The 57,671-nt window shown below is 41.0% G+C and carries 45 protein-coding genes and 1 tRNA gene; 22 read left to right on the forward strand and 24 right to left on the reverse strand.

The genetic code is table 11. The annotated features are described in order from the left end of the window. Positions 1–9,739, reverse strand: a 9,739-nt coding sequence (locus GR929_RS04885; RefSeq protein WP_159517808.1) for a beta strand repeat-containing protein, incomplete at its 3' end; no start/stop codon positions are given. An 876-nt stretch (positions 9,740–10,615) separates the two neighbouring features. Here GR929_RS04885 and GR929_RS04890 point away from each other — a divergent pair. The 6 genes from GR929_RS04890 (at position 10,616) to GR929_RS04915 (ending at position 18,147) form a co-directional block, all read left to right on the forward strand. Beyond that, a complete protein-coding gene (locus GR929_RS04890; protein ID WP_159517809.1) occupies positions 10,616–10,948 on the forward strand; it encodes a hypothetical protein in 333 nt (110 codons plus the stop codon). 179 nt (positions 10,949–11,127) lie between these two features. Continuing rightward, entirely contained in the window at positions 11,128–14,142 is a 3,015-nt protein-coding gene (locus tag GR929_RS04895; protein WP_159517810.1) for a M1 family metallopeptidase, read from the forward strand. Between the two features lie 416 nt (positions 14,143–14,558). Continuing rightward, positions 14,559–15,788 carry a site-specific integrase gene (locus tag GR929_RS04900; RefSeq protein WP_159517811.1) on the forward strand — a complete coding sequence of 410 codons (1,230 nt, stop codon included), beginning with the start codon at positions 14,559–14,561 and terminating at the stop codon, positions 15,786–15,788. A gap of 113 nt (positions 15,789–15,901) precedes the next feature. Then, positions 15,902–16,324, forward strand: coding sequence for a hypothetical protein (locus GR929_RS04905; RefSeq protein WP_159517812.1), 423 nt, complete (start codon positions 15,902–15,904; stop codon positions 16,322–16,324). A gap of 213 nt (positions 16,325–16,537) precedes the next feature. Then, positions 16,538–16,876: a helix-turn-helix domain-containing protein gene (locus GR929_RS04910; RefSeq protein WP_159517813.1), complete on the forward strand. Its 339-nt coding sequence runs from the start codon at positions 16,538–16,540 to the stop codon at positions 16,874–16,876. A 77-nt stretch (positions 16,877–16,953) separates the two neighbouring features. Beyond that, entirely contained in the window at positions 16,954–18,147 is a 1,194-nt protein-coding gene (locus GR929_RS04915) for a VapE domain-containing protein (protein ID WP_159517814.1), read from the forward strand. A 1,017-nt stretch (positions 18,148–19,164) separates the two neighbouring features. On the opposite strand, the gene GR929_RS04920 is transcribed toward GR929_RS04915, so the two are convergent. The 7 genes from GR929_RS04920 to GR929_RS04950 all read right to left on the reverse strand — a co-directional run bounded on the left by GR929_RS04920 (position 19,165) and on the right by GR929_RS04950 (position 27,878). Next, positions 19,165–19,956, reverse strand: a complete 792-nt coding sequence (locus GR929_RS04920) for a metallophosphoesterase (protein ID WP_159517815.1) — start codon at positions 19,954–19,956, stop codon at positions 19,165–19,167. A gap of 240 nt (positions 19,957–20,196) precedes the next feature. After that, positions 20,197–21,117, reverse strand: a complete 921-nt coding sequence (locus GR929_RS04925; RefSeq protein ID WP_159517816.1) for a nucleotidyl transferase AbiEii/AbiGii toxin family protein — start codon at positions 21,115–21,117, stop codon at positions 20,197–20,199. Further along, positions 21,114–21,881 carry a type IV toxin-antitoxin system AbiEi family antitoxin gene (locus GR929_RS04930; RefSeq protein WP_159517817.1) on the reverse strand — a complete coding sequence of 256 codons (768 nt, stop codon included), beginning with the start codon at positions 21,879–21,881 and terminating at the stop codon, positions 21,114–21,116. The genes GR929_RS04925 and GR929_RS04930 overlap by 4 nt, the downstream gene beginning before the upstream one ends. Before the next feature lie 826 nt (positions 21,882–22,707). Further along, positions 22,708–23,805 carry a PAS domain-containing sensor histidine kinase gene (locus GR929_RS04935; protein ID WP_159517818.1) on the reverse strand — a complete coding sequence of 366 codons (1,098 nt, stop codon included), beginning with the start codon at positions 23,803–23,805 and terminating at the stop codon, positions 22,708–22,710. Between the two features lie 1,296 nt (positions 23,806–25,101). Further along, positions 25,102–26,142, reverse strand: a complete 1,041-nt coding sequence (locus tag GR929_RS04940; protein WP_159517819.1) for a serine hydrolase domain-containing protein — start codon at positions 26,140–26,142, stop codon at positions 25,102–25,104. Between the two features lie 73 nt (positions 26,143–26,215). Next, a complete protein-coding gene (locus GR929_RS04945) occupies positions 26,216–27,259 on the reverse strand; it encodes an acyltransferase family protein (protein ID WP_159517820.1) in 1,044 nt (347 codons plus the stop codon). Between the two features lie 19 nt (positions 27,260–27,278). Next, a complete protein-coding gene (locus GR929_RS04950; RefSeq protein ID WP_159517821.1) occupies positions 27,279–27,878 on the reverse strand; it encodes an ankyrin repeat domain-containing protein in 600 nt (199 codons plus the stop codon). Between the two features lie 235 nt (positions 27,879–28,113). On the opposite strand from GR929_RS04950, the gene GR929_RS04955 reads away from it, so the two are divergent. Next, positions 28,114–30,168 (forward strand): helix-turn-helix domain-containing protein, encoded by a 2,055-nt coding sequence (locus tag GR929_RS04955; RefSeq protein WP_159517822.1) that lies wholly within the window; start codon positions 28,114–28,116, stop codon positions 30,166–30,168. A gap of 354 nt (positions 30,169–30,522) precedes the next feature. Here the strand turns inward: GR929_RS04955 and GR929_RS04960 are convergent, their stop codons facing one another. Continuing rightward, positions 30,523–30,939 (reverse strand): helix-turn-helix domain-containing protein, encoded by a 417-nt coding sequence (locus tag GR929_RS04960; RefSeq protein WP_159517823.1) that lies wholly within the window; start codon positions 30,937–30,939, stop codon positions 30,523–30,525. 268 nt (positions 30,940–31,207) lie between these two features. Between GR929_RS04960 and GR929_RS04965 the strand changes: the two genes are divergently transcribed. The 15 genes from GR929_RS04965 (at position 31,208) to GR929_RS22125 (ending at position 46,308) form a co-directional block, all read left to right on the forward strand. Further along, complete coding sequence (locus tag GR929_RS04965; protein WP_159517824.1) at positions 31,208–32,809, forward strand: hypothetical protein; 1,602 nt, start codon at positions 31,208–31,210, stop codon at positions 32,807–32,809. Between the two features lie 911 nt (positions 32,810–33,720). Then, the gene (locus GR929_RS04970) at positions 33,721–35,397 is read left to right on the forward strand and encodes a hypothetical protein (protein WP_159517825.1); all 1,677 of its coding nucleotides are present in this window, start codon (positions 33,721–33,723) and stop codon (positions 35,395–35,397) included. Positions 35,398–35,408: 11 nt separating this feature from the next. Continuing rightward, positions 35,409–36,575: a hypothetical protein gene (locus tag GR929_RS04975; protein ID WP_159517826.1), complete on the forward strand. Its 1,167-nt coding sequence runs from the start codon at positions 35,409–35,411 to the stop codon at positions 36,573–36,575. Position 36,576: 1 nt separating this feature from the next. Then, the gene (locus tag GR929_RS04980; RefSeq protein WP_159517827.1) at positions 36,577–36,948 is read left to right on the forward strand and encodes a hypothetical protein; all 372 of its coding nucleotides are present in this window, start codon (positions 36,577–36,579) and stop codon (positions 36,946–36,948) included. Continuing rightward, positions 36,917–38,551 carry an O-antigen ligase family protein gene (locus tag GR929_RS04985; RefSeq protein WP_159517828.1) on the forward strand — a complete coding sequence of 545 codons (1,635 nt, stop codon included), beginning with the start codon at positions 36,917–36,919 and terminating at the stop codon, positions 38,549–38,551. Before GR929_RS04980 ends, GR929_RS04985 begins: the two co-directional genes overlap by 32 nt. Positions 38,552–39,715: 1,164 nt before the next feature. Then, positions 39,716–40,054 carry a helix-turn-helix domain-containing protein gene (locus tag GR929_RS04990; protein ID WP_159517829.1) on the forward strand — a complete coding sequence of 113 codons (339 nt, stop codon included), beginning with the start codon at positions 39,716–39,718 and terminating at the stop codon, positions 40,052–40,054. A gap of 5 nt (positions 40,055–40,059) precedes the next feature. Continuing rightward, positions 40,060–41,271, forward strand: coding sequence for a primase-helicase family protein (locus tag GR929_RS04995; RefSeq protein WP_159517830.1), 1,212 nt, complete (start codon positions 40,060–40,062; stop codon positions 41,269–41,271). Positions 41,272–41,474: 203 nt separating this feature from the next. Continuing rightward, the gene (locus GR929_RS05000) at positions 41,475–42,362 is read left to right on the forward strand and encodes a CHC2 zinc finger domain-containing protein (protein WP_159517831.1); all 888 of its coding nucleotides are present in this window, start codon (positions 41,475–41,477) and stop codon (positions 42,360–42,362) included. 187 nt (positions 42,363–42,549) lie between these two features. Then, on the forward strand, positions 42,550–42,852 hold the full coding sequence (locus tag GR929_RS05005) for a plasmid mobilization protein (protein ID WP_159517832.1): 303 nt from the start codon (positions 42,550–42,552) through the stop codon (positions 42,850–42,852). Between the two features lie 46 nt (positions 42,853–42,898). Then, positions 42,899–43,837, forward strand: coding sequence for a relaxase/mobilization nuclease domain-containing protein (locus tag GR929_RS05010; RefSeq protein ID WP_159517833.1), 939 nt, complete (start codon positions 42,899–42,901; stop codon positions 43,835–43,837). Further along, positions 43,821–44,255 (forward strand): hypothetical protein, encoded by a 435-nt coding sequence (locus tag GR929_RS05015; protein WP_159517834.1) that lies wholly within the window; start codon positions 43,821–43,823, stop codon positions 44,253–44,255. Before GR929_RS05010 ends, GR929_RS05015 begins: the two co-directional genes overlap by 17 nt. A gap of 124 nt (positions 44,256–44,379) precedes the next feature. After that, positions 44,380–44,589, forward strand: coding sequence for a type II toxin-antitoxin system Y4mF family antitoxin (locus GR929_RS05020; RefSeq protein ID WP_107823948.1), 210 nt, complete (start codon positions 44,380–44,382; stop codon positions 44,587–44,589). Beyond that, a complete protein-coding gene (locus GR929_RS05025) occupies positions 44,586–44,921 on the forward strand; it encodes a HipA N-terminal domain-containing protein (protein WP_159517835.1) in 336 nt (111 codons plus the stop codon). Before GR929_RS05020 ends, GR929_RS05025 begins: the two co-directional genes overlap by 4 nt. Further along, entirely contained in the window at positions 44,911–45,852 is a 942-nt protein-coding gene (locus tag GR929_RS05030; RefSeq protein WP_159517836.1) for a HipA domain-containing protein, read from the forward strand. The genes GR929_RS05025 and GR929_RS05030 overlap by 11 nt, the downstream gene beginning before the upstream one ends. A 264-nt stretch (positions 45,853–46,116) precedes the next feature. After that, positions 46,117–46,308 carry an Abi family protein gene (locus GR929_RS22125; protein WP_394366231.1) on the forward strand — a complete coding sequence of 64 codons (192 nt, stop codon included), beginning with the start codon at positions 46,117–46,119 and terminating at the stop codon, positions 46,306–46,308. Positions 46,309–46,400: 92 nt separating this feature from the next. On the opposite strand, the gene GR929_RS05040 is transcribed toward GR929_RS22125, so the two are convergent. The 15 genes from GR929_RS05040 to GR929_RS05110 form a co-directional block, all read right to left on the reverse strand. Next, positions 46,401–47,132: a peroxiredoxin gene (locus GR929_RS05040; protein WP_159517837.1), complete on the reverse strand. Its 732-nt coding sequence runs from the start codon at positions 47,130–47,132 to the stop codon at positions 46,401–46,403. A 19-nt stretch (positions 47,133–47,151) separates the two neighbouring features. Continuing rightward, the gene (locus GR929_RS05045) at positions 47,152–47,649 is read right to left on the reverse strand and encodes a bacterioferritin (protein ID WP_201300907.1); all 498 of its coding nucleotides are present in this window, start codon (positions 47,647–47,649) and stop codon (positions 47,152–47,154) included. 24 nt (positions 47,650–47,673) lie between these two features. Then, entirely contained in the window at positions 47,674–48,099 is a 426-nt protein-coding gene (locus GR929_RS05050) for a Fur family transcriptional regulator (protein WP_159517838.1), read from the reverse strand. Between the two features lie 671 nt (positions 48,100–48,770). Beyond that, on the reverse strand, positions 48,771–49,565 hold the full coding sequence (locus tag GR929_RS05055) for an EFR1 family ferrodoxin (RefSeq protein WP_159517839.1): 795 nt from the start codon (positions 49,563–49,565) through the stop codon (positions 48,771–48,773). An 88-nt stretch (positions 49,566–49,653) separates the two neighbouring features. Beyond that, a complete protein-coding gene (locus GR929_RS05060) occupies positions 49,654–51,348 on the reverse strand; it encodes an FAD-dependent oxidoreductase (RefSeq protein ID WP_159517840.1) in 1,695 nt (564 codons plus the stop codon). An 18-nt stretch (positions 51,349–51,366) separates the two neighbouring features. Then, a complete protein-coding gene (locus GR929_RS05065) occupies positions 51,367–52,149 on the reverse strand; it encodes an MBL fold metallo-hydrolase (RefSeq protein WP_159517841.1) in 783 nt (260 codons plus the stop codon). Further along, positions 52,146–52,592: an acyl-CoA thioesterase gene (locus tag GR929_RS05070; protein ID WP_159517842.1), complete on the reverse strand. Its 447-nt coding sequence runs from the start codon at positions 52,590–52,592 to the stop codon at positions 52,146–52,148. Before GR929_RS05070 ends, GR929_RS05065 begins: the two co-directional genes overlap by 4 nt. Next, the gene (locus tag GR929_RS05075; RefSeq protein WP_159517843.1) at positions 52,576–53,412 is read right to left on the reverse strand and encodes an Mrp/NBP35 family ATP-binding protein; all 837 of its coding nucleotides are present in this window, start codon (positions 53,410–53,412) and stop codon (positions 52,576–52,578) included. Before GR929_RS05075 ends, GR929_RS05070 begins: the two co-directional genes overlap by 17 nt. Beyond that, a complete protein-coding gene (locus GR929_RS05080; RefSeq protein WP_159517844.1) occupies positions 53,405–54,274 on the reverse strand; it encodes a P-loop NTPase in 870 nt (289 codons plus the stop codon). Before GR929_RS05080 ends, GR929_RS05075 begins: the two co-directional genes overlap by 8 nt. Beyond that, the gene (locus GR929_RS05085) at positions 54,271–55,128 is read right to left on the reverse strand and encodes a nucleotide-binding protein (protein WP_159517845.1); all 858 of its coding nucleotides are present in this window, start codon (positions 55,126–55,128) and stop codon (positions 54,271–54,273) included. The genes GR929_RS05080 and GR929_RS05085 overlap by 4 nt, the downstream gene beginning before the upstream one ends. A gap of 207 nt (positions 55,129–55,335) precedes the next feature. Beyond that, positions 55,336–55,671, reverse strand: a complete 336-nt coding sequence (locus tag GR929_RS05090; protein WP_159517846.1) for a NifB/NifX family molybdenum-iron cluster-binding protein — start codon at positions 55,669–55,671, stop codon at positions 55,336–55,338. 14 nt (positions 55,672–55,685) lie between these two features. Further along, positions 55,686–55,922 (reverse strand): DUF5320 domain-containing protein, encoded by a 237-nt coding sequence (locus GR929_RS05095; protein ID WP_159517847.1) that lies wholly within the window; start codon positions 55,920–55,922, stop codon positions 55,686–55,688. An 11-nt stretch (positions 55,923–55,933) separates the two neighbouring features. Further along, entirely contained in the window at positions 55,934–56,254 is a 321-nt protein-coding gene (locus tag GR929_RS05100; protein ID WP_159517848.1) for a NifB/NifX family molybdenum-iron cluster-binding protein, read from the reverse strand. A 532-nt stretch (positions 56,255–56,786) separates the two neighbouring features. Beyond that, a tRNA-Met gene (locus GR929_RS05105) sits at positions 56,787–56,860 on the reverse strand. Between the two features lie 265 nt (positions 56,861–57,125). Continuing rightward, positions 57,126–57,425, reverse strand: coding sequence for a hypothetical protein (locus GR929_RS05110; RefSeq protein WP_159517849.1), 300 nt, complete (start codon positions 57,423–57,425; stop codon positions 57,126–57,128). Between the last annotated feature and the right edge of the window lie 246 nt (positions 57,426–57,671).

The following is a 57,671-nucleotide window of genomic DNA, read 5'->3' on the forward strand; positions in this document are numbered from 1 at the left end:
TGCAACCACCACCAAAGGTAAACTGAGCGATCCATGCATCAAATACGTCCTGCAATGTCGAGTCCGTACGGCAAGCATCGACCGTTACCGGGTCAGGAGCTGAAGCGGTGAGCGGATCCGGCGGAGTAACGGTGAATGTGGATGTTACCGGCAGTGTTTGGCAGGTATCCGATACGGTAAATGTTACGGATGCGGTACCACCAGCGCACAGGTCGGGAAGCGTCGCACCAGAGAATGCAGTATCCGGGTCGCAACCACCACCAAAGGTAAACTGAGCGATCCATGCATCAAATACGTCCTGCAATGTCGAGTCCGTACGGCAAGCATCGACCGTTACCGGGTCAGGAGCTGAAGCGGTGAGCGGATCCGGCGCTATTTCAATCCTCTGCTCACAGTTCGTCTCATTGCCACAGGAATCAGTAACGGTAAACGTTCGGGTAATGACAATGGGGCAAATTCCTGTGCTATCATCAATATAAGTTATTTCACCAATAGCACAATTATCAGATGCGGTTCCTCCAGCCGCTATTAATTGAGCATCAGTGATTGTTGTTATTGTTGTTGAAAAAGGCAAGGTGGTCAGACTCTCAATGCCGTCTGTGTTACATGCTTCCATTGAATTATCAGGTGGGCATGTTAATGATGGAGGAGTGGTGTCGATAAGGTTTATGCTTTGGGTGCAGGTAGTAACATTTCCACAGTTGTCGGAAACGGTAAATGTTCTGGTGATTGTTTCGGGACAATTTCCATTGTCGCTCACATCCTGATACGAGATTGTAAATACATTGCAATTATCAGTAGCCGTACCTCCAATACCTTCGAATTCGGCGATTGTGATTGGTGATGGGGTCGTTGAATAAGGGAAGCTGGTTTGTGCATTAAATTCAGAGATGTCACAAACTTCGATATCAGCTAAAGGAGGACAGGAAACAATCGGACTAATTGTGTCAGCGACAGTAATGGTTTGAACCTGAATCGAATCATTTCCGCAATCATCAACGAGTGTCCATGTGCGGGTAATAATAGTCTCGTCGACACAAGAGCCAGTGGATTCAACATCTGTAAATGTAGCATTTAGTATAGCGGTACAGTTATCTGTTTCATCGGTAACATCACCAGTTTCGTCGACAGTAACAATGTAGTTACAGGCATCATCTTTATAAACAGTGATGTCAGCAGGAACGGTAAATTCTGGAGGTGTATAATCATTTAAAGTAATCGTTTGGGCACAAGTCGTAATGTTTCCACAATCATCGGTTACGGTATATGTTCGAGTAATTGTTTCGGGGCAATTTCCATTGTCGCTTACGTCCTGATAGGAGATTGTAAATACATTACAATTATCACTAGCCGTTCCTCCCAGAGCTTCAAATTCGGCAACTGTTATAGGTTGTGTTGTTTCAGAATAAGGGAAGCTGGTCTGTGTATTGAATTCAGAGATATCACAAGCTTCAACATCATCTAAAAGAGGACAGGAAATTACTGGGCTGATTGTATCAGCTACGGTAATTGTTTGCAAATAGGTGATGTTATTTCCACAATCATCGGTTAGGCTCCAAGTTCGGGAAACAATAGTTTCTCCAGAGCAGGAGCCGGGTGTTTCGACATCAGAGTAGCTGGCATCCAGATTAATGGAGCAGTTATCACTTTCATCGGTTACATCGCCGGTGTTTGTTACTGAGGTGTCGTAATTACAGTTGTCATCTTTATAAATAGTTGTATCGACAGGAACGGTGAATGTTGGAGGAGTCGTATCTTGAACTGTTATGTATTGAGTGTGGCTGGTGATATGATTACAATCATCTTCAACGGTCCAGGTTCTTTCGATGGTATAGGTGCACCCATTTCCACTTATTTCACTATAAACCGGAGTAACATCAGCACAATTATCGGTAGCGGTTACATTGGCCGGATCAGGAATTGAATCGCAATTTACTGTTGTATCGTTTGGAAGACCAACCAAAACCGGAGCTTCGAAATCGCCAACCGTAACTGTTTGCGTTGCAGAGGTTGAATTGCCGCAATCGTCGGTTGCTGTCCAGGTTCTAAACAACTGGTAGTTTCCTTCGCATTCTCCATCAACCCGTTGTTCGTCTATATCCAATGATGCATTGCAATTATCGGTAACGTATGGAATTGCGGCTGGATCAAATAATGTTAATACAGTGATATCATCAATTAGATTGCCTTCCAATATCGTAGAAGGACTTCCTTGAACCGCTCTGAAAATAAATTTCGTTGAAGTTTGTCCGGCAGGAACGGGATATGAAATAGTATGATAAGTCCATGTTGACATTTGTGTTTGAGTAAATGGACCATATGTAGTGTAAGTGCTCTCAGGTTGTGTCGCATCACCGATAAGCACTTGCATTATATCGTCTGATGTATTATTTGATTTACTTCTTTTAGCGTGGGCAAACCCAATTTGTAAGTACGTTGTAGGAACAGTACAAAATGTTTGAAATAGATCTGAATTTTGATGTGCGTTAAGCTCAGCGTGTTGATTTCCATCAGCCGAATTGATATTATCGAATCCAGAAGGATGTAGTTCAATTCTGCTGTCTGAAGCCTCTGTATCCCATCCTTCAACGCCGTTTTCGTGCCAGTAAATCCAACTGCCATATCCACCCCAGTCAATAAAACTAGCTTCAGAATTTGAACTTGTCGTTTGCACGGGATTTTCGAAACTTGAGTTTAAAAATGACTGAACACAATCAGAGCATTCAAACTCAACATCTGCAGGAATGTCATGAAGCACTGGAGCTTCGGTGTCGTTAATTGTAAATGTTTGGGTGCAAGTAGCAATATTTTCACAGAGGTCGGCAATTTGATAGGTTCGGCTAACTATGATCGGGCATGAGCCAACACTGGTCGTTTCGTTTATCATGTTTAATGACAACGCGTCGATGTTGCAATTATCAGTAAGTATACCTCCTGCAGCTTCAAACTCAGCAACAGTAGAATACGCTGCAGGAATAGATGTCAGACACTCGTAGTTTTGATTTGATGGACAACTTATTGTTGGGCCTTCGGTGTCGGTAAACTCTATTGTTTGGCTGCAAGTCGTGTCATTTCCACAGGAATCCGTGAATGTAAAGTAACGTTCTATATTAATTGGGCAGTTCCCAGATTCCGAATCGCGATAAGTAATGTTTTGCACTCCGCAAGGGTCACTAATTAAGCCTCCAGCTGCAATAAATTCAGCTCCTGTAATTGTGCTGATTGTGCTTGAATAAGGAAGGGAGGTAAGACTAGCCAGGTCCGATAGGCTGCAAGCCTCTTCTAAAATATCAATAGGACAGGTGATGTCGGGTTTTGAAGTGTCGTTGATGAGTATTGTTTGAGTACACTGACTTTCGTTTCCACATAAATCAGAAACGGTGAGCGTTCTACGGATTGTTGTTGGGCAGGTGCCGGTGGTAACGTCCTGGTATGTAATAATTAAGTTGCAATTATCAGACGCATCGCCTCCTGCTGATCGTAATTGCTCTATACTAATTGTACTTGCATTTGTAGATAGAGGGAGTCCCGTAATTGATTCTACTTCAACATATGAACAGGCATCGATAGAAATATCTGTTGGACATATTAGTGAGGGCTGCTCCACGTCATTTAATGTGATAATAAGATCACAAGACTCGGCGTTCCCACAGTCATCAGTTATTTCGTAAGTATTTGTTATCGTTTCCGGACAACTATTACCATCGGTAACAGACGCTAATAATTGAATGCTATTGTCGCTTACATTACACGGGTAGTCTACAATACCTCCGGCAGCAATAAATTCGCCGACAGTAGAAATGGAAAAAGATCCATCCGGGCAAAGGGTCGTATCCCGGCATGCCAGACAAGCTTGTACATTTACAGTCCAGGTGTCGGTGGCGGTACACCCATATTCGGTAGTTGCGGTTACTGTATAAGTTGTTGTTCCAACAGTGTTAGCTAAAATAGTGAAATCGCCGGGGTTTGCACCTTGGATAACATCGGTTGATGGCGACCACGTGTAGGTGTACTCGTCTGGTAAATCAATGGTTATGGAGCTTTCAGTACAGGCAGAGACATCAGCACCCAGGTCGAATACCGGCAGGGGATGAATGATCATATCGAAGTTGGCTGTGTCTTCAGCACATTCAAGACCGGTAATCAATTCAACAACTTTTACAGAATACTGGTATGTGCCGGCCGAGTTTATCGATGGGGTGAAGGTTGATTGACTGACATTTGTGTCGGTGTAAACGGGAGTCCCAGCCGATCCATAACCTGAGTACCAGTATACATTGTATGTTCCGGTAGGTATCGGGGTGACGGTATATGTCGGGCTTGCAGGTTCACAAACTTCAGTTCCTTCAATATCGATGTCAACTTGTGGATATACTGTAATTGTGACTGTGTCGCACACTTCAACACCATCAATACAATTTTCAAGACCATCTTGTTTTGAGTTTGTGTACACGGCATCAATCGTTCCGCATACTTCATACTTTACAGTCGTGGGGGCGTTTTCACCCGGGGTAAATGTTGTTGTGAAACATCCTGAAGTACAGGACAAGTAACTTTCATAACCATTTCCTGATATATCAGTCCAGGTAATTGATGATTCGTCTAGATTACCTTCAACACTCACTTCGTAGTCACATCCTACTCTGGTACTCAAGTTTTCTGGAGTAATTACTCCAGAAATAGACCGGATCTCAATTTGTTGTTTTTCCTTTCCCGGTTTACAAACAGTAATAATATGTGGTCCCAGGCCATCAACACATATCCATTTACCAAAAACATCCTCCGGGCCACAATTTAGCTGGTATGTTTCACTTCCGTATGAGGGAGCCTGAACATCATTAATCTGAATGGCAACAGCATCTTCATGTAATAAGAGGTTAATTGATTGACATTCATGGTTTTTTTGGACGTCACAACAGTTTCCATCTCGTTCTAGCCATTCGCCAATCCATAAGGAGTCAGGGTTCGAACTTAAGTCTGCATATTGGTGAGGAACTGAGCTTTCGCAAGTGCTACAGCCACATTCACTCAAAACAGTGATAAAGAGTGTGTCTTGTACAAAGTTGCCACATTCATCAGTGGCTCGGTATACGGTCTGTACTCCTGATGGGCAAAAGCCGGGTTGGCCATCTAACCCCAGAAAAGAGTCACTAATAATTTCTACTGTCGCTGTTCCGCAGTTGTCGGTGGCTGTTAAGGTTACTGTGTCTGGAATGGAATCCGGGCATGCAACTGAAAAGTCAGAAGGAAAACTATCCCAAGTTGGGGGAGTGTTGTCTTCAACGGTAATATATTGCTTCACAGTAGATGAGTTTCCACAAGCATCAGTAACGGTAAAAGTGCGAATAATTGAAGCTTCGCTGGCGCATCCGAGATAGCTGACTTCATCTGAAACACTAATGCTCGGATTGTTGTCGCAATTATCATTAATGGTAGGAGATCCTGTAAATGACGTGTCCTGACTGTCCGAACAATCAATTGTAATATTTGAAGGAGCGGTAACTGAAGGGGCTGTGATATCTTGTATGGTAATGTTTTGACTTGCTGATGACGAGTTTCCACAAGCATCTTCGGCAGTCCAGGTTCGTGTGAGTGTATAGCTGAAATCCGTGCAACTTCCATTGCTTGTTTGTGTGCTGCTTTCAACTAAGGTAATGGTAGGTGAGGAGTCGCAGTTATCGGTTGCCGTTGGTGTTGCGGCTGTTGGAATATTGTTGCAATTTGCGGTTGCGTTTGCCGGAATTCCTGTAAGTACAGGTGCGATTGTATCTTCAATTAATATATCCTGAGTAATGTCTGCTGAATTGCCACAATCGTCTGTAATACGATATGTTCGTGTTATTGTTCCAGTGCACTCAGGACCAGAAGTGTCACTAATGAAAGATGTTGTTACAATTCCGCCACAAGCGTCAGTTTTACCTTTAACTACTGTTGGACTTGGTGCCGGGACATCGTCATAACAAGCATATGGTCCGAGTGGTGTTGGTGTATCAGCGGTCGGAGGAGTTGTATCTTCAACAAGAATGTTTTGATCAATATCTGTGGAGTTACCATATTGATCAGTTAGTCGGTATGTTCTGATAACTGTGCCAGTACATCCTGGGTCGCCAGTGGTATTTAAGTGACTTACGCTAACCGTCCCGCAATTGTCAGCCTCATCTGTAATAACACTTATATCAGGTGTCGGAATATCAGAATAGCAACTATAAGGGCCTAAATTTTCAGGAGTGGAGGCTGTTGGGGATTCATTGTCTTGAACAATAATTGTTTGCGTGCAGGTGGAGGTGTTGCCTACAGCATCTGTAACCATCCATACAATGTTGGTGCTTCCAATGGGATAGGTGCTTGAAGCATTGTCGGTATTGGTGTAGTCGTTTGTAATTGTTGTAGTTATGCAGTTGTCATTAACGGTTGGGGGGCCAATTGTAATCGTAGCTTCGCATGCGCCGGGATCAGTATCAACGGTGATATTCGCAGGGCAAGAGATTGTGGGATCAATATTGTCAATTACATTAACATAAAAAGAACACGTTTTGGGGCCATTGCCTGCTGCGTCTGTGTATGAATAGGTAACTGTTGTTGTTCCGTGTGGAAAGATTTCGCCGGAAGCAAAGCCTTCGATTAAAGTACCGGTCAGTCCTGTTCCATCACAATTATCCTGAAATGTTGGTAGTGTGTAGTTAACAACAGCTTCGCAGGAGTCAATGCTGACATAAGCGTCTAAGTCTGCCGGACAGTTTTCGCTCGTCGGGTTTTCAATGTCATTAACGGTGATGTTAAAACTACAGGTACTGAAATTTCCAGAAACATCGGTTACAGTATAAGTGACCGTAGTTGTCCCAACAGGGAAAAAGTCGCCCGGATTGTTTGATCTGACAATGGTGAGGCTTGATGTTGGTGTGCAATTGTCAGAAAAGCTAGGTGGGAACCAGGATACGTTTGCACCACAGTTCCCAAGATCATTATTTGTACTGATGTCAGTGGGGCAGTTTGCTATGACCGGATCTTCATTGTCATCAACAACAACGTCGAAGGAACAGGAGACTGGCCCATTCCCTGTATTGTCAGTGTATTGGTACGTGACTGTCGTTGTGCCAACAGGAAAGCTTGAGCCGGAGGCTAGTCCAGAGATCAAGGTTCCGGAAAGTCCGGTTCCATCGCAGTTATCATCGAATGTAGGAGTTGTGTAATTTACGGTAGTGGTGCATGATCCGGCATCGGCTGTTGCTGTTATCGGAGATGAAGGACAATTTGAAACAGTTGGAGCTTCCGAGTCTTCAACAGTAACTGTTGCCGTACCAGTTTGATTTTGACTACACCCGTTTGCATCTTCCACGCTAATTAAATTATAATTGAAAATGCCAGTAGCAGATGTTGGAGCCTGAAGTGTTACAGAATTGCCGGATGATGTTGTAATTGTTTGGTTTACCCCACTATTTATCGTGTAAGTGAATGTATAAGGTGTTGTGCCATCTGCTCCGGAAAAGGTGATTGTGGGTTGCGTGCCATTTGGACAAACTGCTGTTGTTCCGGAAATTGTTGCTGTTGGTAAAGGGTTAACATTGATGTCAGATGTTGCCGTGTTTGTAAATCCATTACCATCTGTCACTGTTACAGTATAGGTGGTTGATGCGGAAGGATTTACATTTACAACTGCACTCGTTGATGTAAAACCCGGTGGTGATGAAGTCCAACTGTAGGTTAATATAGGGTCACCAGAAGCATTCGCAGTCAGTTCAGCGGTTTCTCCATTGCAAATGGCTGAATTATCAGCTGTGATATTTACCGTTGGAGGAGCAGCGGCTAAACCGGAAAATGAAATTGATTCGTCAGTTATTCCAGTGGCCGAAATTGTGTTGCTTGAGGTATTGATATTGCCTTTTGTCCAAGGTAAGCTCCCACTGTAAATACCCATCGTTATTCCTGACTCAGTTCCATTGATATCATTATCAGAATAATTTGCAATAACATCATAAGTCAATCCGGTAATGTCCGATATGTCAATATCCCAATAGCGGTCAAGGTAGTTAGCTATATTAGCGTTATTTGGATGTTTACTTTCAGTTGTTGAGATACTGATGGCCGATGAAGAAGTTGAACTTCCACTCGTTATCTGTAAGTCAAGTGGTATTAATGTGCCACTGCTACTAACAATCGGAAATGAGTAGGTTCCAAGAGAGGATGCGTGTATTTGGATGGTATTGTCGTTGAGTTGTAATCGACTATTTGTTCCGAGTGTCAACTGATCTGAAATAATCACTGAATTAGATAATTCCAGATCGATATTCGCATACGTTTCAATGGTGGGTATTGGTATCTCACTATTTATTACGAAAGAACTCAACGAAGTTGTTGAAGCGTTTCCAAACTGGAAAATACCATTGGTGATTATCTTTGTACCGGAACCGCTAACGAATCCCAAATCTAGCGATGTTGCTGCTGTACTTGCATTTTCGAACACTATAATACCCCCTGTAAAGTTGAAATTACCATTCGCTGTTACATTTAAAGAACCTGTGTTGCTTAGTCCGTTGCCTGCAGTGCTCAAAGTAATATTCCCGCCAGAAATATTAATGCCGGATGCAATTCCAGGGGGAGTTAAAGTTCCTCCTGCGGTATTTTCAAGTCTTCCTGCAAAACTCACTGTTCCGTTAACGACATGAAATGCACCATCGATCTGTGTATGAACACTATTCCCTGAACTGGTTCCAAAAGTTGCCGTTCCAGAGATGATTCTGATGAGCCCCTCGTTGTAAATTGAGAAATTGCCTGTAGTTAGCGTTCCTCCATTTACTTCAATTCCGGCAATTGAAGGAATATCCAGTTGATTGCTGTAGTCCAGTCTGAAGCTAGCACTGCTGTTTATCTGAATCAGTCCGCTGGTAGCTGTTAAGCTTCCACCGCTTGAAACGGTTACATCTCCTGATATAGCTAACGTTGATGAAAGACTTCCTTTGTCAACAATCAATTCTTCAAAAGTTGTGGTTCCTCTGATGGCGGCGGGGGTAGAGCCCGAAAAGGAAACTGTTCCACTTGTGCCGGAATTGAAAGTTCCGCTGTTGTCCCAATCTCCGGTAACTGTTAGTGTTGTTGAGTTATTAACAACTAAAGACCCTCCGCCGTTAATTGTAATACTTTGGCAGGTTACATCGCTGTCAACTGTAATTGTAGTGCCGTTTGCAATTATTACATCATCACCTGCTCCGGGAACAACGCCACCCACCCAGCTGGTTGGGTCACTCCATAATCCACCGGTTGAGACAGATGTAATTGTGCCGGCAGCAGAAGTGTTTGTCGGGGAGTTGTTGTGATAGAATAAACTTGAAAAGGTAGAGTTGTTATCAGATATATTAGATTTTAAATTTGTAAAATGAATGTTTTTCTCAGTAGTGGCTAGAAGGACAGGCGGACTGTTATTTCTTGTTTGGTTAACCTCTTTTTTTAAAGATAAGTTTGAATCAATTGACCTGGAAGATAGTGAATACGGGGGGGGATTGTGTTGAAAATAAGTTGGATCGATAAGTGGAGGGTGTTTGAGTCTCGGGTCTAATACAAGGGGAGGTGAGGGCTTTTTTGCTTCAATGTTAGGTTCTGAAATAGAAATAGCTGTTTTAGTTAAGGTATTGATATACAATTCCTTATCCAGTGGATGAGATTCAGAGAATTTATTCTCCAATAATAAAAATATAATTACCGCCGCACCCAATACACCCGAAAGAATCTTATTTTTTAGGACCATTTAAAAATTGATTCTTACACCATATCCAACATTCACGCGTTACCGACACCTCAAAAATACAAAAAAAATACGCTAATTCCCTCTATTGTTGTAATTTAGTTGTTGTTGTTTTCTCGTTATAAAAAGGAAAGTAAAGCTATTTAAAATCGCATACTAATACCGTTATTTAGTTGACGTTTATTGTAATTTAAAGTTCTGTTGTATAGTTCTTTATCGTTGAAATAGTGAAAATATTGAATTTGAATCTATTTTAGATTTTTTGACTTGAGATGATATTAATATGCTTAATAGCATGTGTTTCCCCCGTCATTTCAACTGTTTATTCTATTTTTCACTGATTAGTAACCCCTTTCTTTCAGCCTTTAGATCAAATGTCCAATAGTTTTTTTTGAGGTGTAAATCTTGAAATCACTTACAGACTAAATGACAAATAATTGTTGCCAGGAAAATTGACCGACTTTTATAATGCGGTAGAAAGTGTTTTTCGAATCGGCTTTTCTCTTAGAGTTTAGCAAGAAAAGCGTCAAGGTGTTTTTTTTCTATAGGGTTTTGCTGGGGTGTTTCGTAGTTGTTTGCCGATCATGAAAACTCAAGTTAAGTCATTTTTCTTCTTGTGCCATCAACGGTGTATTGACAACCGAGAGAAAAATTAGTGATCCTTAAAGGTCTGATGTAGAGACTGATTTAATCATTTAGCCGAGGTGTCGTGATTTTCAAATTGGATACATTCAGGGATCTCAGTCAGTACAAGACAACAATGAAGGATGCAGTATTTGCTTTTGAAAATCAGACTGATAAGCGGTATTCCAACAATATTGGACGTAAACTGTTGTTTTTCATTAAGTACATTCGTTCATGAATTTAAAATTTAATCAAATGAAAAAAATTGTGTTTTTTGTATTTCTACTGATCTTTGCTTTTAGTACAACATCATTATTGGCCAATGATTCGAAAGAAAATTCGGCTTCCGAAAGTGATGCGACAAAAGCAGAAACGGAGAACAAACTATCAGAGGAAGAGATCAATAAGTTAGTAGATCGTGTTGAAGAGATCCGTGAGATGGATAAATCGGAAATGACTTCGAAGGAAAAACGTGTCTTGCGCAAAGAGGTGAAGGAGATCAAGAAGAACGTAAAGAAGCATGACGGAACCATATACATTGGTGGAAGTACACTTCTGATTATTATTCTTTTGATCATTCTTTTGTAGTCGATTCTGAATTGATTTCAGTTTACACATTGAGTCTGATTGCGCTAAATTCATGGTGCTTTTTGAATTTCAATGGTGAGTTGGAAAGTCATTGAAGCAGCTTGGCTTCTAAGTTGAAACAAAATCATTCTGTCAAAATTAAATTCGAGTCCTGGGGGTTGGATTTTCAAACTCAAGAAATGAAACAAAAATACAGGGCTATTTGCGAGTCAGGGATCAGTTGGAATACATTCAGAATAGGAAGTCTCTCTTTGCTTTTACTCAGCGTGATTTATTGCGGCAAGGCTACTGCGCAAAACTATTTTCAGCAGGAAGTCAATTTTGAAATAAAAGTCACACTCGACGATCAAAATCACCTACTTCGGGGCAACGAGGTTTTTGAGTATATTAATCACTCGCCCGACACCCTCCATTTCCTTTATGTTCATCTCTGGCCAAATGCCTATTCTAACAACGAAACAGCTTTAGCCAAACAACTGGTTCAATTATATGGCAAAGAAAAACTGTTCAATGATCCGTTGCTGGCGGGATCGATTGACTCTTTAGACTTCAGGGACAATAGTCAAAAACTTCACTGGCATTTTTTGAAGGATCAAGAGGATATCTGTCAGGTTCATTTGAATGAGCCGCTGAAGCCGGGCGATACAACTTATATTAGCACTCCGTTTAGGGTTCAAGTTCCACAAGGCGAAATCTCAAGATTAGGCTCTAGTGGTAAATCGTTTCAAATTTCACAATGGTATCCAAAGCCAGCTGTTTACGACAAAGACGGCTGGCATCCCATGTCCTATCTGGATCAAGGCGAGTTTTATTCTGAATTCGGAACCTATGATGTATCGATTACGCTGCCCGAAAACTATACCGTAGCCGCAACCGGTGAGCTAAAAACCAGCCACGAATTACAACGGTTAGACCGTATCGCCAACGACACCATCCAATTTGACACGCTTGCAGAAGAAAAGGTTAGTGATTTGCCCGGTTCAGTAAAATTCAAAACACTTCGGTATACCAGTCAGAATATGCACGATTTTGCCTGGTTTGCTGACCCTGATTTTCACCTCACAACACAGACGATATTATTGCCTGAATCTGACAGAAAAGTGACCATTTATGCTCTGTCTACGGATCATCAGGCAGAGCTCTGGGAGAACGCCTCATCTTATGCTTCCGATGCCTTGCTTGCTTTTTCCAAATGGATTGGCGACTATCCCTACTCCAGTTTCACAGTTGTTCAATCCAAACTTAAATCCGGGCTCGGAATGGAGTATCCGAGCTTGGCAGTTATTGGAGAGGCGAACGACGCCTACAGCCTCGATGAGGTCATTACCCACGAAATTTGTCACAACTGGTTTTACAGCTCGCTGGCGTCGAATGAGCGGTTGTACCCCTATCTTGACGAGTCGCTTACCAGTGCTTATACCGCACGACACATGTTGGAAAAGTATCCGGACTCTAAACTTTGGGAGATCTATATAAAAAACGAAACGCTGGCAAAATTCTTGAATCTTGATCAACAACATGTGCTGCAGGCAGAAGAATATTATTGGCTAAGCCAGGCTCGAAATAATCTTGAGCAACCAATTAACCTTGCTGCTACTGAGTTGAATGCCATCAACTATAGCCTGATTTTATACTACAAAGGAGCCCGGGGAATAAACTATCTACGTGCGTATTTAGGTGATTCTCTTTTTGATTCGGCCATGAATGAGTATTATAACCGCTGGAAATTCAAACATCCGCAGCCCGCTGATTTCCGGCTTGCAATAGAATCGCACACGGGTAAGGACCTCGATTGGTTTTTTGAAGATTTTCTGGGCACAACCAAACGGCTTGATTACAAACTGGAACGCTTGCAAGACCAAAAACTTCTAATCAAGAATAAGGGAGAGTTGGTTTCGCCTTTGGTTATTGCCGGAATGAAAGATGATTCTGTTTATTTTGAAAAGTGGATTGATGGCTTTGACGGTCAACGATGGATTCAGCTTCCTGCTGGCAATTATACTGAAGTCAAAATCGACCCAAATCATGTGATGCCAGAGATCTTCCGAAAAAATAATAACATCAGGGATCATGGTGTTTTTCGGAAGGCTGATCCGATTCAGCCTCAACTTTACTTTTCGATCGAAGATCAGGAAAAAAATAACCTCATGTTTTTTCCATCTTTCAGCTGGACCAGAGAAAATGGGGTAATGGCCGGAATGGCTTTGCACAATGGTTTTGTCATTCCGAAGCCATTAGAATACTTTATCATGCCTTTCTATGGTTTCAAACATTCCAAATTGGCTGGTTACGCAAGGATGTTCTATACCGTTACTCCGTTTCAAAAACTGGTTCGTAAGGCTACCTTTTCGCTTGAAGGAACCCAGTTTGGAGCTCCTGGCAATCAAAACTACCAAACCTTAAAAACCGGGGTGGAGCTTTTTTTTAGATCAAGTCAACAAAAACCATTTGTCCAAAGTATTTACGGGAATTACATTCTGGCATCCGACCTCTCTCAGTTAAACAGAGAAGAAAAGCCCGAACAAAACTCTTTCGTCCAAGTCGGATATCATCTAAAAAAACGAAGCAGGATCAATCCGTTTATTTTACATAGTGCTGTTGAATATGCACAGGTTTATCAAAAAATAACAGCAGAATTGAATTACCGACTAAGTTACTATGGAGAAGGCCGGGGGCTGGACTTTAGATTGTATTCCGGTGCCATGCTGAACGAAGTTTCTGCGGCTTCGTTATACGGACTGGCTCCGGCCGGACGAAGTGGTCGCGAATTATATCTTTATCAGGGTTTTTACCCCGATCGTTTTAGTGCGTTTCCATCAACATTCTGGTCGCGACAAATGACGCTGAACGAAGGAGGATTGGTTTCACCAGTCAACAAGAGTCTTGGCTATAGTGACTGGCTGTTTTCCTTGACCTTGACAAGCAGCTTGCCTCGCAAAATAGAAAAACTCCCCATCAAACCATTTTTAACTGTTTTACTTAATGATACCGGTGGTGAACACCACGATAATCCGAACGTTTTCTTCGAAGCTGGCGTTAAAACTGGATTCTGGAATCTAATTGAATTTTACATTCCTTTGTTTATCAGTAACAATATCAAATCAGAAATTGGGCCATTTAAAGATCGAATTCGACTGGTTTTTACACTAGATTCATTCACTCAAATTAATTTAAATCAACGATCAGTATTCTAGAACTTCTTCTGTTGAACTGATCGATTTTAAGACTTTGTTGAAATAGTCGTATTGTTAAAATAAACTACGTTGTGGTTGTCTGAAAGATTGGTCCGCTGTTGTGTAGATTTTTGTTTGGAATTAATTAACCGAGCGGTCTTGTATAAATAAAATAATGAGAAGCTTTCAATTTGTGGAAAGCTTCTCATTTTCAGTAGCGAGAGGCGGGCTTGAACCGCCGACCTCATGATTATGAATTAAATAAAATCTGTTTTCTTCTATTTTTATCGTTTTGTATTTTATTGCTAATATCCAGTGTGGTAGGTATTTGTGTGGTGCTGTTAGTGATTTTTTATTTGCTTCATTTTGACGGATAGACTAATTTTGTGTGCAAATTGTGTGCAAATTTTTGTCGCACACAGAATAATTAGAAGGCCATGTTTACATATGCAAATAATGGAATCACAATCGCTTCAATTCTTGATCAACGAAAAGAAATGAAAGGCGAGATATTCCCCGTAAAGATACGTGTAACTTTTAACAGAGTAAGAAAATACTATGCTACAGGAAAGAAGATGAGTATAGATGACTGGGAGAAATTGCCGGAAACAAGAAGTCGGAATAAGATCTCAGTTCGTAGTGATATTCAGTATTCGTTCGATAAAGTAAAAGACGCTGTCATAAAATTGGAACGGGAAGACGGTTTTTCTCTGACTGCGTTGAATAGTTACCTTGGAAAGAACTCGGGTGATACGTTAAATCAAGCTTTTCAATTAAAAATCGAGACCCTATTAGAGAATGAACAGATTAATAGTAGTGAATATTATAGCTATACATTGAAGAGTATTGAGGAATTTGCGGGCAAGAATATTGGGTTCGATTCTGTTACTCCGGATTGGTTACGCAAATTTGAGAAACATCTCCTGAAGGAAGGCAAGTCATACACTACGGTAGGAATGAGATGTCGCGCAATTCGGGCTGTAATGAATAGTGCCAAAGAAGCCCATATTGTTAAGGAAAGTCAATATCCTTTTGGCAGAGGGAAATATGAGATCCCAACTGGTCAGGGAAGGAAATTGGCATTAACGCTGCATCAGATTAAAAAATTGGTGACTTATACCGACGGGAGTGAAGCGATTGAGCACGCAAGGGACATGTGGTTTTTCTCGTATCTCTGTAACGGAATAAACTTTGCCGATATACTGACACTCAAACGTTCTAATATTAAGAATGGAGAGATATCATTTATTCGGGCAAAGACAAAAACGACGGCAAAAGTAAAAAAGGAAATTAAAGCGATCGTGACGCCGGAAATGGAGGGGATCATGAAACGTTGGGGAAATAAGGATAAAAGTCAGGATAGTTACATCTTTGATTTCCTGAACGGTGATGAATCTCCAGCGAGAATAAAAGCGAGAACCAGGGATGTTATAAGTAATTGTAACCGTCGGCTTCGAAAAATTGGTAAAGCTATCGGCGTAGAGGGGCTGAGTACGTATTCTGCAAGACACTCTTTTGCAACTGTTTTGAAGAGATCCGGTTCAAACATTGCCTATATTTCAGAAAGTCTTGGTCATAATGATCTCAAAACAACTGAGAATTACCTGGCTTCATTTGAAAAAGAGGAGCGGATTAAGAATGCAAGCTTCCTGACTAATTTTGACTAAAAGGCATTGGAGCTATCTCGTCCTAATATTTATTTATCCATAATTTATTGTTAGTCCGTTGGTGTTTATCAAAAGAATATTGGAAATTAGAGAACAATATAGAAAAATGAAAAATGGCCCGTCGGAAAGTCCATAAAATCCTTGCTCGAGATACCGCTATCTTCAATGAGATTGTTGATGAGCTTCGAAAGCGATCTGATTTCGAGGAATACGACATGGAAACCATTGAAATATCAGTGAAAAAGAAGATTGTCCCTCGAATCCGAAACATTGAGCACGCGATAGATAACCTGAAGAGATACATCGCAATAAACAGTGCTTTCATAAAAACGGTTGAAGGGGAGCCGGTAACATCCAAAAAAGAAATTGTAAGAATGTTAAGGATTTCCAGACCGACGTTGGATAAGTGGATTTCAGATGGTTTTATTACCCCAATCCGGGCTGGTGTATGTCCTAGTAAAGAAGTTTTTCCGCCCGAAGAGATACTGAAACAGCTACAAGATCAAAAGGAAAATCAAACAATAAAAAAGAAATAAATCAACTTTACATCACGGGTATAGCTCCGTAATTTGCATGGAAAATGTAAATGTTAGGTGGAAGAATTAAACTTTACTTGCTTCTTTTGGGTGGATAAAATACTTGATTGAAGATCGTGTATAGCTATTTGGAGTGTTGATAATGAGTTTCTTGTGTTTTTATTTTGCTTTTAAGTTCAATAAAAAAGAAGTAGAAATAAAAACGTGAAAGCAATGTCAAACATTATTGTAACAACCCCTGAGGAATTGAAGGAAATCATTACCGATGTTATTTCCAAAGTTTTACCCAAACAAGCGGCCATTCAAGAGACAATCGATTCCATTACTTTAAATGATGCAGTGGAAGTGTTGAGAGAGAACGGATATCCAACTTCAAAAGCGAAGATCTACAAACTTACTTCAACCGGGAAGATTCCGGTAAAAGTTTACGGGAACAAGCTCGTGTTTTCTCGCAAAGAGATTCTGCAGTGGGCCGAAAATCAGTCAAAACCAAAGCATGACTATAGCCAGGCTTGTAGTACGATCGCGAGGAGTGCGAGACGGAAAAAGTGAATACTCCATGGATCCAACTGGCTGTTGGTATCCAGTTGTCAAGTTTCTATTCACGTAATTCACAAGTTCCATCTATCATGAAAAGAAATGGTAAAGTTGTCCCATTCAAGCAGCAGGAGCAAGATCGTGGTTTGAGGGATTTGAAAGAATTTTTAAGGGCAAATTACGATATTCGTTTTAATAGCGTTACTGAAAAGAGCGAGTTTAAACGTAATGGGGAGCGTTGCTTCATATCTCTGGAAGACTATTATTTAAATTCTATTTTTTTCAATATAAAATCTAACGGAATAAAAGTTTCAATTGACAATTTACGACGTTTGTTGGAGTCTGATTTTGCGGAAAGAGAGAATCCGATTAAAAGTTATATCGAGGATTTACCTCAATGTATCGGAATTACAAATATTGAGAAGATCATTAATACTGTTGATTTCGAAACCGTGGAGGACCATCATTTTTTCAAGAAGGTTTTCCCCAAATGGTTTGTGGCTCTGGTTGCCAATGTTTTTGATGAGGATCGGTGTACGAATCATACTTGCTTAGTCTTTACCGGAGCCCAAGGGAAGAGAAAGACAACCTGGTTCAATCAAATCATTCCACCTGAGTTGGATCCGTATAAATTCAATGGAAAGATTGATCCGAACAGTAAGGATACGCTGGCTTTGATTCACAGTAAACTCCTGATTATTATCGATGATCAATTAAAACAGATCAACAAGAAGGATGAAAATGATATCAAGGAGTTGATAACCAAAGATAAAGTCACTTATCGAAAGCCATTTGCAGTTTTTGATATGACACGCCCGCATTTAGCTTCGTTTGCTGCAACTGTTAATGGAGATGACTTTCTTACCGATGCGACTGGCTCAAGGAGGTTTCTGTCATTTTGCGTTCAAAACTGTAATGTTGAAAAACTCAAAGAAGTGGATTTGGCCAAGGCATACGCTGAGGCGTATCATCTTTATTTATCCGGATTTCGGTATTGGTTTAATGATGAGGAGGTGGCAGAGATTAATCAGAAGAATGAGGAATTTACTTCTGTTTCAATTGAGATGGAGTTAATTGACAAATACTTTGATGTCGATGGTTTAGAAAAAGAGTTTTATTCAGCTGGTGAAATCAAGCTGTACTTGGAAGCCTTCACGAAAAATTATATTTCAACTAAAAGAATAGGAGAGGCGCTGTCAAAACTGGGTGTAAAGCGCATATCGGTTAGAGATGATCAGGGCAGAATCAGGAAGAAATATCCAATTAAAAGGCGGACAATATGCTAATTCGAAAAATAAGTGACTAAACTGACTACATCTTCAAAATACTAGTATTTATGGGCAAAACAGCCACTAATCAAATGACTACATAACTGACTACAACGTGACTACATGACTACAAATAATCAAGAAGTTGTAGTCAGTTATGTAGACAGATGATAAACTAGGTCGGTACGTGTTTAAAGTTCAGTATATCAGTGCTTAAAAGATGTGTAGTCACTGTAGTCAGGAAAACTTGGCATCCTTGTATCTTCTTTTTTTGTTGTTTTATTAGTTATATGTATCACGAAATTTATTGAATCGGTTGTTATTCAATTTGTTGAAGGTGTCTGGAACTCGGATTTCTTTAAAGTGCGTTTTTTGCCAGGCAAGATGTGTTTTCGTACGGACAAGAACCTCGTGCCAACAAGTTGGGGGAGGGGCGCAACTTGGGGAAAAAGGTTTAGTATTCTAAAGGGAGATGGAGAAGGCGGTTTTACGAGAAATGGATGCTGCCCTTTTCACAAACCAAAGTCATCTCTATTGCTTCGGTTTATCAATTCTCGTTATTGTGTTCGCTTGTTATGCTGTTTTAGTGTTTCGATGTTAGTGTGTTCGCTTGTCCGGATTATATATAATTTTTTGGGAGCGGTTTTCTTTCGTTGCAGTTGAAATTATCAGTGTGTCGATGGAGCACCAGAATCTAGCAGTCACGTAATCCTAGCTAAAATAAAAGAGTTGGATGGTTATCTTATTGATGAGGGATGAAGGTTTTGCGTTAAATACTGTGTTAATATTCTGTGGTGTTGTTTATTTCCATCGGAATACACTTTTTTGTTGAAAATAACCATCAATGTAATATCTGAAAAGTAAATGTGGAAAATCATAGATTGAAAAGAAGAGGAGAACGCATCAAACAAAGGAGGTTGCAGAGCACGCTGAAAATGAACATTGAATGCTATATTGTTCCGTGAAATTGTCTCACAATAACATTCAATTTGCAGAATAACAATTGCAGTGTTATTGTGCAGATTATACGTTAGTTTATTGTTTTTCAGTTCTATTTCTATCTATCTCAAAATAAGCCTCACTGCTATATCTAGCATGTTCGTTCCGATCAATATAGCCCAATTGGTTTGTTAATATTTGCGTCTTTCCGATTTTAAAAGCCGGAATATTGACATGATGATGACCAAAAATCCAGGCGTAGGGCCCAAATTTTTCGATCAGTGGTGAAAGCTCTGTTGCAAAAGCTTCATTCAGACTATCACCTTTGTACTGCTCCGGATAATTCATGAATGTGGGGACATGGTGCGAACATACTACAACCGGGCAACCGTTCAGTTTTTCGAGTTCTTCTCGTATAAAAGCCCGGCTTTTGCGGTGCAACAAGTTTGCGCCAACAGATGAAAAACGTGATCGACCGGTTTTAATGACATGAAAATCATTCATGCAGCGTTCAATCATCCAAGCGTTTTGAATACTAATTTTAGACCATAGGGTTGCCGCAATAAAGTTCACTCCTTCGTAATTAATTGTGGTATCATTGACCAATGCGATGTTGTTTCGAATTTCCCGATGTAGCGGATGTTCGTACGTGTCGAGATTTTCCCTGTAATACTCATGATTGCCAGGTACCCAAATCACTTGCTCGAACTCGTTGGCAAGTCTATCGAAGAACCAGTTGAAACGCGAGATGGAACCCAAGGGGACAATGTCTCCCGCCAGAACAAGGATTGGCGCGACCGGATGAATCGGATTTGCTCGAATGAATTGTTCATTCTTCGGAAATTCCAAGTGTAAGTCGGAGCAATATTGGATGGTTAAATGACTCATCGAATTCTAATTCTGCTATGTATTTGGTGCTTTCGCAACAACGCTAATTTCTATTATGAATCTAGTTTGTTCAAATTTCAGTCTTCTTTTTTTTGTAGAAAATCCGAGAACAGGCCCGCAGGCACGTGTTCCCGGGTGCATTCTTAACTATAAATCCAAGGCTAAAATACGATTTCTTATCAGAGGATGATATAATCCTTATTTTCAAAAGAGGAAAAAACGGAAGAAGAAGAATTAGATTTAGAATAGAATACCCTTTAGGTTTTCGATAATCTGTTTGTGTTTATTGGGATTGTCCTTCTTTAACTTCTGTAAATTAAGTAGTTTCCATTTGATTGCTGGTAGGTCCTTTAAAACAGGGTGCGGAAACAACTTCCAGTCTGGCTCTCCCATTTCGAAGCTTAATAAAAATCGCTTTTCATCTTCAGTAAGTCTTTGTTGGATGGTTTCAATTAACGTTGTTCTGGTTTTTTCGTAATCATCATACGAAAATTCAACAGAAGTCATCCCTGCGAATTGGTTGTCAAATGCAGACTTTTGGTCTTTTAGGAGGGGAGATAATAATTCACTTATTGGCTTGTAATGGCTAATCAATCCAATTTTTACGCCATCCCATATTCCATCGGTTAATCCTTTATTTTCCAATAGTAGCTTAACATCAAATATATCACGAGGATGTTGCCTGTCGATTGCAGCGCAAATTTTACCACCGTATAATTCTGCTAACGATACTACGTTGATCGCTGCAAACTTGTCAAATTCATCCTGAACAGAATCAACAACCTGCATCAGTTCAGTTGGAAATACATTACCTCTGGTAATGGTGTTAACTTCAATTTTAATTTGAGCATTTTTCCCCTGGACATTTAATTTCACATCGGTTCCTCCATTTAATGGCACGGTATGAACTTTTACGTCAGGTACATTTTTTTCGATATCAGCTTTTATACGTGTTAATCCATCCTGAATATTATTCAAAGCATCTTCTCTTGAATCTAATGGTAGATAAGTAAGGTCGATATCCACAGATAAACGAGGCATATTTCTTACAAATAGGTTAATGGCTGTTCCACCTTTTAGGGCAAAATTCTTCTCTTTTGCTACAAAAGGCAAAACCTGTAATAATAAATCTACCTGAGCTTTATATGTCGTAGAAATCATAAATCTGCTAATTCTTTAGGGATTGAGAGTAAATATTTAGGAACGTGTACGCCTTTTTCTGCAAGCATTCGGTTCCCGGTTCCAATATCTATTTTATCTGTTTTTAAAAACGTTAACCATTGATGATTGGCCTTTTCTGTCATATAAAGAAATAAACGCTTAACTTTTACCGAATTGCACTGGGTTAGAAGTTCATTAACCAGTTTAGGCTTTAAATTTACCAGGCCTTCAAATATGTGAAAGCATTCGACCAAATCCATTTTTTGAGGAGCCAAGTATAAACATTCCATGATGGCTCTTTCGGGCGTAGAAACATTTATTTGTATTTGACCTTGCTCTAATACTTTTATACCTAAGTCCGATGGCAAAAATGAACTCAAGTGATGTTGTAAATCTAACCCCCAATTGTAGTCGGTAAACCACTTTGGTAGCTTAGTCTTTAAAGGAGAGAATAATTGCAAGGATTCATTGTTCATGCGAAAGTAATGACTATAACCTTGCAGTGCCAATGCAGATAATCCACCGACATGAACATTGGTTGCAGTTTGTTTCTGTATGGCATTTAAGGCACCTTGCCATTCTATTTTATCCCCCGGTTTCTTATAAGCACTTCGCCCAATTGATTCGAGCCAGCCACTTTTAAGATAGTATTTTTGTAAATCTCTGGATATGCCATAAGCTTCCAACCAGTCGACAGTAACCACACAGCCGGGTTGTAATATCTTGAATAGTCTTTTTAAATATGTCTTGTTTTGGGTAGTCATGCTACACGTTTTGAGACAAAAATAAAAAATAAAACCTGAATTCGCTTGAGTGTTGTTTTATATTTATTCACATTGGGGTAGGTTTACTACCCTTTTTGAGATAAAATTAAAAAAAAAAGGCATGTTGATTATTACAGCATGCTATGGATTATGTTGATATATTTTCTTATGAATATTTAAAAGTGGAACATGGATAAACTATTGATTCTTTCTCCAATAGCTAATTTGCTTTTTTATTTTTATCGTATTAATTCTGAATCGAGCCATATCTTCACTTGCTTGAAAGAATTCGAAAATTTACTGATACCTCAATTTTTTATTCGGTGCGCATAGAATCGGCCGATAAGCGTGTTTTTCCCTGATTTGAAACGATAGCCCAATATCCTTTGTCGGGTATTTACTTCGATCTTTCATTGTAATATCAGTTTTGCATGGTAACAGACATGATGTTATTGTGCAGACTATTTGTTGGTTTGTTGTTTTTCAGTTTTGTTTTTATCTATTTTAAAATAAGCCATACCGTTATAACTGGTATGTTCGTTCCGATCGACATACCCCAATTGATTAGTTAACATTTGCGTCTTTCCAATTGTAAAAGCCGGAATATTGGCATGACGAGGACCAAAAATCTAGGCTTCTGGGTTAAATTCTTTGTTATGGGGGAATGATCAATGGCAATGCCTTGATTCAAACTATCTCCACTATATTGTTCCGGATAATTCAGGAATGTAGTGTACAATCCAGATAGTAATAATCATTAACACAAATTGAGAGATCTTATATTAGCTCTCAGTTTGAGCCAATTTTCTGATTACATGAGACTATTTCAGGTATGATTAGGGATCGCAACAAAAAAGGTACTGCCAAATCCAACTTTGCTTTCAGCCCAGATTTTTCCTCCAAGTTTTTCTGCCAGCATCTTACATATCGTTAAGCCAACTCCACTCCCTTGTTCTCTCGATGTTCCCGTTGTTGATTTGCATTGGTCGTTTTCAAGGACGGATGCCAATTCGTTTGCAGGAATGCCATTTCCGTTGTCCTTTACAGATATTGTGATTTGATGATTTTGAAGAAACGATTTAACTTCAATGACACCTTTTTCGTTCGTAAATTTTAAGGCGTTGGTAAGTAGATTCCTAATAATTGTTTGGAGTATGTCTTTGTCAGTATGAACATCAAGTTGATCATCAATGAGATTTGTAATATCAATCTGCTTTTTTTGAGATATAGGTTCTAGTAGGTCAATCGAGTGTTGGCAAGTCTTTTTTAAGTTGAGTATTTCAGGAGCAAATAATATTCGTCCCGAATGAGAACAAGACCAGGTTAATACCTCTTGTAAGAGTTTGTATGCATCTGTTGAAGCTCGATTAATTAGCTCTATTTTCTTTTTGATCGTCGCTCTGTCGTACGTTTCAAACTCGCTTGTAAGTAATCCTAAATAACCTAATATTACATTAAATGGGTTGATCAGATCATGAGCTAGTATTTTAATGAAGTGCGCTTCATCCTCATTTATCCCGTTCTTTTTTGCTATGCCATTCTTCTCTAATAACTCCGGTTTTTTCACTTCAGAGCTATCGTGTGAAGGGGATTGGGAGGTTCCATTCGGCGTCTTTTGTAGCTTCATCTCGACAGTAGTCTTGCTCCGATCAGATTGATTCATTTTTCGTTCGCAAATAAATATTTGTTTACTTTTGACCAGGTTGAATCGGTAGGGAGCCTGTTCTACACTTTCTTCAGATAAAAGTAAATCAGCAAAACTCATTGAGAGCAAGGTTTCTTTGTCCATTTTCATCATCGAACAGAATAACGAGTTTACGTCAATTATATTGCCGTCTTTTGATAAAGTCACAGTTCCACCACTTTCGAGTTCAATTAGGTTCCTGTGTTTCATTTTATCACCAGTTAAACGCTTTTCTTCCATATCTACTGCTCTTCATTAAGATTTTCTAGACCTACGTAATTTTACATAGTTGGTTCCAAAGAGTAAATCAAGTTGACCATAAAACAGGAACCCCCGTTTCCGGAGATTCCTGGTCGAGGAGAGAGAAGTTGTGTGTTTTACTAAAACCGTCTTTACTGTTTGAGAAGCAAAAAGAAAATCATGTACTATAGATTCACAACTATCAAACTTACTCCTACTGGATTGCTAACCAACAGAAAACCACCTAAAGAGAAATTCACTATAAGAAATTATTGATCGAAAAATTAGAGTTGCACACAATAACTCCGCATAGTCTAACCTTTATTCCCTTGCAACCAGTTTACGGAATTATTCATCGGGAGTTGTATGCTGTCTAACAGTATTGAAAAGAAAAAACCCTCAAAATTGAGGGTTTGATGTTCTCAGATCTGAATTACCAATTCTAGTATGAAAACTCTGTTGCATTCGTTTATAGAAAATTTCTAAACATTACTTTTTTGCGAAATGAGAACTTATTTGTGCCTGTTTTTTTCAAAAACCCCTTCCGCTGAAGGGGTAAAGACAAGAGCGCTGTTTCTTGTCATGTGAATGAATTTGGCTAATGCGACTTTTGTTCCTCTGAGAAAAGTTGAATCGCCGTAGCGTTGAGAGTTTACGTTTTCCTTTTTGAAGGGTTTAATGTTTTGAAACATTTGTAGGGTAATTGAAGAGTAATAGTGGGCAATGTAAGTTTACATTGTTTTTGATAACGCAAGGTTGGTTGATTTTGAAGAAAAAAAACCTCCGCTCTCGGAGGTTTCCTATAGTAAGGCTTGGGAAATGTTGTGAATCGGTTTTAACCCTGTTTGTCGTTCGAGAAGAACAGAATAATAAATTATGTGTGCTCTTGTGTACTATTCACAACTCAAAAAGCTATTTCGTTTCAAAATTTTAACCAGCTTAAACCCCCTTCCCGAGGGGGTATAACTGACAAGAGTCTTCTTGTCTGTATCTAATTTAGAATCGCATTTCAAAAAACTCTCGTCTAGTCTAAACAACAATCTATTGCTTTTTCATACTTCAATATACGATATTAACCGTTCTCATTTCTATGTTTTTAAGCATTTTGTTAACAGCTTGAACTCTTTAAATCCCAGTTGATTGAGGACGAATACTCGCATAACAGCTTTGTCACGCATTGGTGATTTGGGGTGAATAGCGGTTGGCATTGTCGTTGTCTTATATTAACGATTCGAGTGATTTTCAATTTTTGAGTCCATTCATTTGGCGTTACAAAATAGCAAACACCTGACGCACTCAGCTTCGGTTTTGTTTTCGCACGATTTTAACAATCCGGTTATAGACAATCTCTCCCAGGTTCCAGGTGTAGCCGTCAAAATTGGTTGTATTCACAAACTGGATCACAATCGTGTCAATATCCTTGTGATATTCGGCAATGCTCTGGTAGCCCGGAATCAGTCCCGTGTGATTGTATTTGTAAATCGACGAATAGATTTCCTGCTCTTTCGGCGTGAGCAAAGAGCCATCGTTTAGTGCCCGAAGGAATATGCCGACATCTTCGGCCGTTGCGACCATTGAGCCGTAATCGGTCGTTTTAATATCTTCTTCAACGCCCACATAATAACCGCTTGTCAACCGGTTCATATCCACATCGTGAATCGAGCCGAAGGTGTTTTTTAGTCCGAGCGGATTCAAAATTGCTTTTGTAATGTATTCGAAATTACTTGTACCAGTCACTTTTTCTACGAGCATGGAAATTAGCAAATAGTTGGTGTTCGAGTATTCGTAGCCTTCGCCGGGGGCAAAACTGGCCGGCAAATCCAAAACGCGTTCAAGTGTTTCCTGTCTGCTTTTAGGCGGATTGGTCCAGAAGTTTGGGGTATTGGTAAAACTGGGAATACCACTTCTGTGTTGCACCATCATTCTTGTGGTAATTTTTTCGGCATTTTCAATCCTCCCGACAAGCTCTGGGAAGTAATCAGCCAGCGTTTGATCCAGCGATAATCGCCCGTTTGCAACCAATTTGGTTATTGCAACGGCTTGGTACAACTTACCGATACTGGCAATTTTGAACAAAGCATGAGGATCGGCCGGTATTTTGTCCGCCCTGTTTTTCCAGCCGGCGACGTAGAAAGCAGGTTGATGGCCAGCCTGATCCACGTAGACTATCATACCGTCGAAGCCATATTCAACCCCCTTATTGAGTTGCTCTTCCACTGTATCCGGCAGAGGCATGATCCAGGCTCTCACCAAAATCCAGGGTACAAAAAACAGCGAGATGATTGTTCCTGCAAACAGGATGATCCGGAGAATTAACTTTGTTCGTGTCTTTTTCATAATCGGTTGGTGTTCAGATTGACTTAATTTCGTGTTTTAGGCATAACAGACTCTCTTCAAATTTGTTGAACTTTTACTTCAGCCCGAATAAAGGTCTGATGAAACGAATTCGGCGGATAATAAACTCGTAAATGAGGTAGCAGATCGCAAAGGTAAAGAGGCTTATAACCGCGAACTTCATCATCGGGGGCATTGGCAGCGGCAGAATAATCAGAGAACCGGCATACAAGGCAAACATGTGAATAATGTATACCGGATAAGCTGCCGGACTCAAATAGCTAAGCGACTTGCTCGGCTTATTGAGGTATTGGTATCCGAGACCGAAAACGCCGAATATCCAGCAATTGGATTCGATAGCCATGAGGTAACCCGGAGCATTTGTTTCAAAAATCAGCATTCTAGTAGTAAATAAAATGGTGGCCGCCCCAATGTACAACCACTTCCATTTTGCAACCGTTTGCCAAAACGTCGGACCGCTGAAGACAAACAGGTAGCCAAAGAAAAAGGCTAGCAGTCCCAGTAAAAAACCGTGCCATGTTTGGGCATACAAGGTGAATAACTGAGGTTTTACAATGACGGCCTCCAGTACAAAGAAAACTGTTATGGACAGTGGGCCCAGCGGATTTTTCATCAAAGCCAGTAAGCCTCGTTTAAATTTTCCATCTTGTTTTCTCTGCAGGTATTGAAAAAGAGGTGTCAACAGCAATACATAGAGAAAGATATTTCCGAGAAACCATAGGTGTCCGGCATGCGGATAATAGCTTAAAGGCATGCGATAGTATTTCTGGAAAATCAGGAAGTGTAACGGGGCTATAGCCACGATTCCAAATATAAAAGGGATCAGAATTCGCCGGGTTCGTTCCCCCAATAGCTGGGCAAGATTGCGTTTTTGCATGGCAAAGTACAAGCCCATACCCGAAACATAAAACAAAAGTGGAATTCGCCACACATTCAACAAGCTCATGGGTGTCCAAAGTGCGCCGATTGATTCATCGCTTCGGATGAAGCCAACAAACATGGCCCATGGTTGAAAAACAATCGCAATGTGATAGATTAACAGTAGCCCAATGGCAACTACGCGCAACCAATCAATATCGTGTCTTCTTTCTGTTGTCATTTTCTATTTTTTAGGAGAATTACTGTAACATCATCGCAATAACAGGGCGTGTTTTTTCCACTTCCTTTAAATCGAGTTTTAAGCCGAATGGCGCTAATTGTTGCCCGATCATTTCGTAAATGGGTTTCATATCGGCAAAGGGAGCGGTGACCGATTCGCGGGGAGTTGCGCCAAAGTTGTTTTTGACTGTCTTGTCGGCTTTGGCATCCAGAAGCATCTGCGTAATTTCAACGCGGCAAAAGAAGGCTGCAGCATGCAACGCGGTCGATCCGTCATTGTTTTTTAGGTTCAGCTGTGCATCGGCATCTATCAGCGCTTTGGCAATCGCTGTTTTATCGAAAGTCACCGCTGTGATCAATGGCGTTGATCCCGTCATTTGATCTTTTAAATTGATATCAGTTCCGGCTTCAATATGTTGTCTGACGGCTTCGAGATTGTCGGAAAGGATGGCTGTTTGCAGATCAATGGTCGGTTTGTCGGCGAGGGCCTTTGCTTTCGTTTCTTTGCCTGTCTCCGTGCTACTACTGCTGCCCGATTGCACGCAGGCATTCATGAATAATAGGATTGCAATGAAAAAACTGAATACGGTTTTAAAGGAATAAACAGGATGTGTTCTCATGATTTTAAATTTTGAAATTAGACTTTGAAAAAATTGTTTTACAAAGTTGAAATAATCGGAAACGCGTAGCCTATAAGCTATGCAGCTAATTGTATTAAGTTTGGTTTGGGCATAAAAACTATGCGGCACAAATAACACATATGCGGCAAAAGTGCTATTTGGGCTGTTTCAACTTTAGACTTGAAGGGCAATACTTTTCATAAATTTTCCTACTTTAGTTTGACCAAAATAAAGCATGACGGAACCCGCAATTCATAAATCAGATTTCATTGAAAAAGCCGAGTCGTTGATTTTGGAGAATATAAGGAACGAGCAATTCGGTGTTTCTGAACTGGCCGAGTTGATGCATATCAGTCGTTCCGGTTTGCTTAGGAAAATCAAAACAAAGACGCAGCTTTCAGCGAGCCAGTTTATCCGTCAGGTTCGCCTCGAAAAAGCGATGGACATGCTCCGGAAAACCAGCCTTACGGTAGCCGAGATTTCGTACGAAGTTGGGTTTGGAAACACCTCTTACTTCATCAAATGCTTTCGCGAACAATACGGTTATTCGCCCGGTGAAGTGCGGAAAAGAACAGTTGCGGATGAAGATGAATCCACTCCACCAAGTTCTTTAAAGCAATACAGGATATACCTGGCCGCAGCAGGGATGTTGGTTATTGCATTACTGGTAGTTTTCCTATTAAGCAAAAGAAGTTCTGTTTCGGCACCCATCGAGAAGTCGATTGCAGTGTTACCATTCGTTAATGAAAGCAGTGACTCGCTAAACCTGTACTTCGTTAACGGGTTAATGGAATCGACACTGAACAACTTGCAAAAGATTCGCGACTTGCGGGTTGTTAGCCGGACTTCGGTTGCCCGGTACCGCGATACCGAGCTGGGAATTCCGGAAATTGCGGAACAGCTTAATGTGAATTACCTGGTAGAGGGGAGCGGGCAGCGGGTTGGCGACCAGGTCTTGCTCAATATTCAGTTGATTGAAGCGGCGGGCGACCACCCGATCTGGAGTGAGCAGTACAGTCGGGAAGTAGGCGATGTTTTTGCCCTTCAAAATGAAATAGCCCGTAAAATTGCAGATGCGATTCAGGCTGTTGTTACCACAGCTGAATTGCGACAGATCGAGAAAAAGCCAACAGAGAATTTAGTGGCCTACGATTATTATCTGCGAGCTCTCGAGCCGTATTATTCCCGAACTAGGGAAGGTTTGGAAAAGGCAATTCCGCTATTCGAAAAGGCAATTGAGAACGATGACGAATTTGCCCTGGCTTATGCTGACATTGCCATCTCGTATTACTTTTTGGATGTGTACCAGAAGCAAAAGCAATATACCGAGCGCATCAACAATTTCGCAGATAAAGCACTGCTTTACGATCCAAAATCGGCTGAGAGTCTTATTGCAAAGGCACTTTACTACATACAAACGGAAGAATATCAATTGGCTGTTCCGCATTTGGAAAAAGCGCTGGAGTACAATCCGAATTCACCGGCAGTGGTTCAGATGCTCGGAGACCTTTATGCCCGAGTCATTCCCAATACGGCCAAATACCTGGAGTACGCCTTGAAAGGTATTCAGCTTGACATTGCCGCCAACGACTCGGTCACACAAAGTTATATCTATTTGCACCTCAGTAATGCCCTTATTCAGTCGGGTTTTGTGAGTGAAGCGGTGACTTATATTAATAAGGCACTGGACTACAATCCGGATAACTATTATGCTCCTTTGCTCAATGCTTTTATCCCGTATGCGCAGGATGGCGATGGCGAACGAACCAAAAGTCTTCTGATTCATGAATGGAATAAGGACACGACCCGACTGGACATTCTGCAAGAGGTGGGCAAAGTTTATTATTATCAGGAAGATTACGACAGCGCCTTTTATTATTTTGAAAAGTTTGTCAATGCCCGGGAACGAAAAGGCTTGGATATTTATCAGCAGGAAGACATTAAAATTAGCTTGGTCTATAAGAAGAAAGGGTATGAAGAGCAGGCTCGGAGGTTCCTAAATTCATATGCCGAATATTGCGAAAAGGATCAGTCGATTTACAAAAGTGCCAGCACGGCCGTTTTGTATGCCTATCAGGGGAGGAACAAGGACGCGATTGAGCAACTGAAAATTTTCGCCTCGCAAGATAATTACCAATACTGGATTTTATTGTTCCTGGACAAAGACCCAATTCTCAAGCCATTGAACAATGATCCGGAGTTTGGCAGGGTCATTCAAAAAATCAATGACCGGTTCTGGCGAAAACAGGAAAATTTGAGAGAATTGTTAGAGAGCAAAGGTCTGCTGTAGGCAAGACTCATGTACTTTAAATCCGAAAATTAAGGGTTTTAACTCATTTGGTTGATGGCTAAATGACTATTCTGGTGTGCGTTATATAGCTCGTCATTCATGTTCTAGTACAGGTTGACCTCATCCTTAATCGGCAATTTTTCGATCTTAATTTATGAGTCTGTTGATTGATACAATGAAAAGAAAAGTAATAAATGGATTCTTAAGAACAACTGAGCTAAATGCATATGAGGGCTTAGGACTGTTCTTTTTAAACAACCTGTTATTTCTGCTGATTGATTAGGGGTAAGCTACAGTTCCGGGAAGTTGATCTCAAGGTGGAGAAAGTTTATGATGTGAGAAAAAAGAAAATGGCTACTTGCCTTTCAAAAGTTTCTCTAGGCGTTCCATCATCTCATCTTTTTCCTTCAGCATGCGTTCGTAGAGGGCAATTTTCTCTTCGTGCAATCTGATGATTTGGTCGACTGGATTGACAGTTGGATAGTAGCTAAACAATGAATTTCCTGTAGCGTGGTCGTGATTGTTCACGATGTTGGAAATAATATTTATAGCTTTTTCTTCGTCAAAATTCTGAAAGGCTTCTACTGGGATCTTCAACGTGCTGGAGATCTGTTGCAAAAGAGGCAATTCAATGGTTTCTTTCTGTTCCAAGAGCGAGATCTTCTTTTGATTCCACCCTTCACCTAGTTCATAAGCTAGCGCGTCTTGTTTGATTCCCAGCATCTCACGAAACCGTTTCACATTGCGACCTTCATGTACTTTACTTTCCATATTACCTTGGTATTTTCAACTATCTCAAAGATAAAACAATTTTGGTTAACTAAAAGATGGAGGCGACTAATAGGATAGGTAAAATATACCTGACTTCAGATTGATTTGATTCGCTCCTGATTCCAGGATTCTAAGCAATTCTTGGGTGAATTCAGATTCATAATCTGCATAGGTTCTGTCGTTGGATGAGATATTTTATCCTCATGCAGAATTGATTATGCTCATATTCTATCTGAAATTAGTGTTGTACCCTTAAAATGATCGACACATGAGAACAATATTAAGTTCGGATATCCCGAAACTGGAGAACAAAGCTATCAGTGAAAAACTGCAGCAGTTAACCCGTGAATTTCAGATTTCTTATATCTTCTATCATCAGAAAAACAAGCTAATACCAGAACATTTTATCATTGTAACATCAGAACATAAGGACGTTCAAACAATAAGATCCCGAAAATGGATTCGAAACAGCCGAGAGAATAGTAATCTTCTGTTTCATGTTATTTTCAGAGGGAAAATGGAATTCGAATACCAAATGGGTAATCCTTTTGTTGCTTCCTATTGCCATAGATTCGCTGTTATTTACCGGTCTCAACCGATAGAAGAATGTCCGAATGCGGATTGGTCATCATATAAAAAGAAATTCAAGCGAAACCTGGAAACCTATTATCACGATCGCGATACGTTGCTTACTGAAGCTAATCGCTTCCGTCGGCATGATTCATTAACCGGAGTATTTCTAACTTACTTGTCACTCTATGAGCATTCAATTCGTTACCTGGAGATGCTTTACGCAGGATCTAATTTTGAAACAGCGGACCTACACGAGAGGATAAAGCAGTTAGCTGACTATATCCCGGAAATAGACGGCATGTTTGTCAAAAAGAATGGGAGAGAGTACTACCTTGTTTCAGAGCTGGAGCGAGCAAAAGAAACAGGAGCGGATGGTGATGAAACAAGGCTTAATGAGAATCTTCATGAAAGTATTTTAGAGACTGAGCTAGCAATGAACGAGTTGGTAGCAGTTCGATTTGCGACACTTAAAAAGAGACTCAAAGCCTTTGGAAAAGTGAAGACCGACAACAAAGAGAGTTGCGCTTCACCAATCGAGCGAGAGCTTTCAGAGATTGTAGCAACAATTAGAAAGACAAAGGAAGTCGAAGAAATCTATTTGTTTGACCGGGAGCAGAGTTATCGACGGGCAACTTACTTCTTCCTGCTAATTGGGGAAGGGCTTGGCACGGAAACCCTGGGGCGGTTGCAACAAGCCGCGACCGCAAAGATGGAGGATCAGTTTGAACTGGTTTTGATCGGTCATAGTCGTATTTGGATTCAAGTAAATCTGTTTGCCTATCAATCCTTCTTTCAGAAAATAATGCGACCGGAGAACCTTTTATTTTCATCACATCCTAACTTCCCGGCTCTTCATTGGGAACACCCGCACCCGCCTGAATACCCGGACCTGGAATATTACTACAGTTCGGGCGTAAAAATGGCTTCCCAGTATTTTAAGCTTAGACACAATTCGGAAAAGGACAACATAGAAGGGCTAGAAGACCTGTTTAGTCGTTCAATACTGAGAATTCTCCGGACTTTTGTTTTTGCAAGAATTAGCTATCTCCCCAACTACGTACCGCCTTGTACGCTTTGGCGACTATGTGTGCACGCAGACCCCAAACTAGGGCGGTTGGATTTCCTTTTTGAAAAACTAAATGGAGAGAAGTTCTTTCAATTATTATCGCACAACAACCGGTTTCATCATGATATTTCCCGATTGACAGAAGAGAAATTGGAGTTGATGGACGAGATTCTGAACTTGCTGCAGCAGGAATTGGAGGTTGTTTGTAGTCAGCTCAAATGTATCCGTTAAGACCTTGTCGGAGATGAATTGCTTTTATAATTGAAAACTGTCAAATGACCAACCCTTTCACAAATATAGAGGAAGTTCCGGCTTTGTCAAGGCTAAACCAAGTGTCTGGCGTTGACAGGTGCAGCCAGTCTTGACAAAGTCTCTGTCTCCAATTCTGAAGAGTGTTTAACGGTTGGAAAAAGAAGGAATTGCGTCCGCGAATTACATTTTCAGTGGAAGCCTTAGGCGTAAAAACAAAAAAAACGAAAGTCCGCCTTTTGGTCGTACTCCCGGTTGCAATAAATCTATAATTCCGACTTAAAGATGCGACTTTTTTAGGGGAACCACAAGTTGGATCAAGGAGCGGAACGGATTTCTGTGGCTTGTAGCTTTATTAGCTTCGAAGTAGACCAGCGGGATGGATTCCATGGATTTTAAGGGAATTAGATATTATCTTTCGATATACCAAGATCATGAATTTATTGCCACATTAATTTTATTGAAATGGCAAGTCCAAAATTTATTTTACTTGGATATAAGGTAACCTCGTTTACAAATAAATGTGGTTATGCACAATCTATTTAACAACACATAGGATTTATTGAGCATATATATTATGTTTGTGTTATAGATAGGACTACTTGCTAATCAATAATATGCTACGCCAAAATCAACGATATTATCGACAGTATCTGTTATGGGGGCTGTTAATGATAGCCAGTTTAGGCACACTCAACGGATGCATGAATACAAATACAAGTACTGCAACTGTATTAGACCTAACCGCTTCACGAAAAACAATAACCTTTGCGCCACCCGATTCCGTTTTGCTGCTTTCTCAAAGACTCAACAATCTTAGGTCCCAAGTTGGAAAAACTGTCTATTCCGAGCTCTTACGACAAGCAGATTCGCTTTACTCCGCGATGAAGATCATGCCATTTCGCTTTCAACAAATAGAAGACTCAACTTATCTTGATTCTTCCTTTTTCAGCAATAACAAGACATTGGCCCAACAAGCCTTAGCTGGTTCTCCATGGCGAGAGGAGATTAGCAAAAAAGACTTTGAGGAATATATTCTCCCCTACAAAATAGATGATGAGCTGGCAGACAGATGGCGGGAAAAATTATACGGTGAAAATCGGAAATTACTAGGAACAAATCCGCAGCTGAATAATGCTGATAGTCTCTACGCCTATCATATGAAGAAGACTTATTACGCACTAAACTCGTCCGGTGATTTTGATCGTTTCTATCCGACGCAACCCAATTATTCATGGCTCAGCTTTGCCCACGAAGGCGATTGTGCCGATCGCTGCCGATATGTTATATACCACTTGCGAGCAGCCGGTCTGCCTGCAACTTACGACTATCTCCCTGATTGGGGAAACCGCCCCAAAGCCCAGCATGCTTTTGTTGGATTAGCAAACAAAAAGCGACAACTTGAAAAATTATTAGAAAACAGTAATGATACATCTAATCTCATCGATGATTTTAATGCAGCCATGACTTCAAAATACAGGCCTGTTTTTTCGGAGGGAGATGTTCCGTCGAGTTTAACGGTCCAATATGAAAAGACCATCCCAAAGGTCTACCGGCAAACATGGAGAAAACAGCCCTTGATGGAGGATCTGGTATCATCTGTTCCAGAAAATCAGCTCTATCAAAAGCTGATGCATACAAATATGCTGGATGTTATTGATCAATATCTGAAAACTGCAGACGCGTCGGTTTGGCAACGCCCGTTCGGCAAATGGGACATGGCTTATCTCGCAACATTCGATATCGGCGGGTGGACTCCCGTAGCCTTTGCCCGATATAGTTGGTGGGGACAAGCCAGGTTCAAAGCTATGGGTAAAAATATTCTCTACTTACCTATGGGCTGCAAAAACCAGAAATTATTACCAGTCGATGTTCCTTTTATTCTTGATGCAAATGGTGATAAAAATGATTTAGCCTGCAATTACCAAAAGAGGATTAATATGAAACTTATCCGTAAGTTTCCTCTCTTTTCCTACACGGCAGCGCATGTTGTCGATTTAAAAGGTTGCGTTGTCTATGGCTCTAACGATTATCGGTTTGGTGAAAGAGAAAAGCTTGCAGAGATTGATCATTATCCTTTTTTCATGGAACGAATTGAGGTTAACAACTCGAGGAAGTTTCGTTATATAGGGATAAAATCATCAACGCTAGAGAAAATTCGTTTAGCGCATCTTTCCTGTATCGCAGACAGTTGCGATTTACATATCGCACAAAGCGATGTTCGCTACAAAAAAGGAGAATTAACTGGACAGCAGAAAAATCTCTTTGATAATGATCTGAATAGTTTTACCGTAGACACGATGCTTGTAATGGATTTAGGATATCCTAAGGAAGTTATTGAAGTGGAGGTTTGTCCCCGGAGTGATACCAACTACATTATTCCCGGTAATCAGTACGAGCTGTTTTACTGGGACAACCGATGGCATTCGGCTGGAAAACAAACAGCGACCGATTATTCGCTGGAGTACAGCAACGTTCCGTCCGGTACCATCTACTGGTTGCGCTGTCTGAGTGGGGGCCGAGAAGAACGCATATTTACCTACAAAAATAGCAAACAAGAATGGTGGTAATCCACCAACCAATGAAAACCAAACAATATGAATACTTCCTAATCAAAACTAAAACTAGACAACAACCGAAGAGATGCTGGTTGCCGGTCACGGGCATGGGAAAAACAAAAAGAAGCCTCCAACTCCCGAACGCCGAAGCAGTTCAAATAGCGGAGACTTCAAGTAGTTTTAATAACGAAGGAGAAGATTCTAGCACAATCACTCCTTCAACTAAAAAAAACAAAAATATGAAATTTAATAAATTAACCCTAAAAAGCTGTTCTATACTACTTGTAGCTTTAGGGTTTGTACTTTTCTTTTCAACTTTACAAAGTTGCTCTGATGAATATCTACCCATCGAAGATACACTCACTAAAACCGAGTATGAGCAGATGCTAAAGGAGAAGGTTGCGTCTACAATTTATAAGCAAGAAGAAATGAAAACAAGTTTTGCTGTTACGCAAGGTATCCCTTTATGGAATAAGTTATATTGGTCGGAAAATGGTAACACCAAGATGGTAATCGTACCAATGGTTTCGGCTTCCGGATCAAAAAAGCACTTGGTTGGTGTTGTCCAGAATAATAATATCAAGGTATTGGTGACTGAGCTTTCAGGTAATGATAACGCGACTTTCAAAGTTTATTCAACAAATCATCAACTATTGTACGATAGCAAAAATCCGTCTGTAGGGCTAAGGCTCAAAAGTGGCACAATAGAACAATTTGAAGATATTCTGTCGAATGGCGGATCTGCAGAGGATTTGTATAACTCAGTCTGGGGGGAAGGCAGCACATATAATGAAGACGAACCTTTGGGAACTATGAGAATATGTACAAATGAGGTTGCCGGTAGCAGTGCTGGTACCGATATCGGCGGTCATGCGTGGATTGAGATTCAAATAGGCGATGACGTTGTTTCATTCTCGTTATGGAATGGGGAAGAAGGCAATGAATATCATGTTAACTACGAACAGAATAATGGATATTCAGCAGCTGCATCCATGGAGACAGAGTTGTCTTGGTGCGGGTTACAAACAATACTTGATTACAACTCAGACCCGGATAATACAGACTGGAGTGCAACAAATACATGTGCAGGCTATTCTACCGATATTTGGAATGCAGTCACAGGGCAAGATCTGGATTTTGGGATAGTAACGACACCTGCAGAACTTTATGAATATATGAATGGAGATTAATATGAACAGGAAATTAGCAATTGTTATCATGATGTGCATTTTGGGATTAGCAGGATGTGCAAGCAAAAATCACACTAGTGTAATTTTAAAATACGACTCAGAAAACAATAAGCTTAAAGTTTCTCGGACTGAATCAGCTAGAAATTTATCGAAGCTAAAAGCAAAAGCACATGGAGACACCTTGGAATTGTTCGTATATGATAAACCTTTTTTTCTAACATTTTCGAAAGAAAAAAAGAAATTGTTTGAATTTGAGCTTATCATCCCCGATTCAATTAGGGTTATTAAATATGGCATAAGTGCTTTCAGCCTAGAGGAGCTTCAATCGCTACATGGTGAATATGTATACCCAAATAAAAGGGAAACGCCCTAATATTGGGCTTGTCCTATACATTAGCATCTTTACCGGAAGTGTATTTCTCACTTCCGGTAAATTTGTGAACACAACAAATAGCCCCAAGTTCTACTTCTCAATATTGGCTTTACTTGCTGCAGTTATCCTTTTTGCCGGGGTTGGGCGGCAGCTAAAACTAAACAGCCTGAACAGCCAATTCACACTTGAGCTTGTTTATGCCGTTTGTTTGCTACAAGTTATTTATGGGTTGGTTCAGTTTGTAGGTTGGGTGCCATCGAATCACAGTTATTTTGCATTAACCGGTAGCTTCGACAACCCCGCTGGCTTTGCTGCCGTACTTACGGCAGGTTTTCCGCTGGGCTTGTATATTGTGAGCAAATTACAACGCTGGAAGCGATATGGGATAATTGTTTGCCAGCTACTCACTTTATTTGCTGTAATCCTAGCCCGTTCTAGAGCAGGAATATTGGCTATTGTTTTTTCACTAATTGTCTTTGCGGTCACTTCCCGCGGAGAAGGTTGGCTCAACTGGATTTTTTTGCGCAAGTGGATTTTGTTTCCCGTAGTGATAGTCATACTTGGGGGGGCTTTTTTGCTTTACCAACAAAAGAAGGAGTCGGCTGACGGGCGTTTATTAATTTGGCAGGTTTCGTGGCAAATGATCAAAGACAAACCACTGCTGGGGCATGGCTACGGTTCTTTTCAAGCCAAATACATGGATTACCAAGCTGCTTATTTCAAAGAACACCCAAACTCAGAACTGGCTATGCTGGCCGATAATGTGAAGCATCCGTTTAACGAGTTTCTGAAAGTTGTGGTCGAATTTGGCATTGCAGGTTTACTACTTGTTTTGGCGTTTTTTGTAGGGATTCTTTATACAGGCATTAAAATGAACGTTGATTCTAATGCCTTGGCATTTAGCGGACTTTCGGGTTTATTTGTACTGGCCTGTTTTTCGTACCCTTTTCAATATCCATCAAGTTGGTTGACGCTCGCCTTTTATCTATCGCTCTTACTTCCTGAAAAAAAAATCATGATCGGCTATTCAAAAGTTAATGTAGGCTTGCGTGGAGTGTTGGCAATCGTTTCAGTACTGGGAATCGTTTACGTATTTCTGCAAGTGCAGGCAGAAATGAAATGGAAGGAAATAGCTCTAAAATCGCTAAACGGGGAAACAGAGGAAATGCTCCCCGAATACGAAAAACTATACCGGAATTCGCCGCTAATGGAGGACCCCTTCTTTCTGTATAACTACGGGGCTGAACTGAACTATGCGGGACAGTATGCCCGAAGCACTGCAATACTGGTTGAATGCAAAAGAAAGTTTAATGATTATGACTTGCAAATGCTACTGGCCGACAATCTTGAACAAACAGGCGAAACAGAATTGGCAATACAACAGTTTGACCGCGCAGCGAATATGATCCCTTGCCGCTTTCTGCCTCTATATCGCATTTATTTATGTCATAGGAAAAGTGGAAACTTATCCAAAGCACTGAAATACGCTAGCTTGATTGTAGCCAAACAGGTGAAAGTTAACTCTCCCAGTGTAAAATTAATAAAGAAAGAAGCTAGGGAATTTTTAAAAGAGAATTTACAAGGGCTGAAAGAAGTTTCGTAACCTGCCTACCAAGACGATCCTAAGTGTTCCTTAGTGAAAATGAAATCAAGTGCTACTGTAACGCCGGTTAATAAGCAAGGAAAGGTTGCGAGAGGACGGAGGGGTTTACCATGTATTCTTTCTGTTTATTTTATTTATAGTCGACAGTCTATGTTGATCGCTTTAGCGATAATCGAGCGGAATAGATACTGATTGTTTAATTTGCGTCCTGCAGGAACTGCAAACGATGGACGAGATTCTAAATTGCTTGCAAGGGGAGCTTAGGACGGACTTTTCTCGGATAAGGCGTTCTGTCTAATTCAAGGTGATATCGTTTGACAGAGCTATCTAAGAATGAACCAGCAAAAGAAAGCAGAGCCAGAATTGCCAGAACAAGAAACGCTACAAAGTAGAGTTGCCACTCTGGGATGATGGTTTTTGAGCAGTTGAACTGTTGATACTTTAAATGATAATTCCACTGATAAAAGCAGTATTGTTGTATTGGTGAGCGTATTGATGGATAGTCTGTAGAGAGTGTGTAGATAGAAGATGATAAAGGTGGTGCGGTAAGATATACTAGAAATAATACAGTCACAAATACTAAAAATCATACGGGCGTTTTCTGTTCAATGTCATGCTGGCGTCGGGCGGTTATTCCTGGACGGTTTTCCTGTAGAGAAAAGGGATGCCGATATGGCAGCCTTGGGAAAGGCTAGTGTTGATGGAGATATCCGCGATTTTGCAGGAATCCTGGAGAGATTGATTGATAAGGGGTAAATGCGTCGGATTTATTTTAGAAAAGGATATTGCCAAGATTCTAAATGTTTCTCTCTCATCTCTTAATAAATGGATTGAGGACGGATTTATAAGCTTTGTAAAATGAAGAGTGCTGAACAATACAGAGATCTTCCCCCTGATCTGATCTGATCTGAAACAACTTCAAACACAAAAGAAAAAAATGTAAAAATAGTTTTCAGCTTTACACGGATTTTGTTTGTATCGTTTTATTCCCAATTGTAAATTGATAAGTGTAATCCGAGGATTTATCCCTCATTTTTTGCCACTTTTTACTTCGTTTTGTGCTTTTGAGTAATGCGGATTATCCGTTTGATTACCAGTTGTATTCATTTTTATTTTGCTCTTGAGTTTAATTAAAATTTAGGTGTAAATATAAAATTGAATATTATGTCGGACATTATTGTAACAACGCCCGAAGAACTACGGGCAATCGTAAGCGAAGCCGTATCCCGGGCACTCCCCAAACAGGCTTCGCCCCAGCCAATCATTGATACGATGACCTTGGACGATACTTTGAAATTGTTAAAGGAACACGGCTATCCAACCTCAAAGGCAAAAATCTACAAGCTAACCTCTACCGGAAAAATTCCTTGCAAGACGTATGGCAATAAACTGGTCTTTTCGAGGAAAGAAATACTGTTGTGGGCAGAGAATCAGACCAAAGCAAAGCATGATTCTTCCAAAGTATGTTTGCCCATCGTGCGAAGTGCCAGACGTAAAATGTAAGTGCTATGACTGATAAGACACAAGAAAAAAAGCAGAAGGGTCAATACGTTCGTGTTGGAACGACCTTGTATAAGATCGTGCAGCGACCGCTTATCAGTGGTGATTTTGTTGAAGAGAAAATCCCCTGGAGTTATGAAACGCTTCGGCAGGATTACGGAAAAAACAGCCTCCCGGAAATCGATAAATACGATGGTTTCTGCATCATCCCGGATCACATTCATTATAAGCAGATCCATGGTACCTATCTCAATAAATACGAATCATTGAATTATGTGCCTGTACCTGGAGAATTCCCAAATATCCGAATGTTTCTGGACCATATTTTCAGAGATCAAATTGAGCTGGGGCTGGACTACATCCAACTCCTTTACACCAAGCCGACACAAATACTGCCTATTTTGTTGCTGGTCTCCAAAGAAAGTAATACAGGCAAAACAACTTTTCTGCGATTCCTGAAAATGATCTTTGGTAAAAACTCGACCTTCAACAACAACGAAGATTTCCGCAGTCAGTTTAACGCAGATTGGGCAAACCGTCTGCTGATCCTGGTCGATGAGTTGTTGTTGAACAAAATGGAGGATACTGAGAAGATAAAAAATCTTGCAACTGCTATTGATTATAAGATGGAGGCGAAAGGCAAAGACCGGAAAGAAATTGAATTCTTCGCAAAATTTGTGCTTTGCTCCAATAAAGAACACAATCCTATTATTATCTCGAGAGAAGAAATCCGTTTTTGGGTGCGAAAAGTGCATACAATAGAAAAGGACGATGTTTACCTGAAGGAAAAAATGGCTAAAGAGATTCCTTTTTTCCTGCACTTTCTCCTTCATCGGAAACTTTCAACAGAGGATCAGTCACGCATGTGGTTTAGCCCTGCAGCAATAGAAACTCCGGCTTTAAGAAAAGTGAAAAGGTATAATGTCAATAAAGTAGAAATTGAACTGGCTACCTATTGCTACGACGTTATGGATGGTTTAGCGCTGGATAAAATGTGGTTCTGCCCGAAAGATCTTGCAGAAGTAATACGTGAAACCGGCTTACGCGCAGACATTGGGATGGTTCGGAATATACTCAAGGACAACTGGGGGCTAAGCTCACATAAGAACAGTGAGTACAGTTTTTATCATATTGACGCAAATGGAGAAATTGTTCCGGTGAAAAGAAAAGGGCGTTACATGGAAATCACACTTGATCAGGTCAATAAAATCCTGTTGTAATGTTGTGTATTGCTCTTTAATATGTTGAAATATAGAAAGTAATATGTAACAACAACACTACAACAACGACACAACAGAATCTGCTTTGTTGCACGCAGATTGCAACATTTAAATTGTTTGTTGTGTGATTGTTGGATTTGTAAGTAATTGAAATATAATTGTTTAATCTTGTCTTGCAACAAAGCAACAGAAAATCAGAACGAATGGCGCTATCCGAAATAAAACAACTAAGCATCAGGGATTATCTCCATCTGAAAGGGATACGACCAAAAAAAGATTTTAATAACTACGGTATGTATTTATCTCCATTCCGGGAGGATAACAATCCCAGTTTTAAAGTGGATTATCAGAAAAATATCTGGTATGATTTCGGGAGCAACGAAGGTGGCTCAATTATCGACCTGGTAATGAAAATGGATAACTGCTCATTTCATGACGCAGTAACAAGCTTGGAAAATGATATTACTGGACCTGTGCGGAATTCTTTTTCTTTTCACCGGGAAGAACTTAGTCCGATTAACAAAGAATCAGCGATTACGATTCGTGATATTAGGCCGATATCGCACCCCAAGCTGATCGATTGGGTAAAAACAAGGAAGATTGATTTGTCGTTGGCAAATTTGTATTGCCGTGAAGTCCACTACCAAAACAGTGGTCGGATTTACTACTCAATTGGATTTGGTAATGACAAAGGAGGTTATGAGCTGAGTAGCCCTGTCGGTTTTAAAGGCTGTGTTCCTCCGAAGGAAATTTCTACGATAAAAAACGCGAATTATGTCTGCCTGGTATTTGAAGGATTTTGGGATTTTCTGTCCTATCTGACTTTGCAAAGAACTGATAAAACACAATACGATGTTGTGGTTTTAAATTCTGTGGCGAATATCCAGAAGGCTCTTCCCTTTCTGAAAAAGCATACCAATATTTTTGCTTACCTGGATAATGATGAAGGCGGGCGAAAAGCATTTGACAAGATAAAGTCTTGCTGTCCCCAAGCTCAGGATATGTCTAAGCGATATGCCATTTATAAAGATCTCAATGAATACCTCTGTTCTCGGATGCGGATAAAAAAGGACAGGGGGATTGAGCGATAGGATAGGGCCTTTTTTCAATGGAGTATACTATAAATAAAAGCAAATTTTGGAAGTTTTTTGTGCAAATGAATGCCAGAGAAGATGGAGTTGCTCTGGCGATGAGGTTGCCTTGCAAGATGTCAGTTTGTATATACAAACTGTTCTTTCCCCGCTTCCGCTAATTGATTAAAAAGAAAACAGCAAAACAATGAACAAGACAGAAAATATACTTCTCCGATGCAGCATCGGGGAGAAGAAAATCATCAGTGAGTTAGCAAAGAAATGTGGTCTTACTCTTTCTGAGTATTGCCGGGGACAAGCTCTCCATGGAGAGATCAAAGCAATACCTCCTTTATCGCAGGAAGAGATTGAATATTTTCATCTGCTAAAGACCTATTGTACTCACTTTAACCGGATATCCAGCCTGATACGAAAGAGAGATCCCGGCTTGGTTGAAGAGATAAGACAATTGGTTGATAAGCTGACCCGGCTTCAGAGACGGATTGTTTGATTTTAGGCCAAGGATGGACTGAAAATTTAGTGAAAGGGTACAGCTGATGATCGCTAAAGCCAAAGCCATAGAACACGGTAGCAGGGCCATCGAATATGCTCTGCGGGAATCCAAGAAAGGAGTCCTGGTCATGTCTCACCTGGTACAAAACGAAACGGCAGACACTATTCACAAGGAGTTTTTGGAGCTTCAGGCCTGCAATACCCGGTGTAAGAATAAGTTTATCCGTATCGAGATAGGCATTGCCCCAGGAGATGAGAGCAAGCTTAAACACAACGATCTTGAGCGGATATGCTCCGAGTTCAGTAAACGTTTTGGTTTTGAGAACCACCAGTGGATTGCCTGCACACACCGGGATACCGATCATTTGCATATGCACATGATTGTGAACCGGATCGGGTTGGATCACAGTGTATATGATACCAGTTTTATCAGTAAACGAGCCGGAAAGATTGCGGAAGAGATAAGCCGGGAAATGGGATTAACGATTGCGAACGAGGTAAAACGGCAAAGCAAATACCGACCAGAGGTGAGCAGTTTTGAACGGATACTGGCCAGAACAAGGATCGTTAAAATAGCAGGCGAAGTATTAACCGGCCATCCTCAGTCTTTAGCTGAATTTTCCAAAGAAATGAGACAGAAGGGAGTTGATGTCCAGGAAGCGGTTAACAAAAAAGGCAACACTTATGGATTGCGCTTCAGTGGTTACGGCCAGACTTTTAAGGCCTCCCAGATCGGCAAGGAGTTCGGATACCGCACATTGTTGAACACCTTCTCAGTAAACAAGCAAGCGGTCACGCAGGATATGCAGGTAAAGGATCAGAAACAGTCGCAGGGCAGATCTGTCGGTGGATCACTACTGGCTGGTTTAGGTGCTGTAATCAACCCAGGTGGGTCCATGCGGGGAAGTGAAGCGCAGGAAAGAGAAGAGGAAAGACGGCGTAAACTAAAAAAGAAAGGACGAAAAAATGGGCGGAAATTATAATCCACGGGTGCAATCGGTCAAGGACGCGATGCTGGCGGAACTTATTGTAACGGAACTATCAAAATTTACGACTTCGCATCAGCAGATTCTGGAGAGTAGCGAAAAGATACTGAGTCGGTATACTGATATCGGGCTGGTGATCGAAAGAATGGACAAACGGGATCTGATGCTTGCTCAAAGCCTGAAAGATCTCCAGCTATCGACAGAGCAATACAGGCATCTGACACAGTTATCCATGTCGCTTTCGCGGGAAGTGAAAGAGATTGATCGACATGGAATCAAGATCGAACCCGGAGCGTTGGAGAAAGTGATTAAGGCCGTAGAACAAGGCAATAGGCCCCTTCAGAAACAACTTCGGTGGATTACCTATGGAATGCTCATTGCCTATGTGAGTTTGCTACTGATGATCCTGCTTTGACTGTTTAAGAAGGCCTTGTCGCTCGTTATATGGTATTACATATAAAATATAAATTTTTATTGTCGTTATATCCATTTGCATATAATTTTATATATTTGTTTGAAGTTATATTTAAAGGCATATAATGAAACAGTTGGCGGAGTTTGTAAAAGAGAGACGTAAGGAAGTGAATCTTACTCAAGAAGAGTTTGCTGAACGTGCGGGTGTTGCACTGACGGTAATTCGGAAAATTGAACAAGGGAAGACAAATCTGAATATGGATAAGGTCAACTTGGTATTGAGGATGTTTGGTCATGAGTTGGCCCCGGTTAATAGTAAAGAATTGAACGGATGAGAAAAGGGAACGTTTTTTATAGGGATTATTTCGCTGGAACAATCACAGAAACGGATGATGGGGAATATGTTTTTCAGTACGATTCGGCGTATGTGAGTGAGCATCCGGAATTGTTTCTCTCGTTTACGATGCCAGTTACAGATAAGCCATACTCCGATAAGCGGTTGTTCCCATTTTTTGAAGGGCTTATTCCTGAGGGATGGTTACTTGAAATAGCGTCAGAGAACTGGCGGATCAACCAAAATGATCGTATGGGATTACTTTTGGCATGTTGTCAAAATTGTATCGGAGCAGTAAGTGTTGTACCAATTGAGGAGGGAGATGATGCGTAAATGTTTGTATTGCTACCAGCCAATAGATGAAGACTTGGATTTTCATCCAAAGTGTTCGTCAGCGATTTTTGGTACTGCAACGCCACCTGTAATTGAGTATACGTTGAGTCAGATGGATGAGTTGGCGAAGTCTGTCGTGGAGAGAAGCGTGACTGTTCCTGGTGTACAGCCGAAACTTTCGATGACATTAGTTAAAGCAGCCAAAGAAAAAGCGGATACTCGTTTGACTGTAGTCGGAGCCTTGGGGGGGCAGTATATTTTTAAGCCGCCTTCCGATCGATTTCAGGAAATGCCGGAGAACGAACATGTGACCATGCGTATCGCTGAAGCATTTGGAATAAGAGTAGTGCCTTCTTCTCTAATCCGTTTGGCCTCTGGAGAGTTGGCCTACATCACAAAACGGATAGATCGAACAGAGAGCGGTGAAAAAATCCACATGTTGGATATGTATCAAATAACCGAGGCTTTCGATAAGTATAAAGGTTCTATGGAAAAAGTTGGAAAAGCTCTGGATACCTATTCCACAAATACATTGCTTGATAAAATCTTTTTCTTTGAATTGGCTCTTTTCTCTTTTCTAACGGGCAATAACGATATGCATTTGAAGAACTTCTCCATGATTGAGCAAGCCTCAGGTTGGGGACTGGCTCCGGCCTATGATTTGTTGAATGTGGCTATTGTTCTTCCTGAAGATGATGAGGAATTGGCATTGACACTGTGCGGCAAAAAGAAAAAGCTTAAACGGGAACACTTTGTGCAATTAGGTGAAGGCATGGGGTTAACCTCGAGGCAAATAGAGGGGAGTTTTAAACGGATGGTGAAAAATCGAGCGAAAGTTGCGGCTTGGATTGAAAAATCATTTTTGTCTGAGGAGATGAAACAAGAGTATCTGCATTTAATGAATGTTCGATTTACAATCCTTAGAGAATAGATTTTTCTAATTTTAAATTTTTGCAGTCCGTTGTAGCAACACTTGGAATGATATTAAGCCTGAAATTTGGAAATCATTTACGCAAATGCTTAAGTTTGCTGCAACATGCTTACCCCGCTTCCCGTTGGATCAGCGCGCTCAGGGTAGGCTTTTTATTTTTATCCCTATGAGTAAGTGCCTTATAATAAACCTGCACTTACCTATGCCGATCAGCTTCAATAAGCAAAATCCAGAGGTCTAATTATTGCATCTGAAGGCGAATTTCTGCGTCTTCTTGAGTTAAAAAACTATTACCGTTATAGCGGTTATTGGTATCCCTTGTTAGCCGATAAACAGGATCATGTGTTCAAACCAGGCGCTACTTTTGAAACGGCTTGGCAAATGTATATGTTCGATCGGGATATACGCCAGTTGGTAGTTAATGAAATGGAGGAAGTCGAAGTGGGGGAAGATTGACAGTTGGATAGAAGCTAAATAGGAGGAAAAACTATTTTATTTTCCTCCTACTCAATTGTCTAGTATTAAGATATATTGTGAATTCGTTTTCCCTATTCTACAGATTGAGTTTCTTTTTTCAGAATCTTATCCAAGACGACATCTTTATCCAGTTTTTTGGTGCAGAAGAACCAGTCTTTGCAGTCAAGTTCTTCGTCTTCCATTCGTCCTTTAGCTGCTCCGCAGGAACCGGCAGGACTAATAATTACATCATCACCAGGACGCCAGTCAGCAGGAGTGGCAATCTTGAATTCGTCAGCTGCTTGCAAGGCTACAACCACCCGGTATAATTCGTCAAAGTTTCTTCCCAAACTTAACGGGTAGTAAATGATCGTTCTTATAATCCCCTTCGGATCAATAAAGAAAACTGCTCTGACCGCTTTTGTTGAATCTTCATTGGGTTGGATCATCCCGTATTTTTTGGCAACATCCATTTTAATGTCTTCAATCAGCGGGAAGTTCACTTCAACGTCCTTCATACCTTTATATTCAATTTTTTCCTTGATGGTTCTCAACCATGCAATATGGCTGTACAAACCATCAATTGAAAGCCCGACAAGTTTACAGTTTGCTTTTGCAAATTGATCTTCCATCGTCGCGAAAGTCATGAACTCAGACGTACACACCGGAGTGAAATCGGCAGGGTGGCTAAAAAGGATAACCCATTCACCTTTGTAGTCAGATGGGAAATTGATTTCGCCCTGAGTTGTTATGGCCGTAAACTCGGGAGCAGCGTCGCCAATTCTTGGCATGCTTACTACTTGTTGTTCTTGATTATTTTCCATTTTGAAAATTTTAAGTTTATTATTCCGTCGGTCGCCCTGAAGCGATGTTTTTACTTCTTTCAATCGATTGCAGTGCCAGATAGTTATCTCCGAACTTTCGGAGGTTTTCCATTTCTACGTCGAAATGGTCTCCATGTCTTTCTTCATCTTCGACCAGCGATTCGAAAATCTTCTTGGACACAGAATCGGCATTGAGGGAGCACTCGTTTGCCCAAAGATTGTAGTCGCGTGCACTCGATTCCTCCATGGAAGTGGCCATTGCTAGCATTTCTTTTACTTCATGAATTTTCTTGACTTTCTCGGAAGCCACCATTTCAACTTCTCCTTTTAAAAACAGAATTCGCTCGGCTAGTCGTTCAATATGCATCATTTCCTCAATGGCCGTCTTTTTGAACAAGCCTGCAAGCAGGTCGTAGCCTTGGTCGTCGCAAAGGAAATGGAAGTACATGTATTGATGTACTGCAGAAAGCTCATCAGAAATGGCCTTGTTTAATAATTCGATACTTTTTTCTTTCATTTTAATTGGTGCTATAATTTATTTTTAACATTTATCAAACGTTCCTTTTATCTGAAGTACAAACTCTTTGATATGGAATCCTTTAATTTCCCTGTTCTTGAAATATTCTCTTAGAACTGTATCCAATTCTTCGTCGATATAATCTTCAATTAAGTCACATTCGGTACAATACAAATGATGGTGTTTACCCATAACGCCGTCGTAACGCATTACATCCCGATCGGTTGTGACCCGTCTTATAAGTTTGTTTTCAATCAAGGTGTCAAGTACTTTGTAGACAGTGCCGGAGGCAATATTCGGGTTGTTCTTTCGAATATGCTCGATTATGTTGTCGGCCGTTGGATGTCCGCCAACGCCGTAAACAGCTTCAAGAATTGCAATTCTTTGAGGTGTGACTTTTAGTCCCTTATCTGAGAGTTGATTTCTTATATTTTCTATTGTCGTTTTCATTCAATCTTATTGCTTGAAGATGAATAGCTGTCAACCATTGTTTGTAAATCAATAATTTGATCTATAGTTCTAAATATTTCGTGTTTTATTTGTCGGTTTTGTATGGCCATTTTAATGAATAGGATGCTTAAATATAGAATTTTACGTTGTCTTTTTAAATTTGATCCTAAATGAGATTTATTATCTTTTAAGAGCTATTAAAATTATAAAACGTCCACTTTAAAAACAAGCATTTCAATGAATAAAGTGATCAAATGTTCGTTTTGTCGTGGTTTGGAATTATTTGTGTGTTGTTGATTCAAGCCGTGTGTAGACTAAGAAAAAGAAAAGTTTACAGGAGGTCTTCATGGGATTGACATTTCAGGAATCTTTGTCCTTCAAAGGACATTTGAAGGACGGAATCTCGAAAAAAGTCGCTTTAAAATTTCTCGTCAATTCTCTTTTTTGTTTTGTAGGTTTAATTACTCAGGAGTGGTTGTTCAGCTAACATCTTTTCAATAGCCATTCGTGAACCAAATCGTGAATCGATCCGAAGGTGTTTTCTCAGTTCATAGGGTCTAGAATCGCCTTTTTAATATACACAAAGATCATTAGCTGGGGCGTCAAAAGCAAGAGAATTCAAAAGGATTGATAGAAGCTTAAGGGGAATTATAAGCAAGGAATACACACTATTAAAGAAAAAACTGTGGTTCCTTTCTCTGCCCACAATTATCAAAAAGTCGTTCGCGAATTGTTTGAATAATTTCCACATCGAACGTGCGCGCTTGTTCCGGACATTGCTTAACGCAGGCACAGCACCAAATGCATCTCTCAGCGTCGGTAAAAACGTTGCAGTTCACCGTTATGGCACCTGGCGGGCAACTTTCGGCGCAGGCTCCGCATAAGTTGCAGTTGGAGCTATTGGTTTCGGGTGCAAGGGCTGGTCGTTGTTTACGCTCTACAAAAGGTTGATTACCTGGTAACTGCTCGAGTGCGAATAGGTGATCACGATTAGGGGTTTCCAATTTTACTTTGATCTGGCTCGAGAATGCGTGAATTTGCAGCAGATCATTAGCATCAGGCCGATTGGCTGCAATCGGCTTTTGAGCAGTAGAGTACGAGTGTTCTCCGATAAAAGCAGCCGCAGCAATAACCTGAAAATTTGCTTTTTGTACAAGCTCTGCCAATTCAAGCAAAGCGTCGTCGAACTCCCGGTTCCCGTAAACAACAAGCACGATTGCTTTTGAGCCTTTTCCATCGATATTCAGAAAACGAACGACTGCATCGAGCGGCAAGCGGCCCGAATAGACGGGCATGCCTATAATCGAGATCGAATCTGCGTTAAAATGATCTGTGTTGATCTCAAAATCCGGCTTTGTCAGGTTAATCTGATTGACAAGGTTTGAACAGAGATCGTTAGCCAGCGTGTTTGCTATCGTTTTTGTGGTGTGAGTTGGCGAAAAGTAGATGCTGTTTATTGATTCCATAGCATTTGAAAATTAAATCCGGCAGCCTTCAAAATTATAAAAATGAATTTGAGACTGCCGGAGTTTCTCCCCAATAATCATTTGTTGACTATTTTTCTTTTTCGAATGGCCAGCCGGCAATTCCACCTTCCATCACTTTCACGTTGGTGTAGCCATGTGCCTTTATCAGCATGGCCGCTTCGTAGCCACGCAGCGATATTTTACAATAGGTGACAATCGTTTTGTTTTTGTCGGCGGGAAGTTCGTTGATGCGTTTCCTGAGAACGCCCAGTGGAATCAGTGTTTCACCAACGCCAAGACGGGTTTGTTCGTATTCATCGGCTCCACGAACGTCAAGAATATACAGGTCTTCGCCGCTATCGAGCATTGTTTTCAGATCGAGCGCCGAGATGCCATCAAACAGACCGTGCATCTTATTTTGAAGGATATGAGCCGTTGCGATACTGTGGTCGATAGCCAGTGAGAAGGGAGGCGCGTACGGAAGATCGGCATTCACCATGTCGTCAACCGTTAATTTCCCTTTGATTGCTGTTGCCCAAATAGCCAGTTGTTTGCTGACGTCGCCCGGACCGAGGCATTGCGCACCCAGAATTCGCCCGGTTTTCCTTTCTGCAACCAGTTTGGTGAACAGTAGTTTACCATCCATAAAACCCGGTTTGTCGGGGCTGGCATTGACCGCTTTTACATAGTCAATGTCAGCATCAATCGCTTTGGCTTCCGATAAGCCGGTGATTCCTACGCCGTAATCAAATATTTTACAAACTCCGGTCTGAATCGTTCCCGGAAAGGTCGCTACATTTCCTTTGATGATGTTTTCGCCGGCTGCACGACCTTCAAGATTTGCCAGGTCGCCGTAAGGGGCTAAGACATTTTTGCCGGTAATCAGGTTGGGAATTTCGCAGCAGTCGCCGGCAGCGTATATATCAGGGTCGCTGGTTTGCATGTACTCGTTGGCAATGATGCCTCCAAGCTTGCCAATTTCCAGCCCGGCGGCTTTCGCTAAATCAACGCGGGGACGTATGCCGATGGCTACAACCGCCAGTTCGCAGGGGATTTCCGTACCATTCTGCAATTTAACACCGATTAGTTTGCCATTTTCTCCAATGAATTCGGCAACACCATTTTTAGTCACCACATTGGCTTTCGATTTCAGGTAATTTTCAACCAGCTTCGCCATTTTCCAGTCGAGGAAGGTGAGGAGTTGTGGCAGAAGTTCAATCATTGTCAGTTCAATCCCAGCCAGGTGAAGGGCTTCCAGGGTTTCGATACCGATTAAGCCGCCACCGATCACAACTGCTTTCTGTATTTTCTTTTCGTCCCTGATTTTACGCAGGTAGTCAGCATCCTGCATCGATTGCAGTGTTGTGATGCCATCAAGGTTGATTCCCGGAATTGGTGGCATATTCGCCGTTGCTCCGGTCGCAATTACCAGCTTGTCGTACTCCTGCGTGCCGGTTTCTCCGGTCAGCAAATCTTTGTATTCAATCAGCTTTTTAGCCCGATCTATTTTCGTTACCTCGGTGTTAATTTTGCAAACAATACCCTTGGCATTCCAGTAAAAATTAGGGTCGCGAACCACGCCGGTCGGAGTACAAAGCAATTTATTGCGATCGTCGAAAAATCCGCCCACGTAATACGGAAAACCACAGGAAGCCATCGACAGGTCGGGGCCTTTCTGAAACATGGTTATTTCGGCAAATTCGTCCATGCGTCGTGCGCGGGCAGCAGCTTTCGGACCTGCAGCTGAGCCGCCAATAACGATTATTTTCTTGCGTGTAGTCATTTCAAATTCGATTTAAGGTTAGAATTGATGTGTTTGCCCGGTCTTGACGAACGGGTTCGAAAACTGGTTTTGAAAGGCAGCCAATGCCGGTAAGTCAGTGCAATGTGAAGGGAGTATCGTTTCAACTTTTTCCCGCATGAAATAGTTGATGGTTTCCTTCGTTTGAAGGTTATTTTGTTTCAGATGGAAGCCGCCAATCACGGTTTTGATGTGGTCGACTCCGGTAATCTTTTTGGCGTATTCGCAGATGTTGCAGATGCCGGAATGGCTGCAACCGGTCACGATGATCAAGGCCTCGTTTTCGATGAAAGCCAGAGCCGAATCATCGGGAACAAAATCTTCGTTCCCGTTTTCGTCAACAAAAGCAATCGTTTGCGCCTCGAAATTGTTTGCTCTTGGAATCTCAGCCAGGAAAAAGATGTGTTTGGAAATTTGAACAGGAGTGGCTGAAACCTGCAGATCAAACTGTTTTTCAACTTCCTGGCGGCTCATGCGCAAGCCTAAATTTGTCTGATCGTGTTTCCGAAAACGCTTCATAAATGATTTTGGATGCGTCAGCAACGGCTTATTTTGAATGTATCTCAAGCCGTCCCCGTGATCCCAATGTCCGTGACTAAGAACGATTTGGTCAACTTGCTCATTCAAATTGATGCCCAAACGACTGGCATTTTTCAGGAAGACATCACTGTGCCCTGTATCCAATAGAATTGTTTTTTCATCATGCTCAATCAGGTACGACAGTCCGTGTTCCGCATAAAAGCTGCCTCCGGCAACGTTTTCAGTTAATACCGTTAGTTTCATACCATTTTTATTGCAAAGAGTTGATCGAATTTTTCTTTTACAAATTCCGGAATTCGCATAGGCTTCCGGGTCTTGCTGTCGACAAAAACAACCGTCGAGTTAGCCGAACACACCAACTGGTTTTGCTCGTTCCGTGCTTCAAACTGAAAATTCAACCGAGTGATGGGCTCTTCAGCAATAATGGTGTGAATTGTCAGCAGTTCGTCGTAACCGGCAGGTCGATGATATTGCAAATTCATACTGATGACCGGCATCATAACTTGTTGTGCCTCCAGTTTACTGTCTTCAATTCTCATTTCGCGCATCAATTCGGTGCGAGCCTGGTGAAAGTAATTGACGTAGTTACCATGGTACACGTAACCCATTTGGTCGACTTCACCGTAACGGGGGCGCAGGGTTATTTCTCCTTTAATCATTCCTTGTGTTTCAATTTTGTTTGACATATTTGAAGCCCCAGGCTTTATCCGACACCGATTTTTGAATCGATTCGGCCAGGGCTCTGAATTTTTCAACCATAATCGGGTTCTTGCTTATTTTGAAGGTTTCGGGCGAATTCACTTCATTTTCACAAATTAGCGGCAGTTGAGCCAACAGTGGAACATTGAGTTGGTTCGCCAGCAGCTGGCCGCCCCCGTTCCCGAATACAAAATAGCGCTCGTCGGGGTGTTGTGCCGGTATAAAATAGGCCATGTTTTCGACCACGCCCAAAAGTGGCACATGGAGGTGCTCATTTTCGAACATATCAGCAGCTTTCTCCGCGTCTGCCAGCGACAATTGCTGGGGTGTAGTCACAATTAGTGCTCCTGAAATCGTTAGTTTCTGAATGGCGGTTAGCTGAATGTCGCCTGTCCCCGGAGGAAAATCCAGGATCAAGAAATCTGTTTCGCCCCACTCGGTCGACGATAATAGTTGCGTCAGTACGCCGGATGCAGCTGGTCCGCGCCAGATCAATGATTTTTTCTTGGTAACAAAGAACCCAACGGAAATGAGTTTGACGCCATATTTTTGAACAGGCATATATTTTTCACCTTCCGGATATTTAAAAACCTGTGGCTTTTCATCCTGAACATCAAAAAGAATCGGGCTTGAAGGTCCATACAGGTCGGCGTCGAACAACGCTGTTTTATAGCCTTCAGACGCCAAGGCGACTGCAAGATTGGCAGCCACAGTTGATTTGCCGACGCCGCCTTTCCCGGATGCTACAACGATGATGTTTTTTACACCGGGGAGTTTTATTTTTTCGATTGTTGCTTGCTTATTCATTATCAATTAATTTTTTCCAAATAGCTCTGATTTGATCACTTAATTCTGATTCAGGTGCCCAGTCGACAATGCTTTTACAGTTGATCATGGCTTCTACCCAAACCTGCGAGAATGGTATTTTACTGATTACCGGAATTTGCTTTCCGACAGCCCATTTTTCGATTTCCTCCGTCATTTCCGGGTTGATGTCGCATTTGTTGATGACCAGGAATACTTCCAGTTTGTATTGACTGACCAACTCGGTGATGCGTTTCAGATCGTGCATACCTGATACAGTCGGCTCTGTTACTAACAATACCTTATTGATACTACTCAACGTTGAAATTACCGGGCAGCCGATTCCCGGGGGACCATCGATTAAAATGAGGTCAGACTGAATATCGTGCGCTTCTTTGCGCGCATGGTCGCGAACGAGATTGACTAATTTTCCCGAATTATCTTCGCCTGGTGCCAAACGAGCGTGTACCATTTTTCCGTTCCGAATAGCACCGGCAAACCAGCGGCTTTCGTTTTGATCAATCATCGTGATGGCGCCAGTTGGGCAAACGCGCGCGCATAATTTGCAACCATCACAAGCTGTTTCGACAACCGAATATTCGCCGTTTGCTAATTTGATGGCGTCAAAACGGCAGTAGTCCATGCATTTGCCGCAGCTCGTGCATTTTTCGACGGCGATATGAGCCTTTTGGCCGGAGGTATAAACCTTTTCGAGGTAGTTACGCGGTTCTAGAATGAGGTGTAAGTTCGCGGCATCAACGTCGCAGTCGGCAACAACTACTTTGGGGGCTAAAGTGGCCAGAGCTGCGCTGATCCCGGATTTGCCGGTGCCTCCTTTCCCGCTTAAAATTGCGATTTCTGTCATCTCTGTAGTTGTTTCGTAATGTTCTGATGTAATTTCTTGAACAATTCGCTGTACTGTAGGTATTTATCTGTAATAAGGTCGCCTTTAGCATAAGTCTCTGCGATTCGCTTGTCGAATGGAATATGACCTAAAACGGCGATTTCTTCCTTATTTAAATAGTCTTCAATCAGTTCTTTTCCAATTCCGTACCGGTTAATCACGACACCAAATTCTTTTTTCAGTTTGCGGAGTGTTTCAACCGACAGCTTTAAGTCGTTTAACCCAAATGGAGTTGGTTCGGTCACCAGGACAACGTAATCCGCCCGTTCAACAGTTGCAATAAACGGACACGAGGTTCCCGGAGGTGAATCCAAGAAGGTCAATGTATCTGCTTCGGCCATGTTAATCGTTTGCCCGATAATCGGGACTGGCGAGTAAATGCCTATTTCCGTCTGACTTTCTAGCACATCTGCATTGGCGCTGATGGAATATTGTGTAATACTACCGGTAACTTTTTCTTTTTCGGTAATGGCGTCGTATTGGCAGGCGTAAACACAAGCCCCGCAGTCGTGGCACAAATCCTCAATCACCCGGATTGTTTTGATTGTAGGAAGCATGATGATGGCGTTATAACTGCAATATTCCTGGCAATTGCCGCAGAAGGTACATTTATGCGAGTCGATTACCGGAATGTGCGTCATTGTGAGCGTTTCCTCTTCAACATTTCCCCGAATAAATTCACAAACATTGGGTTCTTCGGCGTCGCAATCGATTAGCCTTACTTTTTGTCCTTGCCGGCTAATCACATTGAAGAGGTTTGTCGAAACCAGCGTCTTGCCGGTCCCACCTTTGCCGCTGGCAATAGCTATTTTCATTGATTTATAGGATTGTCATTTTACGAAAAACGGGTGTTTGCCCGGTGCTTTGTAGAAATACAAGCTTCATGTAGCAATCTGATCAATTTCTTAGCAATACAAATCGGGCAGGGTAGAAGGAGCTTCACCCGTTTGATTTGTGCGGAATAAGCCCTTCCTCCTGCCGATTTTGCTTCAGTTATGGTAAGATCTCTACAAAGCTTGAATTTAATGATCACAAGCGTTAGTTCCTGTCATCAGCCTGTTATCAATTAAATCACGAACCAACTCATTTGCCGGCTTATTTGGAGCTCCGGCATGGATGATAATATTATTGGATTTGAATAGGTTAACTGCTTTTTGTCCGATACCGCCTGATATAATTTCGGTAACGCCTCTTTCTGCCAACCACTTTGGCAGTAACCCGGGCTCGTGAGGTGGTGCTTCAACGACGGTTTCGTTACCGATAGAATCGTTCTTTACTTCGATTAAAGTAAAATGCTTACAATGTCCGAAATGTGTACTTAAAACACCATTTTCGGTTGGGATAGCTATTTTTCTCATTGTTAGTTTTTTATTTATCTGCCTCTTCTTCTTCCACCACCAAATCCACCTCCGTTAGATTGGCAGCGTTGTTTTCCACGGCCTCTGTTCCTGAACATTGGTCTCATTTCCATTTGTTCCAGATTGTTTTCTGTTGGTGTCATTGTGTTCTCTTCTCCAAAAATCCGGTTTGTTTTGTTTCCGCATTTTCCCATCGAACGACCTGTCATCGGTCCTTCACTTTTGGGTCCTTGTCTGTTAAGTCCTGGCATGGCTTCTGTTTTTAATTTTGACTAATTTGATTCAATATTTCTTCGATGGTAATGTTAGTTTTACCATGAATAATCATCTGGATATTCAATCCACTAAGTATATCTTTTACCTTACCTCCAAATTCTCCCGATATAATTCGGGTTACCCCTTGCGATACAATAAATTGAACGGATGCAGGACCAGCTCCCTCGTTGCTGGCTTGCCCCGGGTTTGAGAGGAACTCTGTTTGTTTCCGCTCCGTGTCGTAAATGGCAAAGAAAGAGCATCTTCCAAATCGATTATCCATTTTTGATTTTATGGTGTGACCAGTTGCTGTTATTGCTATTTTCATCTATATATTTGATTTTATTAGATTGTAAATGATGCTTCTAGATGTATCTAAAAAGAACAAATGTTCATTGCAAATATAGCGAAGATATGATTACGAGGAACAATAGAACCATTAAATTTTTGACGAATTAAAAGTATTGGTATTTAATTCTTTGATTTAGAATAGGATGATCTTAAGAGGAAGAAGGTTTTGTTTATCTATTCTGCTGTCTCAAAATTCATAATGTTCTTAAAGAAATTTAGAATTTGTAATGACTTTCAAAGATTTTAGTTACCCATAAGAATATCTAGAATAGATCCGCATAATGCATTGATTCCAGGGACGGAATTCTTCGGCAAGCCTGGTAGCATCAATTTCAGAATACTGGATATTGAAGATGTATATTCCTTTTATTCGGAATTATTTTAAAAGTTTATTTGTGTTTGGATATGGGGTAAAATCGGAGTTGAAGCTGCCTGTTGATTTGTGTGCAAATTGTGTGCAAATAAAAAGAGGTTATAAGTTTTTAATCTTATAACCTCTTGATTTTAAGTAGCGAGAGGCGGGCATGATCCGCCGACCTCATGATTATGAATCATGCGCTCTAACCAGCTGAGCTACCTCGCCGTATTATTTTTGAGGTTGCAAATATAGTATTTATTTTTTGTTGGCATAAGGGGAGAGCGAAAAAATAACTTAACTTTTTGAATGAGTATTCTTGTTGTGTTAGCCTATTCTGTTAAGAATTCATTTTGGGTGGTGTTAAGTAGATGATGGTCAGAATGAAAGATTCCATTCGACAGTTATTCCCAGTAGCTAGAGTTTTTTCTACGGTTGAATTGTTTTGGAATAAAAAGAGGAGGGGAATTCCCCTCCTCTTAGTTTTTCTATATTAATAACAAGGTGACGCTTTATGTCCGCCTCCATGATGTCCGCCTCCGTGATGTCCACCTCCGTGATGGTTTCCATTATTATTGTTGTTATTATGTCCCCAGAAGTTCTTCCCACCTTCATTATCGTCTCCACCTCCAGAAAAGCCTCCGCCAGCTTTTGCTTCGTTATTTAATAGGAGCATCATAGTTGTCGCAGAAAGTGCTGCGAGCCCTGTTTTCTTTAATGCTTCCTTTCGGGTGATTTTTTTCTCAAGTAAATTGAGTTCGTGAGGTCTTTGTTTGTTCTCCGCCGTTTTCATCTCTATTATTTTTAGTTGTTATTAAATTTTTCCCCATTTCTAATCTACATCATAAATATGTGATCAGTTAACGTAATCTGCAATGCGTAATTTCCCGTATTTTTATGTTGAGAATATTTTTAAGTTTATTGCTTGTTTCACTTTCCGGATTTTGAGAGATTTTTCGCGGTTTCTGAAGAGGGTTTGATATAAGGGAAGATATAGTTGGACTCTTTATCTGCATATCGGAAACTTTTGTTTCGCTTT

It is taken from the genome of Sunxiuqinia indica, assembly GCF_009847015.1.
Taxonomy (GTDB): Bacteria; Bacteroidota; Bacteroidia; order Bacteroidales; family Prolixibacteraceae; genus Sunxiuqinia; species Sunxiuqinia indica.

Coding starts and splice junctions, on each gene's coding strand:
- GR929_RS04890 (WP_159517809.1), top strand. CDS start 10,616: ATGAAAAAAATTGTGTTTTTTGTATTTCTACTGATCTTTGCTTTTAGT.
- GR929_RS04895 (WP_159517810.1), top strand. CDS start 11,128: ATGAAACAAAAATACAGGGCTATTTGCGAGTCAGGGATCAGTTGGAAT.
- GR929_RS04900 (WP_159517811.1), top strand. CDS start 14,559: ATGTTTACATATGCAAATAATGGAATCACAATCGCTTCAATTCTTGAT.
- GR929_RS04905 (WP_159517812.1), top strand. CDS start 15,902: ATGGCCCGTCGGAAAGTCCATAAAATCCTTGCTCGAGATACCGCTATC.
- GR929_RS04910 (WP_159517813.1), top strand. CDS start 16,538: ATGTCAAACATTATTGTAACAACCCCTGAGGAATTGAAGGAAATCATT.
- GR929_RS04915 (WP_159517814.1), top strand. CDS start 16,954: ATGAAAAGAAATGGTAAAGTTGTCCCATTCAAGCAGCAGGAGCAAGAT.
- GR929_RS04920 (WP_159517815.1), bottom strand. CDS start 19,956: ATGAGTCATTTAACCATCCAATATTGCTCCGACTTACACTTGGAATTT.
- GR929_RS04925 (WP_159517816.1), bottom strand. CDS start 21,117: ATGATTTCTACGACATATAAAGCTCAGGTAGATTTATTATTACAGGTT.
- GR929_RS04930 (WP_159517817.1), bottom strand. CDS start 21,881: ATGACTACCCAAAACAAGACATATTTAAAAAGACTATTCAAGATATTA.
- GR929_RS04935 (WP_159517818.1), bottom strand. CDS start 23,805: ATGGAAGAAAAGCGTTTAACTGGTGATAAAATGAAACACAGGAACCTA.
- GR929_RS04940 (WP_159517819.1), bottom strand. CDS start 26,142: ATGAAAAAGACACGAACAAAGTTAATTCTCCGGATCATCCTGTTTGCA.
- GR929_RS04945 (WP_159517820.1), bottom strand. CDS start 27,259: ATGACAACAGAAAGAAGACACGATATTGATTGGTTGCGCGTAGTTGCC.
- GR929_RS04950 (WP_159517821.1), bottom strand. CDS start 27,878: ATGAGAACACATCCTGTTTATTCCTTTAAAACCGTATTCAGTTTTTTC.
- GR929_RS04955 (WP_159517822.1), top strand. CDS start 28,114: ATGACGGAACCCGCAATTCATAAATCAGATTTCATTGAAAAAGCCGAG.
- GR929_RS04960 (WP_159517823.1), bottom strand. CDS start 30,939: ATGGAAAGTAAAGTACATGAAGGTCGCAATGTGAAACGGTTTCGTGAG.
- GR929_RS04965 (WP_159517824.1), top strand. CDS start 31,208: ATGAGAACAATATTAAGTTCGGATATCCCGAAACTGGAGAACAAAGCT.
- GR929_RS04970 (WP_159517825.1), top strand. CDS start 33,721: ATGCCATTTCGCTTTCAACAAATAGAAGACTCAACTTATCTTGATTCT.
- GR929_RS04975 (WP_159517826.1), top strand. CDS start 35,409: ATGAAAACCAAACAATATGAATACTTCCTAATCAAAACTAAAACTAGA.
- GR929_RS04980 (WP_159517827.1), top strand. CDS start 36,577: ATGAACAGGAAATTAGCAATTGTTATCATGATGTGCATTTTGGGATTA.
- GR929_RS04985 (WP_159517828.1), top strand. CDS start 36,917: ATGTATACCCAAATAAAAGGGAAACGCCCTAATATTGGGCTTGTCCTA.
- GR929_RS04990 (WP_159517829.1), top strand. CDS start 39,716: ATGTCGGACATTATTGTAACAACGCCCGAAGAACTACGGGCAATCGTA.
- GR929_RS04995 (WP_159517830.1), top strand. CDS start 40,060: ATGACTGATAAGACACAAGAAAAAAAGCAGAAGGGTCAATACGTTCGT.
- GR929_RS05000 (WP_159517831.1), top strand. CDS start 41,475: ATGGCGCTATCCGAAATAAAACAACTAAGCATCAGGGATTATCTCCAT.
- GR929_RS05005 (WP_159517832.1), top strand. CDS start 42,550: ATGAACAAGACAGAAAATATACTTCTCCGATGCAGCATCGGGGAGAAG.
- GR929_RS05010 (WP_159517833.1), top strand. CDS start 42,899: ATGATCGCTAAAGCCAAAGCCATAGAACACGGTAGCAGGGCCATCGAA.
- GR929_RS05015 (WP_159517834.1), top strand. CDS start 43,821: ATGGGCGGAAATTATAATCCACGGGTGCAATCGGTCAAGGACGCGATG.
- GR929_RS05020 (WP_107823948.1), top strand. CDS start 44,380: ATGAAACAGTTGGCGGAGTTTGTAAAAGAGAGACGTAAGGAAGTGAAT.
- GR929_RS05025 (WP_159517835.1), top strand. CDS start 44,586: ATGAGAAAAGGGAACGTTTTTTATAGGGATTATTTCGCTGGAACAATC.
- GR929_RS05030 (WP_159517836.1), top strand. CDS start 44,911: ATGATGCGTAAATGTTTGTATTGCTACCAGCCAATAGATGAAGACTTG.
- GR929_RS05040 (WP_159517837.1), bottom strand. CDS start 47,132: ATGGAAAATAATCAAGAACAACAAGTAGTAAGCATGCCAAGAATTGGC.
- GR929_RS05045 (WP_201300907.1), bottom strand. CDS start 47,649: ATGAAAGAAAAAAGTATCGAATTATTAAACAAGGCCATTTCTGATGAG.
- GR929_RS05050 (WP_159517838.1), bottom strand. CDS start 48,099: ATGAAAACGACAATAGAAAATATAAGAAATCAACTCTCAGATAAGGGA.
- GR929_RS05055 (WP_159517839.1), bottom strand. CDS start 49,565: ATGGAATCAATAAACAGCATCTACTTTTCGCCAACTCACACCACAAAA.
- GR929_RS05060 (WP_159517840.1), bottom strand. CDS start 51,348: ATGACTACACGCAAGAAAATAATCGTTATTGGCGGCTCAGCTGCAGGT.
- GR929_RS05065 (WP_159517841.1), bottom strand. CDS start 52,149: ATGAAACTAACGGTATTAACTGAAAACGTTGCCGGAGGCAGCTTTTAT.
- GR929_RS05070 (WP_159517842.1), bottom strand. CDS start 52,592: ATGTCAAACAAAATTGAAACACAAGGAATGATTAAAGGAGAAATAACC.
- GR929_RS05075 (WP_159517843.1), bottom strand. CDS start 53,412: ATGAATAAGCAAGCAACAATCGAAAAAATAAAACTCCCCGGTGTAAAA.
- GR929_RS05080 (WP_159517844.1), bottom strand. CDS start 54,274: ATGACAGAAATCGCAATTTTAAGCGGGAAAGGAGGCACCGGCAAATCC.
- GR929_RS05085 (WP_159517845.1), bottom strand. CDS start 55,128: ATGAAAATAGCTATTGCCAGCGGCAAAGGTGGGACCGGCAAGACGCTG.
- GR929_RS05090 (WP_159517846.1), bottom strand. CDS start 55,671: ATGAGAAAAATAGCTATCCCAACCGAAAATGGTGTTTTAAGTACACAT.
- GR929_RS05095 (WP_159517847.1), bottom strand. CDS start 55,922: ATGCCAGGACTTAACAGACAAGGACCCAAAAGTGAAGGACCGATGACA.
- GR929_RS05100 (WP_159517848.1), bottom strand. CDS start 56,254: ATGAAAATAGCAATAACAGCAACTGGTCACACCATAAAATCAAAAATG.
- GR929_RS05110 (WP_159517849.1), bottom strand. CDS start 57,425: ATGAAAACGGCGGAGAACAAACAAAGACCTCACGAACTCAATTTACTT.